Below are 57,429 nucleotides of genomic sequence, written 5' to 3' on the forward strand. Positions count from 1 at the left end.
GCGCTTCATTGTGTTGGCGTTCCATGTAATAAAGCTGTCACAACCGTGGAACGCGGGCGTTAACGTGGCTTGAAAAGCGTAGTCAGAACCTCCACTTGTAGCAACAAGTGAGAGTGCCGGCCGGATCCCAAGCGGCCGCGCCAAAGAGCCCGGTATCGGGACGATGGAAAGGAATAAAAATGACGAAGAAAACGTCTGTAGCGAGCAGCACCGCTTATCCTGTTCTCCCCCTGCGCGACATCGTGGTGTTCCCCCATATGATCGTGCCGCTGTTCGTCGGGCGGGAAAAGTCGATCCGTGCGCTCGAAGAGGTCATGGGTTCCGACAAGCAGATCATGCTGGTCACCCAGATCAACGCCAGCGACGACGATCCGGATCCGTCTGCGATCCACCGCGTCGGTACGGTCGCGAACGTCCTCCAGCTTTTGAAGCTGCCTGACGGCACCGTGAAGGTTCTGGTCGAAGGCCGCGCCCGTGCCGAAATCGATACCTATACGAGCCGCGAAGATTTCTACGAAGCTCTCGGTCACGTGCTCGAAGAGCCGCATGACGATGCGGTCGAACTGGAAGCTCTGTCGCGTTCCGTCGTGTCGGAATTCGAGAGCTACGTGAAGCTCAACAAGAAGATTTCGCCCGAAGTTGTCGGTGCGGCCAGCCAGATCGACGACTATTCCAAGCTCGCCGATACGGTCGCCTCGCACCTGTCGATCAAGATCACCGAGAAGCAGGAGATGCTGGAGACCACCAGCGTCAAAGCGCGCCTCGAAAAGGCGCTCGGCTTCATGGAAGGCGAGATTTCGGTCCTGCAGGTCGAAAAGCGCATCCGCTCGCGCGTCAAGCGTCAGATGGAGAAGACCCAGCGCGAATATTACCTGAATGAACAGATGAAAGCGATCCAGAAGGAGCTCGGTGACGGCGAGGAAGGCCGCGACGAGATGAGCGAACTGGAAGAGCGCATCGCCAAGACGAAACTCTCCAAGGAGGCCCGTGAAAAGGCCGACGCGGAGCTGAAGAAGCTGCGCCAGATGAGCCCGATGTCGGCTGAAGCCACCGTCGTGCGCAATTATCTGGACTGGCTGCTCGGTATCCCCTGGGGCAAGAAGTCGAAGATCAAGTCTGATCTCAACAATGCCGAGAAGATCCTCGAAGCCGATCACTTCGGTCTCGAAAAGGTCAAGGAGCGCATCGTCGAGTATCTGGCGGTCCAGGCTCGCGCCACCAAGATCAAGGGTCCGATCCTGTGCCTCGTCGGCCCTCCGGGTGTTGGCAAGACCTCGCTCGCCCAGTCGATCGCCAAGGCAACCGGCCGTGAATATGTTCGCATGGCTCTCGGTGGCGTCCGTGACGAGGCCGAAATCCGCGGTCACCGCCGCACCTATATCGGTTCGATGCCCGGCAAGGTCATCCAGTCGATGAAGAAGGCGAAGAAGTCCAACCCACTCTTCCTGCTCGACGAAATCGACAAGCTCGGCCAGGACTACCGCGGCGATCCGTCTTCGGCCCTGCTCGAAGTGCTTGATCCGGCCCAGAACTCGACCTTCATGGACCACTACCTGGAAGTCGAATACGATCTGTCGGACGTGATGTTCATCACTACGGCGAATACGCTGAACATTCCGGCTCCGCTGATGGATCGCATGGAGGTCATCCGTATCGCCGGCTACACCGAAGACGAGAAGCGCGAAATCGCCAAGCGGCACTTGCTGCCGAAGGCCATCAAGGAACATGCGCTGCAGCCGAGTGAATTCTCGGTCAGCGACGACGCCCTGATGGCGATCAGCCAGCAGTACACCCGCGAAGCCGGTGTCCGTAACTTCGAACGCGAATTGATGAAGCTTGCCCGCAAGGCGGTCACCGAGATCATCAAGGGCAAGACGAAGTCGGTTCACGTCACGGCAGAGAACATCGACGATTATCTTGGCGTTCCGCGCTTCCGCCACGGCGAAGCCGAGCGTGAGGATCAGGTCGGCGTGGTCACGGGTCTTGCCTGGACGGAAGTCGGCGGCGAGCTGCTGACGATCGAAGGCGTCATGATGCCTGGCAAGGGCCGCATGACGGTCACCGGCAACCTGAAGGAAGTGATGAAGGAATCGATCTCTGCGGCGGCCTCCTATGTCCGCTCGCGTGCGGTCGATTTCGGCATCGAGCCGCCGCGCTTCGACAAGAGCGACATTCACGTGCACGTGCCGGAAGGCGCAACGCCGAAGGATGGTCCGTCTGCCGGTGTCGCGATGGCAACCGCGATCGTCTCGATCATGACCGGCATCCCGGTCAACAAGGATGTGGCAATGACGGGTGAAATCACCCTGCGCGGCCGTGTCCTGCCGATCGGTGGTCTCAAGGAAAAGCTGCTTGCGGCACTGCGCGGCGGTATCAAGAAGGTGCTGATTCCGGAAGAGAACGCTAAGGATCTCGCCGAGATTCCTGACAACGTGAAGAACAGCATGGAGATCATTCCGGTCTCCCGTATGGGCGAGGTGATCAAGCACGCGCTGGTCCGTCGTCCCGAGCCGATCGAGTGGGATGGCACGGTTGAAACGCCCGTCATCGCGACCGTCGAAGGGCTCGATGACGCAGGCGTTGCCATAGCTCATTGAGGCTTGGCGGCCACATTTACGCCCAATTGTTGCAAATCGTGAAAAAAGGCCGGCGGAAACGCCGGCCTTTTTTGTGAAAACGTCATGTAGACGCTTGCTTTTCCTTGATTTGCAGGGTTTTTGGGTTCTCGGCGGGCCTGATGAAAGCGATTTCTTCGCCTAGCTTCCAGATTGAGTTGTTTCAAACCATTTAGAAAGGGGTGGAAACATGAACAAGAATGAACTCGTGTCCGCAGTAGCCGAAAAGGCTGGACTGACGAAGTCTGACGCAGCATCTGCCGTCGACGCCGTTTTTGACGTTGTGCAGGCCGAGCTGAAGAACAAGGGCGACATCCGTCTCGCTGGCTTCGGCAGCTTCACGGTTTCTCATCGCGCTGCCACGAAGGGTCGCAACCCGTCGACCGGCGCCGAAGTCGACATCCCGGCACGCAACGTGCCGAAGTTCACGCCCGGCAAGGGCCTGAAGGACGCCGTCAACGGCTGATACGAGATTGTCCGCCGGCCGTAAACGAGAACGGCCGCGCAGGATTTTGAGGGGTTCGGCATTGCCGGACCCCTTTTTGCTTTCGGCGCTTGCCGCATGCCGCGCTTCGTCTCACGACGGTGATGCTCTCGGGGTGGGATGAAGGCCTCACCGGCGGTAACGGCTTCGGCTCGAGCCCGCGAACGCAGCGAGATGCATCGCGAATGGCAGGCGGCCTGACTCAAACCGTACAAAATGTCGCAGCCTGTCATGTGTCTGTCATGGCAGTCCCGCAGAAAACCTCTGTTCGATTTTTCGATATTGGGGGATTTTCAATGACATTGTCTTCGCACAAGGCAGCGCTTGCTGCCGTACTTTTCGCATCCGTTGCCTTCCCGGCAGTGGCTGAGCCGGTTTTCAACCGTATCGCCTGTTTCCCGGTCGCGACCAACCTGCCGGCCGACACGGACAAGCTTTCGGCTACCTCGGCCGAAATCATCACCGCTTCGCAGGATGGCAACACGCTGATCTATAGCGACAGCCCGCTCGGCGCGATCGGCTTCATCGACATTACCGATGCCAGGGAACCAAAGGCCGGCGGCGCGCTGATGATGGACGGCGAGCCGACCTCGGTGACGACGGCGGCCGGCAAGGCGCTCGTCGCCGTCAATACCGGCGAAAGCAAGCAGAAACCGTCGGGCCGTCTGGCGATCGTCGATATCGCTACCAAGAAGATCGATGCGACCTGCGATCTCGGCGGCCAGCCCGATTCGATCGCCCTCAACAAGGACAGGACGCTCGGCGCAATCGCGATCGAGAACGAGCGTGACGAAGAGGTCCATGACGGCAAACTACCGCAGATGCCGGCAGGCGACCTCGTCGTCTTCCGGGTTAAGACCGATGGCACCGTCGATTGCGGCACCATCAAGCATATCGCCCTGACCGGCCTTGTCGGCGTTGCTCCTGACGATCCGGAACCGGAATTCGTTTCCTTCAACAGCCAGAACGAAATTGCGCTGACGCTGCAGGAAAACAACGAGATCATCATTCTCGACGGCGCGACCGGCGCGGTGAAGGCGCACTTCTCTGCCGGCAGCGTCGATCTCACGGGCATCGACACCAAGCGGGACGGCGCCCTGAAGTTCACCAGCGAGAAGAAGGGCGTCCTGCGCGAGCCTGATGCCGTCAAGTGGCTGGACGACAACCGGCTCGTTGTCGCCAACGAAGGCGACTATGAAGGCGGCTCGCGCGGCTTCACCATCTTCGACAAGACCGGCAAGGTCCTGTTCGAATCTGGCAGTTCGTTCGAACGTGCCGTCGCCGCAGTTGGCCACTATCCGGAAAGCCGCTCCTCGTCGAAGGGCGTCGAGCCGGAAGGGCTGGAAGCCGCGAAATTCGGCGACGACGACCTGTTCTTCCTTCTCGCTGAACGCGCTTCCGTCGTCGGCGTGTACAAGGACACCGGTGCCGATCCGGAACTGCTGCAGATTCTGCCCTCGGGCATTTCTCCGGAAGGCGCGATCGCCATTCCGCAGCGTAACCTGTTTGCCACCGCCAACGAACTCGACCTCGGCAAGGACGGCGGCGCGCGTTCGCACGTCATGATCTATGAGCGCGGCGAAGGCGAGAAGGCCTATCCGCAGATCGTTTCCGCCGAGAAGGACGGAAACCCCATCGGCTTTGCAGCTCTTTCTGGTCTCGCCGCCGTTCCGGGCAAGCCGGGCGTGCTCTATGCCGTCAGCGACAGCTTCCTCGCCTCACAGCCGACGATCTACACGATTGACGCCGCCAGGAAGCCCGCCGTCATCACCGATGCGCTCGTCGTCAAGCGTGACGGCGCTCCGGCTCAGAAGCTCGACATCGAAGGCATCGCCGTTGCTGCCGACGGCTCCTTCTGGCTGGCCTCGGAGGGCTATACCGAGCGCCTGGTGCCGCATGCTCTCTACAATGTCACCGCCAAAGGCGACATCAAAACCGAGATCGCCCTGCCGAAGGAACTGCTCGCCAACGAAATCCGCTTCGGCTTCGAAGGCGTCACGATCGTCGGCACCGGCGACGACACAACGCTGTGGATGGCCGTTCAGCGCGAGTGGAACGACGATGAGAAAGGCTTCGTGAAGCTCGTCTCCTACAATCCGAAGAAGAAGGAATGGGGTGGAGTGCGCTACCCGCTCGACAAGACCGAGAGCGGCTGGGTCGGTCTCTCTGAAATCACCGCTCAGGGCGACAGCGTCTACATCATCGAACGCGACAATCTCGTCGGCGATGCGGCCAAGCTGAAGAAGCTCTACAAGGTTGCAATCTCCGACCTGAAGCCGGGGAAGCTCGGGGCCGATCTGCCTGTCGTCAAGAAGACGGAAGCCCACGATTTCATCGGCGATCTGAAGTCGGCCACCAACGGCTACGTCCTCGACAAGCTGGAAGGCTTCGCTTTCGATGCATCGGGTAAGGCCTATGCGGTGACCGACAACGACGGCGTGAGCGACTCCTCGGGCGAAACCCTGTTCTTCCCAGTCAACCTGACCGCCACGAACTGAGTTCGCGTTCCCATGAAACGCAAAGGCCGGATCTTGCTCCCGGCCTTTTTCTTTAGCCGATTCGCCCTTGAACAGACGATGGCCTAGGTCATGAATTTGGGCAAGGCAGCCGCCAATGCGTCGACCGCAAGACGGGTCCTGAGCGGCAGGTGTGGTGTCTGCAGCCACAGCGCGTGACAATCATACGGGAATTCCGGCTCGTCCGGCAGAACCACCACCAGCATGCCTGCCTGCACACGGTCCCGGATAAGCCAGGAGGGCAGCCAGGCAAGTCCCATGCCTGCCGTTGCCGCATCTGCAATGGCATCGAGATCATCGAGCCTCAAACGGCTCTTGGGCCTGATTTCAATCGGTGGCTCTCCGCGGCGTGGGAAAAGCCACGGGCGGAATCGGGCAGAGCGGGCATAGACGATTGCATCGTGCCTGCCGAGATCCTCGATCTGCTCAGGTCTGCCCTGGGCATCGAGATAGGCCGGCGAGGCGCAGACCACCATGCGCTGGCGCGCGACACGGCGTGCAATGACGCCCGACCTGTCCTCCAACTCGCCAGTGCGGATCGCGAGATCGTAGCTGCCCTCCGTGAGGTCGATGATAGGATCGCTGAGCGATAGATCAAGTTCGAGGTTCGGATGCCGCTGGGCGAGCTCGATTAGGATCGGGACCACGCAGCGCCGGCCGAAATGAACGGGCATAGTGACGCGCAGCCTTCCGCAGGGCTCAGAAAGATGATCGACCGCAAGCGCATCCGCAGCCTCGGTCTCGGCAAGGATCATCCGGCAGCGCTCGTAATAGGCGCGTCCGAAATCCGTCAGGCTCTGGCGACGCGTCGTCCGGCTGATGAGGCTCACGCCCAGCCGCTCTTCGAGAAAGCGGACATGCTTGCCGACCATCGGTCCGGACAGACCAAGCGCTGCGGCCGCCGCTGCGAACGAGCCCAGATCGACGGCCTTCACGAAGACGGCCATGCTGGTGAGACGATCCATATTGCAAACTCTCGGTTTCTTCTGTCTTGCCGTCGGGCCAATTTATCTTCCGGAGGCGGCTTGGCATAGATCATTCGGTTCAACCATTTTGGAGTTTATATCGAATGGCACGCGTAATCCGCTTTCATGAGCTTGGCGGCCCCGAGGTTCTCCGCATAGAGGATGTAGTGATTCCAGCGCTCCAGCCGGGGTTGGTTCAGATCCGCGTCAAGGGGCTGGGCATCAATCGCGCTGAAGCTTTGTTGCGGTCGGGCGCCTATATCGAAACTGCGCCGCTGCCCTCGGGTCTCGGCCTCGAAGCGGCCGGTATCGTCGAGGCGGTAGGCGAGGGGGTGGATGGTTTTGTGCCCGGCGACCGTGTCAGCATCATCCCGCCCATCTCTATGGTCCAGTGGCCGGCTTATGGGGAACTCATAACCTTTCCCGCCGAATTCGTCGTCAGGCATCCGCCGACACTCTCCTGGGAGGCCGCCGCGGCCGTCTGGATGCCGTATTTGACGGCCTACGGCGCGCTCATCGACATTGCTGGGTTGAGCAAAGGTGATTTCGTCGCCATTACCGCGGCATCGAGCAGCGTGGGGCTTGCTGCGATCCAGATTGCCAACAAGGTCGGTGCAACGCCGATTGCGATTACCAGGACCTCCGTCAAGCGTCAGGCATTGCATGATGCCGGTGCTGCCCATGTCCTCGCTTCACAGGAGGAGGATCTGGAAATGAAGCTGAAGGACATCGTCGGCCCGGACGGTGTGCGGGTCGTCTTGGATGCCGTCGCCGGCCCCATCTTCGAGCCGCTGAGCGCGGCAATGTCATCGGGCGGCATTCTTATCGAATATGGCGGATTGGACCCGGAGCCGACGCCGTTTCCGCTGCCTGCGGTGCTTGGCAAAGGCCTGACGCTACGCGGTTATCTCGTCCATGAGATCATCCGCAATCCGGCACGGCTGGAGGCGGCAAAGACTTTTATTTTCGAAGGGCTCGCCTCCGGCGCGCTGGAGCCTGTCATATCGAGAACATTCCCTTTCGAGCGGATCGTCGAGGCGCACCGCTTCCTGGAATCGAACGAGCAGTTCGGCAAGATTGTCGTGACGGTTTGATCCGGTCCTTCCTGAGATGATGTCTCAAGCCCGGCCAAGTGGCCAGTCGGGCTTGAACGGTCTGTCAGGCTTACCAGCGCTGATGCACATGCGGCGCGATCAGACGCTCGTAGATTTCGCGAGTTGCGGCCATGACATCGACAGAGAGCGGCGCAAGATCGGCGGCGGCCGCATTGGCCTTGGCCTGCTCGGCATTGCGTGCGCCGGGGATGACGACCGTGACGGCGTCCGCCATCAGGATCCAGCGAAGCGCAAAGGCCGCCATGCTGGCGCCGGCTGGAACGAGCTTGCGCACTTCCTCGACGGCCTGCAGGCCGACCTCGAAGGGCACGCCTGCGAAGGTCTCGCCGACATCGAAGGCTTCGCCATTGCGGTTGAAGTTGCGGTGGTCGTCGCTTGCGAACGTCGTGTCGCGGGTGATCTTGCCGGAGAGCAGGCCGCTGGCGAGCGGCACGCGGGCGATGATCGCCACGTTCTTGCGCCGGGCTTCGCTGAAGAACAGATGATCGGGGCGCTGGCGGAAGATGTTGTAGATGATCTGGATGCCGACGACGCCAGGATATTCGATTGCCTTCAGCGCTTCCTCGACCTTCTCGACGCTGACGCCATAGCCCTTGATCTTGCCGGCCTTCTGCAACTCTTCCAGACCCGCAAAGACTTCCGGTCGATAGAGAACCTCCGTCGGCGGGCAGTGAAGCTGCACGAGGTCGAGGCTTTCCACCTGCAGGTTTTTCAGGCTGCGGTCGATGAAGCCTTGCAGATTGGCTTTGGTGTAGCCATCAGCGACATGCGGGTTCAGACGGCGGCCGACCTTGGTCGCGACCATCGGGCGTTCGCCGCCACGCGCCTTCAGCACATCGGCAATGATCTTTTCGGAGCGGCCGTCACCATAAACGTCGGCGGTATCGATGAATGTCATGCCGGCGTCGAGTGCGGCATTCAAGGCAGTGCGGCCGTCCGCTTCGCTGACATCGCCCCAGGAGCCGCCGATCTGCCAGGCGCCGAAGCCGATATTGGTGACGGTAAAGGGCAGGCGGCCAAAAGCATGATGTTTCATGGAAATCCTCCGATGGTGATGAAAGGTTCTGGAAGTAGCAGGCGCCGGGTAGGGCGGCAATCGCCGATGGTGCTTGGATCGTCTGCTGCGATCAAATATCCTAGTCGGCGACGCTTCAACCGCAGCCGACGGAAGAACAGGAAATCATGGATATCAAGACTGCAGGCTCGCGCCCTTCCACGAACGGCCAGGCCGAATATTTCACCGGCTCCGTTCGTCTCGATCCGCTCGTCGAGGCGCCGGAGCCTGCGCGTGTGCGGGCGGCTCACGTTACCTTCGAGCCGGGCGCCCGCACCGCCTGGCATACGCATCCCCTGGGGCAGACGCTGATCGTTACGTCGGGCAAGGGCCTCGCTCAGACATGGGGCGGGGAAATCAGGGAAATCCGCCCGGGTGATATCGTGTGGTTCCCGCCGGGCGAGAAGCACTGGCATGGGGCGAGCCCCGAGACCGCCATGAGCCACATTGCCATCCAGGAAGCATTGAACGGCAGCGTGGCGGATTGGCTGGAGCAGGTCAGCGACGAGCAATATGCGGGCAACGCCTGAGGTGTCGCCGGGGCTTCGGATTCTGGGAGCGCGTACGATTCGAGCTTCCGTTATGAAGTTCTTTCGCGGGGAGGCGTTTCAGGCATCCCCGCCGCATCCCTGCCGGCTGCTTGTGGAAAACCTGACGCAACGGGTGGCAGTTCCGCAGGCAAAGCGGAATCGCCTATTTGCTGGGAGGATCGGGAAAGGCTTCCGAAACAATTTCAGGGCTGTCATGGTTTTGTCTCCAAACCTGCTTGACACTAAAAGGCGAACCCCTTAGTTAGCCGCTCATCCCAACGGCCAGCCCGTTCGGAGAGGTGCTCAGGCACCGGATTGCTTGAAAGAATGCGGGTGTAGCTCAGTCGGTTAGAGTGCCGGCCTGTCACGCCGGAGGTCGCGGGTTCGAGCCCCGTCACTCGCGCCATTTCAAGCAGGCGTCAAATTGACGCCGTCTGTCCGGTTTCGTGATATCCTTACGGACTGAAAGGTCCAATGCGCGGGTGTAGCTCAGTCGGTTAGAGTGCCGGCCTGTCACGCCGGAGGTCGCGGGTTCGAGCCCCGTCACTCGCGCCATTTATTTCCTCAAAGCCATGCAGTTTCCGAGGGTCAGCCATGCGGCCTTCCGCGATATTTGCGGATTTGTCGCGACATCGTTGCATCTGCTTGATAACGTCCATCTGATGCTGTTCGAATAGCTTCTGTAAAAGTCTTGCGCCGGGGCTCCGGCTGCGCTAACCACGGCTTGTTGCAACGCACGTTCGCTTGCCGGGCATTTGCCCAGTTGCGCCGCCAGGCGCCGCCCGCAAGCAGGGATGAACATGATGACTGAACTGCTCAGTTCCTATATTCCGATCGCTATTTTCATCGGCATCGCGCTCGTAATCGGCCTGGCGCTTCTCATTGCGCCGTTTGCCGTTGCCTTCAAGGCGCCCGATTCCGAAAAGCTTTCGGCTTACGAATGCGGCTTCAACGCATTCGACGACGCACGTATGAAGTTCGACATCCGCTTCTACCTCGTGTCGATTCTCTTCATCATCTTCGACCTTGAAGTCGCCTTCCTCTTCCCCTGGGCCGTTTCCTTCGGCGCTATCGGCTGGTTCGGCTTCTGGTCCATGATGGTCTTCCTTCTCGTGCTGACCGTCGGCTTTATCTATGAATGGAAGAAGGGAGCCCTGGAATGGGAGTAGTCCCCGCTAGCAACCAGACGCTCGTCGCGCAGCAGCCGAAGGGGATCATCGATCCCTCCACCGGCAAGCCGATCGGCAGCAACGACGCGTTCTTCGGCGAGATCAACAATGAGCTCGCCGACAAGGGTTTCCTCGTTACCTCGACCGATGAGCTGATCAACTGGGCCCGTACCGGCTCCCTGATGTGGATGACCTTCGGTCTTGCCTGCTGCGCCGTCGAAATGATGCAGCTCTCCATGCCACGCTACGACGTCGAGCGCTTCGGCTTTGCTCCGCGCGCCTCGCCACGCCAGTCCGACGTCATGATCGTAGCCGGTACGCTGACCAATAAGATGGCGCCTGCTCTGCGCAAGGTCTACGACCAGATGCCCGAGCCGCGTTACGTCATCTCCATGGGCTCCTGCGCCAATGGTGGCGGCTACTACCACTATTCCTATTCGGTCGTCCGCGGTTGCGACCGCGTCGTGCCGATCGACATCTACGTGCCGGGCTGTCCCCCCACGGCAGAGGCGCTGCTTTACGGCGTGCTTTTGCTGCAGAAGAAGATCCGCCGCACCGGCACGATCGAACGCTAAGGGCAAGGACAGAAAATTATGAGCGAAGCCCTCACTGAGCTTTCGTCCTACGTTTCGGAAGCGCGCGGCAATTTGATTGCCGCCTCGCAGCTCAAATATGGCGAGCTGACGCTGACGACGACTGGCGACAATCTGATCCCGCTGCTGACCTTCCTGCGTGACGACGCCAAGTGCGCATTCGTCAACCTGACGGATATTTGCGGCGTCGACTGGCCGCAGCGCGAACAGCGCTTCGACGTCGTCTATCACCTCCTGTCGCCGAAGAAGAACCTGCGCATTCGTGTGAAGGTGGCGACCGACGAAGATACGCCGGTTCCGTCCGCCTGTGCCGTCTATCCCGGCGCCGATTGGTTCGAGCGCGAGACCTGGGACATGTATGGCGTGCTCTTTACCGGCCATCCGGACCTGCGCCGCATCCTGACCGACTATGGTTTCGAAGGTCATCCGCTGCGCAAGGACTTTCCGACGACCGGCTTCGTCGAAGTTCGCTACGACGATGCGGCAAAGCGCGTCGTTTACGAGCCGGTGGAACTGAAGCAGGAGTTCCGAAACTTTGACTTCTTGTCGCCCTGGGAAGGCACCGAATACGTGCTGCCTGGCGACGAAAAAGCGAAGCAATAATTCCAGGCGGCTGGTGGGCTTTGTCCCGCCGTTCACCAACTATCTGAGGACGCGAGCCCGATCGCCATGACAGAACATAATGTCCGCAACTTCAACATCAATTTCGGACCGCAGCATCCGGCGGCGCACGGTGTGCTTCGTCTTGTCCTGGAGCTTGACGGCGAAATTGTGGAGCGCGTCGACCCGCATATCGGTCTTCTCCATCGCGGTACCGAAAAGCTGATTGAGACCAAGACCTACCTGCAGGCCGTTCCCTATTTCGATCGCCTCGACTACGTGGCGCCGATGAACCAGGAACATGCCTATGCGCTGGCGGTCGAAAAGCTGCTTGGCATTGAGATCCCGATTCGCGGCCAGCTGATCCGCGTCCTCTACTCGGAAATCGGCCGTATCCTGTCGCATCTTTTGAACGTCACCACGCAGGCCATGGACGTCGGCGCGCTGACGCCGCCGCTCTGGGGTTTCGAGGAGCGCGAAAAGCTGATGGTGTTCTATGAGCGCGCCAGCGGCTCCCGAATGCATGCCGCCTACTTCCGTCCGGGCGGCGTCCACCAGGATCTGCCGGAACAGCTCGTGCAGGATATCGGCAAGTGGTGCGATGAATTCCCGGGTAAGCTCGACGATATCGACGATCTTCTGACCGGCAACCGCATCTTCAAGCAGCGCAACGTCGATATCGGCGTCGTCTCGCTGGAAGATTGCTGGGCCTGGGGCTTCTCGGGCGTCATGGTGCGCGGTTCGGGCGCTGCCTGGGACCTGCGCCGCGCGCAGCCCTATGAATGCTATTCGGATCTCGAGTTCGACATTCCGGTCGGCAAGAACGGCGACAACTACGATCGTTACCTGATCCGCATGATCGAGATGCGCGAATCGGTGAAGATCATGAAGCAGTGCGTCAATCGCCTGCTCGGTGATGCCAAGACGGGACCGTTCTCCTCGATCGACGGCAAGGTTGTTCCGCCGAAACGCGGCGAGATGAAGCGTTCGATGGAAGCGCTGATCCACCACTTCAAGCTCTATACCGAAGGCTATCACGTTCCGGCCGGCGAGGTTTACGCCGCCGTCGAGGCGCCGAAGGGTGAATTCGGCGTCTATCTCGTCTCCGACGGCACCAACAAGCCCTATCGCTGCAAGATCCGCGCTCCGGGTTATGCGCATCTGCAGGCGATGGACTTCATGTGCCGTGGTCACCAGCTTGCCGATGTCGCGGCTGTTCTCGGCTCGCTCGACATCGTATTCGGTGAGGTAGACCGCTGATGCAGGCTCTGCCGCTCGCTACAGCCTTTCTTCTTTCGGCCTCCGCTGCCTTTGCGCAGGATGCCGGAAAGCTCGGCACACCGCTGGGCCATGAAGAGGCGCAGCCGCCGGCAGAGCAGTCGTCCATGGGCGAGCTTTTGTCCAAGGGCTATCAAATCAAGGCCGCCGTGCCGAATGGCGGCAAGTTCGTGGTATTTATGCAAAAAGACCAGTCGGCCTATGCCTGTGAAATGCAGTCTTTGACTGCTTCGCGGTGTGGAACGCTAAACTGACAAGGCGTGAGGAAGAATGTCCGTTCGTCGATTAGCCGAAGATCAATTCCAGCCGGCCGCATTCGCTTTCAGCGATGAAAATGCGGTCTGGGCGGAAAAGACGATTCAGAAATATCCCGCAGGCCGTCAGCAGTCCGCGGTCATTCCGCTGTTGATGCGTGCGCAGGAGCAGGATGGTTGGGTCACCCGCCCGGCGATCGAAAAGATCGCCGACATGCTGGATATGGCCTATATCCGTGTTCTCGAGGTTGCGACCTTCTACACCCAGTTCCAGCTTCATCCGGTCGGCACGCGCGCTCATGTGCAGGTCTGCGGCACCACACCCTGCATGCTGCGCGGCTCGGAAAAGCTGATGGGCGTCTGCCGCAGCAAGATTCACCAGCATCCGTTCGAGCGCAATGCCGAGGGCACGCTCTCCTGGGAAGAGGTCGAATGTCTCGGGGCTTGCGTCAATGCTCCGATGGTGATGATCGGCAAGGATACCTACGAGGACCTGACGCCCGAGCGCCTGGAAGAGATCATCGATGCGTTTGCAGCCGGCAACGGCGCGAGCGTCAAGGTCGGCCCGCAGATCGACCGTCACCTCTCCTCGCCCGAAGGTGGCCCGACGACCCTGCTGGGCGATGTTGCCGTTAGCCGCACCTGGGTTGACAAGGCTCCAACGACTGCACCGGCAGACGGCGCGCCGGTTCCGCCTTCCGAGGCGGCACGTCCGAAGAGCACCGACGCCGAGACCAACGCGTCGCTGAAGACGCCGGCAACGTCTCCCAAGGCATCGGCCAAGAATGCGAAGGCTGCCGAAGTTCAGCCGCTCTCTGGCACCGCCGCTTCCGAGCCGGCGCCGAAGGCTGCCCCTGAGGCTGCTGCCAAGCCCGCGCTGACCGACAAGAATCGTCCGGCCGGCATCGAGAGGCCCGCCGCTCCCGATGATCTCAAGATGATTTCCGGCGTCGGTCCGAAGATCGAAGCAACGTTGAACGAAATCGGCATCTTCACCTTCTCGCAGATTGCGGGCTGGAAGAAGGCCGAACGCGAATGGGTCGATGGTTTCCTGAATTTCCGCGGCCGCATCGAGCGCGACGATTGGGTCAAGCAGGCCAAGGCGCTCGCCAAGGGCGGTGAAGCGGAATATATCAAGGTCTTCGGCAAGAAGCCGCGGTAAGAGGTGTGAGACATGTTAGAAGATAAGGACCGCATCTTTACCAACATCTACGGCCTCAAGGACAAATCCCTGAAGGGCGCGATGAGCCGCGGCCATTGGGATGGCACAAAGCAGATCCTAGAAAAGGGCCGTGACTGGATCATCGACGAGATGAAGGCTTCCGGCCTTCGCGGCCGCGGTGGCGCAGGCTTCCCGACCGGCCTCAAGTGGTCCTTCATGCCCAAGCAGAGCGACGGTCGTCCGCATTACCTCGTCGTCAACGCCGACGAATCGGAGCCCGGCACCTGCAAGGACCGAGACATTATGCGCAACGATCCGCATACGCTGATCGAAGGCTGTGTCGTCGCGAGCTTCGCCATGGGCGCCAATGCCGCTTATATCTATGTGCGCGGAGAATATATCCGTGAGCGCGAAGCCCTGCAGGCCGCAATCGACGAATGCTACGATGCCGGCCTTCTCGGCAAGAACAACAAGCTCGGTTGGGACATGGATATCTATGTCCATCATGGCGCCGGTGCTTATATCTGCGGCGAAGAAACCGCGCTGCTCGAAAGCCTTGAAGGCAAGAAGGGCCAGCCGCGCCTGAAGCCGCCGTTCCCGGCCAATATGGGTCTCTACGGCTGCCCGACGACGGTCAACAATGTCGAATCGATCGCCGTTGCCCCGACCATCCTGCGTCGTGGCGCCGGTTGGTTCTCGTCCATCGGCCGTCCGAACAACGTCGGCACCAAGCTCTTCATGCTCTCCGGTCACGTCAACAAACCGTGCACCGTCGAAGAGAGCATGGGCATCACCTTCCGCGAACTGGTGGACAAGCACGCCGGCGGCATCCGTGGGGGCTGGGACAATCTGCTCGCCGTCATTCCGGGCGGTGCATCGTGCCCGATCGTTCCGGCCAAGGACATTATCGACTGCCCGATGGACTTCGACGGTCTGCGCGCTGTCGGTTCCTCCTTCGGTACGGCAGCCTCGATCGTCATGGACAAGTCCACCGACGTCATCAAGGCGATTGCCCGTATCTCGGCCTTCTTCAAGCATGAGAGCTGCGGCCAGTGCACGCCGTGCCGCGAAGGCACCGGCTGGATGTGGCGGGTGATGGAGCGCATGGCGCGTGGCAACGCCCAGAAACGCGAGATCGACATGCTGTTCCAGGTCACCAAGCAGATCGAAGGCCACACCATCTGCGCGCTCGGCGACGCCGCCGCATGGCCGGTGCAGGGTCTGATCCGTAACTTCCGTCCGGAAATCGAAGCCCGCATCGACCAGTATACGGCCAATGCGCTTGATCACGGTGCGGTTCTGGAGGCGGCTGAGTAAGCGCATGACGACCAAGACATCCGACAGCAAGGTGGGAGAACGGGCAGCCGATTTCGCGGCTGACTTCGGCCGTCTTGCTGCCGACGTGCTGGAAAATGCGCGTGCGATGCCCGTTCATCCGCTGATGGCGCATCCGGCTGCGGCATTTGCCGCAGCCACGGCGATCGGTTTTGGCATTTCCACGCAGATGGCCGGCGTTTTCTTCGGCGCGCTGCAGGGCGCGTTCGAGACGGCGAACATGGCCGCTGCAGCGCTCGATGAAACGCCGCCGGACGAAGAAACACCCGAGATGGATATCCGTCCGGAAAATATTCGTCCGGCTGAAACGGCTGCGCCGGTTCGCAAGGCAGCAAAGCCGAAGCTGACGGTGGTTTCCAGCAAGGCCCCGGCAGCGGAAACGGCAAAACCGACGGTTGCCAAGGCGAAGCCCGCCGCAAGGCCCAGGAAGGCTGACGACCTGAAGCTGATCGCCGGCATCGGTCCGAAGCTGGAGCAGGTGCTGAACAAAAGAGGCATCCGCACCTTTGCCGATATCGCGGCATGGAGCGACGCCGACGTTGTGAGCCTCGACGCCGAACTCGGTTTCGACGGTCGTATCCTGCGTGACGACTGGGTTGGCCAGGCCAAGGTGCTGGCGACACGGGGTCGCAGGAAGAAATAATTTCCGGCTACAGGCGATGGCCGGAGGAATGGCATCCGACCGATGGGGCAGGGGCTCCGGATCGTGGTGCCGATGGCGGGTTTCGGGTCTCGGAACCAGCGAAAGAGAATTTGGGCAATTCCGGCGCCAGGACGGACGAAAGGTCTGCCTTGGCAATATGGATGTTGCAAAAATAGGTTTGTTTGCCGGTGCCCGGCGAATGGGAAACAGGACTGAGTGACGATGGCAAAACTGAAGATTGACGGCAACGAGATCGAAGTTCCGGATCATTACACGCTGATTCAGGCGTGCGAAGAGGCCGGTGCTGAAGTTCCGCGCTTCTGCTTCCATGAGCGGCTGTCGGTTGCCGGCAATTGCCGCATGTGCCTCGTCGAGGTCAAGGGCGGCCCGCCGAAGCCGCAGGCTTCCTGCGCCATGGGCGTGCGTGATATTCGCGGCGGTCCGAACGGCGAACTGCCTGAAATCTTCACCAACACGCCGATGGTCAAGAAGGCCCGCGAAGGCGTGATGGAATTCCTGCTGATCAACCATCCGCTCGATTGCCCGATCTGCGACCAGGGCGGCGAATGCGATCTGCAGGACCAGGCCATGGCCTTCGGGATCGACACCTCGCGCTATCAGGAAGACAAGCGCGCCGTCGAAGACAAGTATATTGGCCCGCTCGTCAAGACCGTCATGAACCGCTGCATTCACTGCACGCGTTGCGTCCGCTTCACGACGGAAGTCGCTGGCATTTCCGAGCTCGGCCTGATTGGCCGCGGCGAAGACGCCGAAATCACCACCTATCTCGAGCAGGCCATGACCTCCGAGCTGCAGGGCAACGTCGTTGACCTCTGCCCGGTCGGCGCACTGACTTCGAAGCCTTTCGCCTTCACGGCCCGCCCGTGGGAACTGAACAAGACCGAATCGATAGACGTCATGGACGCCGTCGGCTCGGCAATCCGCGTCGATACGCGGGGCCGCGAAGTCATGCGCATCCTGCCGCGCGTCAACGAGGCCGTGAACGAAGAGTGGATTTCGGACAAGACCCGCCACGTCTGGGACGGCCTGAAGACGCAGCGCCTGGACCGGCCTTACGTCCGCAAGGACGGGCGTCTGCAGCCGGCGACCTGGAGCGAAGCCTTCGGCGCCATCAAGGCTGCCGTTTCGGCCACGTCCGGTGACAAGATCGGCGCGATCGCCGGTGACCTCGCTTCGGTCGAAGAAATGTATGCCCTCTCCGAACTGGTGAAGTCTCTCGGTTCCGAGAATCTCGACTGTCGCCAGGATGGGGCGGCACTTGATCCGTCGCTCGGCCGTGCAAGCTACCTCTTCAACCCGACCATCGCGGGCATCGAACAGGCTGATGCGCTGCTTATCATCGGCGCCAACCCGCGCTTCGAAGCGGCCATCCTCAACGCCCGCATCCGCAAGCGTTACCGTCGCGGCGGCTTCCCGATCGGTGTGATCGGCGAGGGCGGCGAGATGCGTTACAAGTATGATTACCTCGGCGCAGGCCCCGATACGCTGAAGGACATTCTCGACGGCGGCCACGCCTTCGCCGAAGTGCTCGCTAAGGCTTCCAAGCCGATGATCATCATCGGCCAGGGCGCTCTGACGCGGACGGATGGCGCAGGCGTTCTCGCAACGGCTGCCAAGCTCGCCGTCAATGTCGGCGCAATCGCTGAAGGCTGGAACGGCTTTGCGGTGCTGCACACCGCGGCATCGCGGGTCGGCGGCCTCGACCTCGGCTTCGTGCCGGGCGCTAAGGGCGTCAATGCCGCCGAGATGCTGAAGACCATGGACGTGCTCTTCCTGCTCGGCGCCGATGAGTTTGATGTCTCGGCCAAGACGGCCAAGTTCACGGTCTATATCGGCTCACACGGCGATAACGGTGCGCATGGCGCAGACGTCATTCTGCCGGCTGCTGCCTATACCGAAAAGTCCGGTACCTGGGTCAACACCGAAGGCCGCGTCCAGATGGGCAGCCGCGCCGGTTTCGCGCCGGGCGACGCCCGCGAGGACTGGGCCATCATCCGTGCCCTGTCCGATGTGCTCGGCAAGAAGCTTCCCTTTGATTCTCTCGGCGAGTTGCGCGCCAAGCTCTATGCGGCATTCCCGCATTTTGCGGCCATCGACGAGATTGCCGAAGGTGACAGCGCCCAAATTGCCGCACTGGCGAAAAAAGCCGGTAAGATGAACAAATCCGGGTTTGCGTCGCCGATCAAAGACTTCTATTTGACGAACCCGATAGCGCGCGCCTCGGCTGTCATGGCCGAGTGCTCGGCATTGGCCCGAAACAATTTCAAAGTCGCGGCAGAGTAAGGGCAGGAACTCATGGATTCTTTCTTCTCGACCTATGTCTGGCCGGCGATCATCATGATCGGTCAGTCGCTGCTGCTGCTCGTCTGCCTGCTGGTCTTCATTGCTTACGTCCTTCTGGCTGACCGCAAAATCTGGGCTGCCGTCCAGTTGCGCCGCGGTCCGAACGTCGTCGGTCCCTTCGGCCTGTTCCAGTCCTTCGCAGACCTTCTGAAGTTCGTCTTCAAAGAGCCGGTCATCCCCGCTGGCGCCAACAAGGCGGTCTTCCTGCTCGCTCCGCTCGTCACCGTGCTTCTTGCGCTGTCGACCTGGGCGGTTGTGCCGCTGGCCGACGGCTGGGTGATCGCCAACATCAATGTCGGCATTCTGTATATTTTCGCGATCTCATCGCTCGAGGTCTACGGCATCATCATGGGTGGGTGGGCTTCGAACTCGAAGTATCCGTTTCTCGGCGCGCTGCGCTCGGCAGCGCAGATGGTGTCCTATGAAGTTTCGATCGGCTTCGTCATCGTCACCGTCCTTCTCTGCGTAGGTTCGCTGAACTTGACCGATATCGTCAATGCGCAGCATACGGGCCTTGGCACCATGCTCGGACTACCGAACTCGTTCCTCGACTGGCACTGGCTGTCGCTGTTCCCGATGTTCGTTGTCTTCTTCATCTCGGCGCTCGCCGAGACGAACCGCCCGCCCTTCGACCTTCCGGAAGCAGAATCCGAACTCGTCGCCGGTTTCATGGTAGAATACGGTTCGGCTCCGTACATGATGTTCATGCTTGGCGAATACGCGGCTGTGGTGCTGATGTGCTCGCTGACGACGATCCTCTTCCTCGGTGGCTGGCTGCCTCCGGTCGACTTCTGGCTCATCAACTGGGTGCCCGGCATCATCTGGTTTATGTTGAAGGCTTGCCTGGTGTTCTTCATGTTCGCCATGGTCAAGGCGTTCGTGCCCCGTTATCGCTACGACCAGCTCATGCGTCTCGGCTGGAAGGTCTTCCTTCCTCTGTCGCTCGCCATGGTCGTCATCGTTGCATTCGTGCTGAAACTGACGGGATGGGCAGGCTGATGTCCAACCTCGTTTCCGGCAAATTTGGAGATTGAAGATGGGAAGCCTGTCCGCCTCCATCAACTCGCTTTTCCTCAAGGAATTCGTCGGCGCCTTTTTCCTGTCGATGCGCTACTTCTTCAAGCAGAAGGCGACGATCAATTACCCCTTCGAAAAGGGTCCGGTCAGCCCGCGCTTCCGCGGCGAGCATGCGTTGCGCCGTTATCCGAACGGTGAAGAGCGCTGCATCGCCTGCAAGCTGTGCGAAGCGATCTGTCCCGCTCAGGCGATCACCATCGAAGCCGGCCCGCGCCGCAATGACGGCACGCGCCGCACGGTGCGTTACGACATCGACATGGTGAAGTGCATCTATTGCGGCTTCTGCCAGGAAGCTTGCCCGGTCGATGCGATCGTCGAAGGCCCGAATTTCGAATTCGCCACCGAGACCCGCGAAGAGCTCTACTTCGACAAGCAGAAGCTGCTCGACAACGGTGACCGGTGGGAGCGTGAAATCGCCCGCAACATGGCGATGGACGCGCCGTATCGTTGATTGAAATTTGGAATGCCGCTGATCGGGCGCGCTCTCGTCCGCTGCGGTCAACATGCACCGGGGCTTTGTCGGCGGAAGCTGTGCGAGGTCCTATCGGGCAGGGAAACTCCCGGCTGCCCGGGGGAAGATAAAAAAGGCACCAACATGGGTCTGCAGGCTCTATTTTTCTATCTTTTCGCCTTTGTCGCGATAGCGTCGGCGTTCATGGTCATCTGGGCGAAGAACCCGGTTCACTCGGTTCTGTTCCTGATCCTGGTGTTCTTCAATGCAGCGGGTCTCTTCCTGCTGCTGGGTGCCGAATTCCTGGCGATGATCCTGCTTGTCGTCTATGTGGGCGCCGTCGCTGTTCTCTTCCTCTTCGTGGTGATGATGCTCGACATCGACTTCACCGAGCTTCGTGCCGGTGTTCTCGAATATGCGCCGATCGGCGCGCTGATCGGTCTCATCCTCGCAGCCGAACTGATCGTCGTCATCGGCGGCAGCGCGATCTCGCCGGAGATCGCCAAGACGGTCGCCATGCCGATCCCGGTACTCGCCGAACGCACCAATACGGCCGCGCTCGGCGACGTGCTCTACACCAACTACGTCTACTTCTTCCAGATCGCTGGTCTGATCCTGTTGGTCGCCATGATCGGTGCGATCGTGCTGACGCTGAAGCATCGCACCAACATCAAGCGGCAGAATATTTCCCGCCAGGTTGCCCGCACGCCCGCGACCGCCGTCGAGGTGATCAAGGTCAAGCCGGGCCAGGGCGTGAGCTGAACCGAGAGGTCAAGGAACAAAGAACATGGTCATCGGACTTTCCCACTACCTCACGGTCAGCGCCATCCTCTTCACGATCGGCATCTTCGGCATCTTCCTGAACCGGAAGAACATCATCGTCATTCTGATGTCGGTCGAATTGATCCTGTTGTCGGTCAACATCAACATGGTCGCCTTCTCGTCGTTCCTCAACGACATCGTCGGCCAGGTGTTCGCACTGTTCATTCTGACTGTTGCTGCTGCTGAAGCGGCGATCGGTCTTGCAATTCTCGTTGTCTTCTACCGCAACCGCGGTTCGATCGCGGTCGAAGACGTCAATATGATGAAGGGCTGAGCGGCTTATGTTCCTCTATAAGGCTATCGTCTTCCTTCCCCTGATCGGCGCGATCATCGCTGGCCTCTTCGGCCGCGCGATCGGCGCCAAGGCGTCGGAATATGTCACCAGCGGCCTGATGATCATCGCCGCCGTTCTCTCCTGGGTCGTGTTCTTCACGGTTGCGCTCGGTCATCCCGAGGGTGCCATCAAGGTCGAGGTTCTCCGCTGGATCCAGTCCGGCGGCATCGACGTCTCCTGGTCGCTGCGTGTCGATACGCTGACCTCGGTCATGCTGATCGTCGTCAATACGGTCTCGACGCTGGTGCATATCTACTCGATCGGTTACATGCACACCGATCCGCACCGCCCGCGCTTCTTCGCCTATCTGTCGCTCTTCACCTTCGCCATGCTCATGCTGGTGACATCCGACAACCTCGCCCAGATGTTCTTCGGCTGGGAAGGCGTAGGTCTGGCCTCCTATCTGCTGATCGGCTTCTGGTACAAGAAGCCCTCGGCCTCGGCGGCTGCGATAAAGGCCTTCATCGTCAACCGCGTCGGCGACTTCGGCTTCGTTCTTGGCATTGCCACCGTCTTCGTGCTGTTCGGCTCGATCAACTTCGACACGATCTTCGCCAACGCTGCGACCTTCGCTCCGGCGGAAGGCGGCGGCGAAGCCGGTGAAGTGATCCTCAACCTCTTCGGCATGCATCTCGACAAGGCGCACGCGCTGACCGGCGCCTGCCTGCTGCTCTTCATGGGCGCAATGGGTAAGTCGGCTCAGTTCCTGCTGCACACCTGGCTGCCGGACGCCATGGAAGGCCCGACCCCGGTGTCCGCACTCATCCATGCCGCAACCATGGTGACCGCCGGCGTCTTCCTCGTCGCCCGCATGTCGCCAATCTTCGAACTCTCGCATGATGCGCTCGTCGTCGTGACCGTGATCGGTGCGATCACCGCTTTCTTCGCGGCGACCGTTGGCCTCGTGCAGAACGATATCAAGCGCGTCATCGCCTACTCGACCTGCTCGCAGCTCGGCTACATGTTCGTTGCTCTTGGCGTCGGTGCTTACGGCGCGGCAATCTTCCACCTTTTCACGCACGCCTTCTTCAAGGCCCTGCTCTTCCTGTGCGCCGGCTCGGTCATCCATGCTGTCGATGGTGAGCAGGACATGCGCTACATGGGCGGCCTGCATCCGCACATCAAGATGACGTTCTGGATGATGATCATCGGCACACTGGCGATCACCGGTGTCGGCATCCCCTTCACCCCGGTCGGCTTCGCAGGCTTCTTCTCGAAGGATGTCATCATCGAGGCTGCCTACGCGGCGCATTCGCCGGTTGCGGGTTTCGCCTTCACATTGCTGGTCATTGCCGCTCTCTTCACGAGCTTCTATTCCTGGCGCCTCATCTTCATGACCTTCTACGGCAAGCCGCGCGCTTCGCATGAGGTCATGCATCACGTCCACGAATCACCGCAGGTCATGCTGGTGCCGCTATACCTCCTCGCCATCGGTGCAGTTTTTGCCGGCGTGCTCTTCGAAGGCCGTTTCTACGGCGAGGAATATGCCGAGTTCTGGAAGGGCGCGCTCTTCACCGGCGCCGAAAACGAGCTGGTGGAAGAGTTCCATCACGTTCCTGCCTGGGTCGGCCTCAGCCCGTTTATCGCGATGCTGCTCGGCTTCGTGACCGCCTGGTACATGTACATCAGGTCGCCGTCGACGCCGCGCAAGCTCGCACAGCAGCACCGTGTGCTCTACCAGTTCCTGCTCAACAAGTGGTATTTCGACGAACTCTACGACTTCCTCTTCGTCCGCAGCGCCAAGGCGCTTGGCAACTTCCTGTGGAAGAAGGGCGATGTCGGCGTCATCGATACCTACGGTCCGAACGGCATTGCCGCCCGCGTCGTCAACGTCACCGATCGCGTCGTACGCCTGCAGACCGGCTACCTCTATCACTATGCGTTCGCGATGCTGATCGGCATTGCGGCGCTCGTTACCTGGATGATGCTCGGGAGTTCCTTCTGATGACCGATTGGCCCATTCTTTCAACGGTCACCTTCCTGCCGCTCGTCGGCGTGGTGCTCCTGTTGCTGATGAACGGCGAAACCGAGAATGGCCGCAAGAACGTGTTGTGGATCTCCTTGATCACCACGGTCTTCACCTTCATCCTCTCGCTCTTCATCTGGATCGGTTTCGACAACGCCAATCCGGGTTTCCAGATGATCGAGCAGCATAGCTGGCTCGGCACCGGCATCGGTTACCATGTCGGTGTGGACGGCATCTCCATGCTGTTCATCATCCTCTCGACCTTCCTGATGCCCTTCTGCGTGCTCGCAAGCTGGCTCTCGGTCGAGAAGCGCCTGAAGGAATACATGATCGCCTTCCTCATCCTCGAAGTGATGATGGTCGGTGTCTTCGTCTCGCTTGATATCGTACTCTTCTACGTCTTCTTCGAAGGCGGCCTCATTCCGATGTTCCTGATCATCGGCGTCTGGGGCGGTGCGAACCGCGTCTATGCGAGCTACAAGTTCTTCCTCTACACGCTGCTCGGCTCGGTGCTGATGCTGCTCGCCATCATGGCGATGTACTGGCAGGCCGGCACGACCGATATCAGCGCGCTGCTTAACTACAAGTTTCCGCCGGCAATGCAGACCTGGCTGTGGCTTGCCTTCTTCGCCTCCTTCGCCGTGAAGATGCCGATGTGGCCCGTCCACACCTGGCTCCCGGACGCGCACGTCCAGGCGCCCACGGCCGGTTCCGTCATCCTGGCAGGCGTGCTCCTGAAGCTCGGCGGCTACGGCCTGATCCGCTTCTCGCTCGGCATGTTCCCGGTCGCATCGGACTATTTCGCGCCGCTCGTCTTCGCGATGTCTGTTATAGCCATCATCTACACCTCGCTGGTCGCGATGATGCAGGACGACATCAAGAAGCTCATCGCCTATTCCTCGGTTGCTCACATGGGCTACGTGACGATGGGCATTTTTGCGGCCAACGCTCAGGGTCTGCAGGGTTCGATCTTCCAGATGCTGTCGCACGGCATCGTTTCGGGCGCGCTCTTCCTCTGCGTCGGCGTCGTCTACGACCGCACCCACACGCGCGAGATCGCTGCCTATGGTGGCCTGGTCAACAACATGCCGAAATACGCGGTCGCCTTCATGGTCTTCACCATGGCGAATGTCGGTCTGCCCGGCACTTCGGGCTTCATCGGCGAATTCCTGACGCTGATCGGCGTCTTCCGCGCCAACACCTGGGTTGCGCTTTTTGCCGCCACCGGCGTCATCCTCTCGGCCGCCTACGCGCTCTGGCTCTATCGCCGGGTGATCTTCGGCGCACTGGAGAAGGAGAAGCTGAAGGCTTTGCTCGACCTTTCACCGCGAGAACAGATCATCCTTTATCCGCTGATCGCGCTCACCATCTTCTTCGGCGTCTACCCGGCTCCGGTCTTCGATGCGACCGCAGCTTCGGTAGACCATCTGATTAACAGCTATTCGGCCGCAGTGCAGGCAGCGCAGAATGTTGCGCTGTCGATGAAATGACGGGACTTTAGGACATGACTGCTGAAACAATCTCCCTGAGCCTGTACCTGTCCGCGCCGGAAATCATCCTCGCGATCGGTGCCCTTCTTCTGCTCATGATCGGCGTTTTTTCGGGCGAGCGGTCCGGTCCGCTCGTCAGCGCTCTGGCGATGATCGTGATTGCCATCTCCGGCCTGTGGCTGATCGCCGTTCCCGGCGACGGCCTTGCCTATGGCGGCGTCTATCTCGCCGATGGCTTTGCACGCTTCATGAAGGTGCTGGCCCTGATCGGTTCTCTGGTCGCGCTGTTCATGTCGATGGGGCACGCGCGGGAAAATCAGCTCGACAAGTTCGAGTTCCCGGTTCTTCTGGTGCTGTGTACGCTCGGCATCATGCTGATGATCTCGGCCAACGACCTGATCGCGCTCTATCTCGGCCTTGAACTGCAGTCTCTGGCGATCTACGTCATCGCTGCGATCAACCGCAACAGCCTGAAGTCGACCGAAGCCGGCCTGAAGTATTTCGTCCTTGGCGCGCTTTCCTCAGGCATGCTGCTCTATGGCATGTCGCTGGTCTACGGCTTCACCGGGCACACGCATTTCGCCGAGGTTGCCCAGGCGCTCACGGTCGAAGGAGCACGTTCGCTCGGCCTCGTCTTCGGCCTCGTCTTCATCCTCGCCGGCATCGCCTTCAAGATCTCGGCCGTTCCGTTCCACATGTGGACGCCGGACGTTTATGAAGGCGCACCGACCCCGGTCACTGCCTTCCTCGCGAGCGCGCCGAAGGTTGCCGCCATGGCGATGATGACCCGCATCGTCATCACCGCCTTCCAGCCGGTGCTGACCGATTGGCAGCAGGTCATCGTCTTCATTTCGATCGCTTCCATGTTGCTCGGTTCGTTTGCGGCCATCGGCCAGAAGAACATCAAGCGGCTGATGGCCTATTCCTCGATCGGTCACATGGGTTACGCGCTGGTCGGCCTCGCAGCTGGTAACCAGACGGGCGTCACCGGCGTCATGCTTTACATGGCGATCTACATGGTCATGACCCTCGGCTCCTTCGCCATCATCATGTCGATGCGCCGCAAGGATGGCACGGTCGTCGAGAATGTCAGCGATCTCGCCGGCCTATCGACGACGAACCCCTTCATGGCTGTCGTGCTGACCGCGCTGATGTTCTCACTTGCCGGTATCCCGCCGCTCGCCGGCTTCTTCGCTAAGTACTTCGTCTTCGTTGCCGCCATCGAGGCCAAGCTCTATGCGCTTGCCGTCATCGGTGTTCTGGCGTCGGTCGTCGGCGCTTACTACTATCTGCGCGTCATCAAGCTAATGTGGTTCGATGAGGCGACCGGCGACTTTGCCCGCGTCTCCGGTTCGCTGTGTCTCGTCTTCGGTCTCTCCGGTCTCTTCGTCGCTGCCTATGTTCTGATTGGCGGCCCGATCGGCGGCGCGGCTGAACTCGCTGCGGCAACGCTCTTCTGATGGTTTCCGACAAGCGGCGCCGGATATCGCTCGGCGATGTCAGGCACGAGGCCTTGTCGGAAACGTCCTCGACCAACACGGAATGCCTTGCCCGGGCTCGGGCAGGGGACAGCGGTCTCCTCTGGGTAACCGCCGAACGACAGACCGGCGGCCGGGGCCGCCGGGGCCGTCCCTGGGTTTCAGAGCGTGGCAATCTCTACGCCTCCCTTCTGCTCATCGACCCCGCACCGATGGAGCGCCTCGCCTCCCTGCCGTTGACAATCGCCGTCGCGGTTCATCAGGCAGTTCGCAGCGTTCTGCCGCCCGGCGCCGAGCCCGTAGAGGTGAAGTGGCCGAACGATATCCTGATTGGACGCAAGAAGACCTGCGGCATCTTGGTAGAAGGTGAGCGGCTGGTTGACGGGCGCCACGCTGTCGTGATTGGCATCGGCATCAACGTATCCGTCATGCCCGATAACCCGATCTATCCCGTCACCTGCCTGCGCGATCAGGGAAGTGCGGCTTCACCCGAAGAACTCTTCGCTCATCTCTTTGCCTCCATGACCGAGGCGCTGAATATCTGGGATGAAGGGCTGGGAATCAGCGAAATCACCGCGCGGTGGCGTGCGGTTGCCTGTGGAATTGGCGAAAAGATAACCGTGAATTTGCCCGACAGGTCGATTTCCGGGTTTTTCGCCGGAATAGATGATAATGGCCTGTTGATGCTCGATACGGGCACAGGCAGGATGACGCCGATTGCAGCCGGCGATGTATTCTTTGGATAGTGGAAAAAACAGACATTATGGCGAAACAGGACGAACTGGTATTTCTGCCTCTGGGCGGCGTCGGCGAGATTGGTATGAATCTCGCGCTGTACGGTTTCGGTCCTTCCGATCATCGCCAGTGGATCATGGTAGATTGCGGCGTCACGTTTCCGGGGCCGGATCTGCCGGGCGTGGATCTCGTCCTGCCCGACATCCGTTTCCTTGCCAATGAGCGCAAGAACCTCAAGGCGATCATCATCACCCACGCTCATGAGGACCATTACGGCGCGCTCGCCGACCTCTGGCCGGGCCTCAATGTACCGGTCTACGCCTCGCCTTTCACGGCAGGGCTCCTGGAAGCTAAGCGCAATTTCGAGAAGGAGGCGATCGGCGAAGTGCCGGTGACGATCTTCAAGGCCGGCGATAGGATCAATGCCGGGCCTTTCAGCATTGAGGGCGTTGCCGTCAACCATTCTATCCCCGAGCCGATGTCGCTGATGATCCGCACACCGCTCGGCAATGTCATCCACACCGGCGACTGGAAGATCGATCACGAGCCGTCGCTCGGACCGCTGACAGACGAGACACGTTTCCGTCAGCTCGGTGATGAAGGGGTGCTGGCGCTTCTCTGCGACTCCACTAATGCGCTGCGCGACGGCGTTTCTCCCTCCGAGAAGGATGTGTCGGAGAGCCTGCGCAAGATCATCGAGAATGCCGAAGGACGTGTGGCGATCACCACCTTCTCCTCGAATGTCGGCCGTATCCGCACTGTCGCCGAAGCCGCAGAAGCTGCGGGTCGCCAAGTGCTGCTGCTGGGAAGCTCGCTCAAGCGGGTATGCGACGTCGCTCAGGATATCGGCCTGATGGAAGGCATAAAGCCGTTTATCTCGGAAGAGGATTATGGTTTCATCCCGCGTGACAAGGTCGTCGTCATCCTTACTGGTAGCCAGGGAGAGCCGCGCGCTGCCCTTGCCAAACTCTCCCGCGACGAGATGCGCAATGTAGCCTTTGCTGCCGGCGACATTGTCGTCTTCTCCTCGCGTGCCATCCCCGGTAACGAGAAGGCGATCCAAGACATCAAAAATGGCCTCGTCGAGCAGGGGGTTCATATCATTACCGACACGGAGGCGCTGGTGCACGTCTCCGGCCATCCGCGTCGCAACGAGTTGCAGAAGATGTACGAGTGGACGCGGCCGAAGGTCGTCGTGCCGGTGCATGGCGAGGCAACGCATCTGACGGCGCACAAGGAGCTTGCCGAACAATCGGGTATTCCGACCGTGCCGCGCGTGCGCAACGGCGATGTGCTGAGGCTGGCGCCGGGACCGGTCGAGGTGATCGACGAAGCGCCGCACGGCCGCATCTATAAGGACGGGTCACTGATCGGTGACTTTGACGAAATGGGCATCGGCGAGCGCAAGAAGCTCGCTTATGTCGGTCATGTCGCCGTCAGCATTGTGCTGGATAACCGCTACGACATCATCGGGGAGCCCGATCTTGTGGCGATCGGCCTGCCGGCCTATGACGACGAAGGCGAGGATATGGAGGATATGCTGTTCGATGCCGCGATTGGCGCGTTCGAGAGCATCCCACGAGCCCGCCGCAAGGATATCGACATGGTACAGGAGGCACTGCGCCGCGCCGTTCGCTCCGCCGCCAACAACGCCTGGGGCAAGAAGCCCGTCGTCACCGTTTTCATCACCAGGGTCTGAATGATGCTTGGCCGGGTGAACCATATCGCCATCGCCGTGCCCGATCTGACCGCTGCGGCTGCAAGCTATCGCGACACGCTGGGCGCTGCGGTCTCCGAGCCGCAAGCTTTGCCGGAGCATGGCGTGACGGTCGTCTTCGTGGAACTGCCGAACACCAAGGTGGAACTGCTGGAGCCGCTCGGTGAAACCTCGCCGATTGCGGCCTTCCTCGAGAAGAACCCGTTCGGAGGCATGCATCATATCTGCTACGAGGTCGACGATATTCTGGCTGCGCGCAACAGGTTGACGGCATCAGGGGCGAGGGTGCTTGGCAATGGTGAGCCGAAGATCGGCGCTCACGGCAAGCCGGTGCTCTTTCTCCACCCGAAGGACTTCTTCGGAACGCTCATTGAGCTGGAACAGGCCTGATCGCACTGCGGCAGAGTGACCTAAATTATCCGTAGCCTTTGAATTGGCCGTCATTCCCGCTTATAAGCACGCAAAACGAAGCGCCAAGGCGCCATACCGACGAGACCACGATGTTTCAGGCCTTCCTCCAGGGATTCGCAGTCTATTTCATCATCTGGTGGATCACGCTTTTCGCTGTCCTACCGATCGGTCTTCGTACGCAGGCGGAGGATAATGATGTTGTGCTGGGGACCGTGCCGAGCGCGCCGACCCGTTTCCGCCCGCTTTTCGTCTTCTCGCTGACGACGATCATCTCCGGCGCCATCTACGGTATCTGGTACATCTGCTCGACCTATTTCGGTTTCGGCTTCGATGCACTTCCGCAAATAGGGCCTAGCTTCTATTAGGAATGACTTTTGCTCAATCTTTGGGCAGATGTAAATCACCCGCGAAAAACGTGTCACACGCATGTCATGTAAGTGAGGCAATGACCTTGCGTAACGGAAAGCAGATTTACCTACCGAAAGGGGAGATTGATTTTCGGCTCTATTGGAAACCGAAAAGCAAAAAAAAACAAGGCTAAAAGCCTTGTTTTAAGTATCGCGTGATCCTTAACCGTTACCGGGGCAGCGACAAGCGCGCCTAAGATCTGATCCTCCCAAGACTTGACCGCGAGTAGGGCAAGAATTTAACCTTCCTGCCTGTTTTGTGAGCTAAAGCTAGCTCAAAGAATGTGCTTTGTCATTAGCTTTTTTTGCATTTTTGCTACACTCACGCAAAATTTTCCTGTTGACAAGATTTACCTTCAAGCCCTTATAAATACGCGTTTTTTCGCGCCCGCTCAATTTGTAGGTGCTAACATGCGTCTGCGGGAGTTAGCTTGCGCTGGTCGCGGGTTTCTTTCCTGCCGCGAAGCGGGTATGAACGCTCCCATCTTTAATAAATGCCGTCGATTCCGCTTGGGTAAGCGGCGTCTCAACTATACCGGAATCCGCCATGCGTCTGTCCCGCTTCTTCGTACCCATCCTTAAGGAAAATCCCAAGGAGGCGGAAATCGTCTCCCATCGGCTGATGCTGCGGGCCGGCATGATCCGCCAGCAGTCGCAGGGAATCTATTCCTGGCTGCCGCTGGGCAAGAAGGTGCTTGACAAGGTCAACACCATCATCCGCGAAGAGCAGAACCGCGCGGGCGCTATCGAGCTTTCGATGCCGACGCTGCAGTCGGCCGAACTCTGGCAGGAGAGCGGCCGCTATGACGCCTATGGCAAGGAGATGCTGCGCATCAAGGACCGACAGGACCGCCCGATGCTCTACGGCCCGACCAACGAAGAAATGATCACGGATATCTTCCGTTCTTCGGTCAAGTCCTACAAGGACCTGCCGCTCAATCTCTATCACATCCAGCTGAAATTTCGTGACGAGATCCGTCCGCGCTTCGGCACGATGCGCTCGCGCGAATTCATGATGAAGGATGCCTATTCCTTCGATCTGACACGCGAAGGTGCAGAACATTCCTACAACAAGATGTTCACGGCCTACCTGCGCACCTTCGATCGTCTCGGCCTGCGCGCCATTCCGATGCGCGCCGATACCGGCCCGATCGGCGGCAATCTCAGCCACGAGTTCATCATCCTTGCCGATACGGGCGAGTCCGAAGTCTTTTGCCACAAGGATTTCGTCAATTTCGACATTCCTGCCGAAAACACCGATTTCGACAGCGTCGACGGTCTGAAGGGGATCTTCGACAAGTGGACATCGCTCTATGCCGCGACTTCCGAAATGCACGACGAGGCAGCCTTTAACGCCATTCCGGAAGGCGAGCGTCTTTCGGCGCGCGGTATCGAAGTCGGCCATATTTTCTACTTCGGTACCAAGTATTCGGAGCCGATGGGTGCAAAGGTGCAGGGTCCCGACGGCAAGGAACATTTCGTTCACATGGGTTCCTACGGTATTGGCCCGACGCGCCTTGTTCCCGCCATCATCGAAGCATCGCATGATGAGAAGGGAATCATCTGGCCAGAGTCGGTCGCGCCCTTCGATATCGTGGTCATCAACATGAAGGCCGGTGACGAGGCATGCGACGGCACCTGCGAGCTGATTTACGCCGCGCTGACCAAGGCCGGCAAGGACGTGCTCTATGACGACACGGATGACCGTGCCGGCACCAAATTCGCGACCGCCGACCTGATCGGCGTGCCGTATCAGATCATTGCCGGTCCGCGTGCGGTCGCGAACGGCGAAGTGGAAGTGAAGGACCGCAAGACCGGCGCTCGCGAAACGATGACCATCGAGGCGGCGATCAACAGGTTCGTGGCTTAGGAAAGACGGAGGCGAAATGGCAGAGGCAGCAGTGGACCGGAGTTCAAAATCCGGCTTGGGTCCGGCTGGCAAGCCATTCTCCACCTTCGAACGCCTTGTGGCGTGGCGCTATCTGCGCGCCCGCCGCAAGGAGGCGTTCATCTCGGTCATTGCCGGCTTCTCCTTCGTCGGCATCATGCTGGGCGTTGCGACGCTGATTATCGTCATGGCCGTCATGAACGGGTTCCGCACGGAGCTGGTCTCCCGCATCCTCGGCATCAACGGCCATATGATCATCCAGCCGGTCGATGGTCCCTTCACCGATTATGCCGATCTCGTGAAAAGATTCGAGGCGGTGCCCGGTATCAAGATGGCGCTGCCATTGGTGGAGGGCCAGGTGCTGGCCTCTTCGCAGACGGGCGGCAGCACCGGCGCGCTGGTGCGCGGCACTCGGGCCGAAGACCTGACCAAGCTTAAGACGGTTTCCGATAACATCAAGTCCGGCGATATGGTGGGTTTTGCCGCGGGCGACGGCGTTCTGGTCGGGAGCCGCATGGCCGATCAGCTGGGACTGCGGGCGGGTGACCTGATTACGCTCACGTCACCGGAAGGAGACGTGACGCCGATCGGCGTCAATCCGCGCATTAAATCCTACAAGATTTCTGGCCTCTTCGAGATCGGCATGTCGGAATACGATTCCTCGATCATCTACATGCCGCTCGAGGAATCGCAGCTCTATTTCAATGCGGACGGTCTGGTGCAGTCGATCGAGCTCTTCGTCAACAACCCCGACGATATCGACAATCTGAGGCCGAAGGTCGAGGAGGCCGCCGGCCGGCAGATCGCCGTCACCGACTGGCGCCAGCGCAACCAGACCTTCTTCTCCGCTTTGCAGGTGGAGCGAAACGTTATGTTCATGATCCTGACGCTGATCGTGCTCGTCGCCGCGCTCAACATCATTTCCGGCCTCATCATGCTGGTGAAGGACAAGGGCAGCGATATCGCCATCCTGCGCACCATGGGTGCAAGCTCGAGCGCCATCATGCGGATTTTCTTCATGACCGGGGCTGCGATCGGCATTGTCGGTACGATCGCCGGCGTATTGCTCGGCGTATTCGTCTGCATCAACATCGAGTCCATCCGCCAGTTTTTCTCCTGGGTATCCGGGACGGTGCTCTTCGATCCGCAGCTCTATTTCCTCAGCCAGCTTCCCGCCGAAATGGATGTGAGTGAAACGATCTCCGTCGTCGTCATGGCGCTGACGCTCTCCTTCATCGCGACGATCTTCCCGGCCTGGCGCGCCTCCCGCCTCGACCCCGTCCAGGCCCTCCGTTACGAATAGGGCTTCGATCCAAGGTCATGCATGATCCAAGGCCAAATCCAAGGAATGCCGCATTCATGAAACGCAACGTCGTTCTCAAGCTTTCGGGCGTCGAGCGCCATTACGGACAGGGCGAAACGCTGCTGACCATCCTCAAGGGTGCGGATTTCACCCTGACGAGCGGCGAGATGGTGGCGCTGGTTGCCCCGTCAGGGACCGGCAAGTCGACGCTTTTGCACGTCGCAGGGCTGCTGGAGCACCCTGACGGCGGCGAGGTAACGGTCAACGGTCGCCCCTGTGACGGCCTTTCCGATGACAAGCGCACGGCCATCCGCCGCGGCGAGATCGGATTCGTCTATCAGTTCCATCACCTGCTGCCGGAATTCTCGGCACAAGAGAACATCATGATGCCGCAGCTCATTGCCGGCCTCTCATGGAAGGAAGCGAGTGAACGGGCAAAGATGCTTCTGGATTACATGCGCATCGGCCATCGCGGCACGCATCGCCCGGGCGAGCTTTCCGGCGGCGAGCAGCAGCGTGTGGCAATCGCGCGCGCCGTCGCCAATGCGCCGCGCCTGCTTCTGGCCGACGAGCCGACCGGCAATCTCGACCCGGAAACCGCCAGTTATGTCTTTGACGCTCTGGAGGCCCTGGTGCGCCAGTCCGGCCTTGCTGCGCTGATCGCCACACATAACCACGAGCTCGCCCGTCGTATGGACAGGCGCGTGACGATCTCCGACGGCAAGGTGGTGGACTTCTGATTATCAGGGGATAATCAGCCCGCCGCGATAATCGAGCTCATAGGCCTTTTGGCCATCCACGAGAATGAATTCGTGGCCGTGGAAATGTGTGCAATCGCCTTCGCTCCTATCGACATAGCGCCCCAGCGAATGATCGAAGATCATGCCGCCAAGGAAGCGGCCCTGCTTGTAGAGGTGTGACAGCGCGGCGCTAATGATCGCGCCGGCGACAGTTCCGTCGATGATATCGGGCTCGATGATCCGCCCGAAATAGTTCATTGCCCAGACTGGTTTTTCCTCCAGCCACACGACTTCCTGACCGGCAAAATCCGTACCGCCGAAATAGCTGTCGAGATAGCGCCAGATGTCGCGCTTATAGCTGAGGTCATGAGCGCCGATCCGATAGGAAGGCTGCGCCTTGGCGCCGGCAACATATGTCCGCGATTTGGCTTCGACAATGAAGCTATTGAGTTCCAGAACGTTCATAGTCCCTCTGCTCCGATGTTAACCATGTCCCGCAGAAGCGGGATGGAATCCTGTTGACAACAGAACATACATGGAACAAACTAAAAACATAAGAGCAAGGAGAGCCAAATGACTGACATGATCCGTGATATCGCAGCATTCACCTCCATCGCAATGTTCGTTGCCAGCTTCTCGCTAATCGTTATGGCAATGTAAGAATTCAGGGGATCGCGTGGCAGCCATGCGGTCCCGAAGCAGGACTTTTCTGGACAGAATCGCCTTAAATGCCGACAATGCGCATTCTTCATTGAAGCAGTTGGAAGGGCATGTCATGGCGGAAGCGGAGCAGGGTGCGATCGGCGGAAAGCCGGGCTTCGTCCATTTGAGGGTCCACTCTGCTTATTCGCTGCTCGAAGGCGCGTTGCCGCTCAAGAAGATCCTCTATAAGGCAGCCGGCGACAATCAGCCGGCCATTGCCATCACTGATACCAACAATCTCTTCGTCGCCCTGGAGTTTTCCCAGAAGGCGATGGATGAGGGGCTGCAACCGATCATCGGTTGTCAGGTGTCGATCGACATGGAAGACGGCCTCGAAACCGAAAAGCGGGGAGGCCAGCAGGCGCTGGTCAAGCTGCCTTCCATCGTGCTTCTGTCTGCGACGGATGCGGGCTACGAGCGGCTGGTCGACCTTGTCAGCCGTGCCTATCTCGGCGGCGAAGGCAATTCGACAATTCACATCCGCGCCTCGTGGCTGGATGAGATCGGCACGGAAGGCCTGATAGCGCTGACGGGTGCCTCGACCGGGCCGATCGACATGCCGCTCAAGGACAGCCACGCCGCCGCTGCGGAGACGCGGCTGCTGACGCTGAAGCGCATCTTCGGGGACCGGCTTTATGTCGAACTGCAGCGGCACGGCACTTACGACAAGCGGCACGAACAGAAAATCGTCGGCCTCGCCTACAAGCACGACCTGCCGCTGGTCGCGACCAATGAAGCCTTCTTCCCGACACGCGACGATTATGACGCCCACGACGCGCTGATGGCGGTCGCCCACAACGCCATTGTTTCCGACGATAGCCGTTTCCGTCTCTCCCCCGATCACTACCTGAAGAGCCGTGCGGAGATGGAAAAGCTCTTCGCCGATCTGCCGGAAGCATTGGAAAATACCGTCGAGATCGCCCGGCGCTGCTCCTTCGTTCTGAAGACCCGCAAGCCGATCCTGCCGCGCTTCACCGGCGCCACGGACGATCCTGAAGAGGCCGAACGCGCCGAGGCGCTCGAACTCCGCCGCCAGGCACAGGAGGGGCTCGACATGCGCCTCGCCACGCTCGGCATGTCCGCAGGTTACGAGGAGAAGGATTACCGCGAGCGGCTGGAATTCGAGCTCAGCGTCATCGAGCGGATGAAGTTCCCCGGCTACTTCCTCATCGTTGCGGACTTCATCAAGTGGGCCAAGCAGAATGACATTCCCGTCGGTCCTGGCCGCGGTTCGGGTGCGGGTTCGCTGGTCGCCTATGCATTGACCATCACCGACGTCGATCCGCTGCGTTTCTCGCTGCTCTTCGAACGCTTCCTCAATCCGGAGCGCGTCTCGATGCCGGACTTCGATATCGACTTCTGCCAGGACCGCCGTGAAGAGGTGATCCGTTACGTGCAGCGTAAATATGGGCGCGAGCAGGTGGCGCAGATCATTACTTTCGGTTCGCTCCAGGCGCGCGCCGCCCTTCGCGACGTCGGCCGTGTCCTGGAAATGCCCTACGGCCAGGTCGACAAGATCTGCAAGCTGGTGCCGAACAATCCGGCAAATCCTACGCCTCTATCCAAGGCGATCGAGGAAGAGCCGAAGCTACAGGAAGAGGCGGCCAGGGAACCGGTCGTTGCCCGCCTTCTGGACATCGCCCAGAAGATCGAAGGCCTCTACCGCCACGCTTCGACCCACGCCGCCGGCATCGTGATCGGCGACCGCCCGCTGTCGAAGCTCGTGCCCATGTATCGCGATCCGCGTTCCGATATGCCGGTCACCCAGTTCAACATGAAGTGGGTGGAGCAGGCCGGCCTCGTGAAGTTCGACTTCCTCGGCCTGAAGACGCTAACCGTGCTCAAGGTCGCCGTCGATTTTTGCAAGAAGCGTGGCATCGAGGTGGATCTCGCCAAGATCCCGCTCGACGACAAGAAGACCTATGAGATGCTGTCGCGCGGTGAAACGGTCGGCGTGTTCCAGGTGGAAAGTGCCGGCATGCGAAAGGCGCTGATCGGCATGAAGCCGGACTGCATCGAAGACATTATCGCGTTGGTCGCGCTTTATCGTCCGGGTCCGATGGAAAACATCCCGACCTACAATGCCCGCAAGCATGGCGACGAGGAACTGGAATCGATCCATCCGATGATCGACCATCTGCTCAAGGAAACGCAGGGCGTGATCGTCTACCAGGAGCAGGTGATGCAGATCGCCCAGGTCCTGTCGGGCTATTCGCTCGGCGAAGCCGATCTTCTGCGCCGCGCCATGGGCAAGAAGATCAAGGCTGAAATGGACCAGCAGCGCGAACGCTTTGTCGACGGCGCGGTCAAGAACGGCGTGTCGAAGCCGCAGGCCGACAACATCTTTGAACTCTTGGCAAAGTTCGCAAACTACGGTTTCAACAAATCGCACGCCGCCGCCTATGCCATCGTCTCCTATCAGACGGCCTATATGAAGGCGCATTATCCGGTCGAGTTCCTGGCCGCGTCGATGACGCTCGATATGTCGAACACGGAAAAGGTCAACGACTTCCGCCAGGATGCCAAGCGCCTGGGCATCGAGGTGATTGCACCCTCCGTTCAGACATCGTTTCGGCATTTCCAGACCGGCGATAACCGGATCTATTACGCGCTCGCAGCTCTTAAGGGCGTCGGCGAATCCGCGGTCGATCACATCGTCGAAATGCGCGGCGACAAGCCCTTTGCCAGCATTGAGGATTTCTGCCTGCGCATCGATCCGCGTCAGGTGAACCGCCGCGTGCTGGAAAGCCTGATCTATGCCGGCGCCTTCGATTGCTTCAACCTGGATCGTGCCCAACTTTCGGCCGGTCTCGACCGCGTGCTCGGCTATGCGCAGCGCGCCCAGGAAAACAAGCTCAGCGGCCAGTCCGATATCTTCGGCGGAGCGCTCTCCTCAGGGCCGGAAAAGATCGCCCTGCCGCCGTTCTCGCCCTGGCTTGCCTCGGAGCGGCTGCTCAAGGAATTCCAGGTCCTGGGCTTCTACCTGACCGCCCATCCGCTCGACAGCTACAACAACATCCTGCAGAAGATGCGCGTACAAACCTTTGCGGATTTCTCGACGGCGGTGAAGCAGGGCGCTGCGAACGGGCGACTGGCAGGCACCGTCATTTCCAAGCAGGAGCGTAAGACGCGCACCGGCAACAAGATGGGCATCATCGTCTTCTCGGATTCCTCCGGCCAGTACGAAGCTGTGCTCTTCTCCGAAATGCTGAACCAGTATCGTGACGTGCTGGAACCCGGAAAATCCTTCGTCATCACCGCGATCGGCGAAGAGAGGCCGGAGGGCGTCAGCCTACGTCTGCAGACAATCCAGTCGCTGGAGGAAAAGTCGCTGCAGATGCAGAAGGCATTGCGGGTCTATGTGCGCGACTCCGGCCCGCTGCGTGCCGTTGCCGCGCACCTGAATGCCAAAGGCGATGGCCTGGTCTCCTTCATCGTGATCAAGGAGGAGGGCAAGCGCGAGGTCGAAGTCGTGCTGCAGGACAAATACCGCATCACGCCGGAGATCGCCGCCGCCTTGCGGGCTGCTCCTGGTGTCGTCGACGTCGAACTCGTCTAACGAAAACGGCAACCGGCATTACGACGGTTGCCCTCTTTTCAGCCGGCCTGCAGCCGGCACGATGCATCCGCGCAGCGGCTTCTGCCGAAGCTCATGATGATCATGCCGATCGCCGTTGCTGCGACCGGTATCAGCAAGGCGGTGCGCAGCGCTTCCAGCCGTTCGGACGGACTGTCTCCATCGCCGAGCGCCAAAGTGCCGACGGCGCTGACGGCGGAAAGGCCAAGTGCTGCGCCGAACTGGAACGACGTATTCACCAGCCCGCTTGCCAGTCCCTGTTCGTTTTCGGCAATACCTTCGGTCGCAATGATCGTCAGAGGGCCGTAGCCGAGCGAGAAGGCAAGGCCGAGCAGGATCGTCGACGGCAGCATGGCCGCGTAGGTCCAGTCGAGCCCCATGCCGAGGAAGAGCGCGTAGCCCGCCACGGCAAAGGCAAAGCCGCCAAGCACCACGCGTCCATTGCCGAAACGCTCGACGAGCAGGGGCGTCAGCAACGGTGCCAGAATGGCATCCATCCCGATGACGATGAGGGCGAGGCTGGTTTCGAAGGCGGACCAGCCGAGCAATTCCTGCAGGTAGAGCGAGACGATGAACTGGAAGCCGAAGAAGGCGCCGGTGAAGAGCATCGCTCCGAGGTTGGATCGCACCAGGGAAGCAGACCGGAAGATCCCGAGCCGCATCAGCGGCGCACGCGAAGTGCGTTCGATGAGAATGAAGGCGAGCCAGAGCACCGCGCTCGCGCCCGCTGTCGCAATCGTCCAGCTTAGTTCACCGGTGGCATGTTCCAGCCGGGTCAGCGTATACGCGGCAAGCAGCATGGCGCCGGTCAGGGTCACCGCACCCGCAATATCGAACCTCTGGCGCGGCGCAATGCTCTCCTTATTCTCTACGATCAGTTTCAGGCCGGCAACGAGCAGGATGGCGGAGACGATGACCGGCGCGAAGAATACCCATCGCCAGCCAACGGCGGACAGAAGCCCGCCAATCACGAGGCCGAGCGAGAAGCCAGCAGATGCCGTACCGGCATAGATCAGCACCGCCCTGTTGCGCTGCAATCCCTCGGGAAAGCTGCCACTGATGAGCGCAAGGCCGGCGGGCGTCATGAAGGCTGCCGCTGCACCCGTCACGAAGCGAGCCGTCAGCAGCATCCATCCTTCGGTCGCAAAGCCGCCGAGGCCTGAGAACAGCAGGAAGACGGCCAGCGCCGTCAGGAAGACCTTGCGCTTGCCGTAGATATCGGCAACGCGCCCGCCGAGCAGCATAAGCCCGGCATAGGCAAGTACATAGGCCGAAACCACGGCGCTCAGCGTGGTGGTCGAAAGGCCGAGTTCGGCCCGGATCGAGGGAAGCGCGATATTGAGCATGGCCGCATCGACGCCTTCGAGAAAGATCGCGCCGCAGAGCACTGCCAGCATGCCGGCGGCACCGGCGCCCATTCTTCCACTCTCCGCTGTCAGGGGAGGACTTGTAGACATCATGAATTCCTTGTCCGTGAAGCAGGGAAGAGCGAAGATGGTTACATATCGATCCTCGGTTCCCTATTGTAACCAAGGAAAAGGTAGGGCATTGTTCGAACCCATGGAAGAAGGCACTTCAAACTCACCGAGTGACTGCTGCAGCACCGACCGCGATTACGACATCCATCAATGGGATGCGCGGGGGGAGTGCGAGGTGCGCCAGATCCTCGATCGCATTGCCGATAAATGGTCGCTGCTGGTCATCGCTCTGCTCGAAAAACGCACGCTGCGATTTACTGAATTGCGCAAAAGCATAGACGGCATCAGCCAGCGCATGTTGACAACGACATTGCGTCAGCTCGAGCGAGACGGGCTGATCGAGCGAACGGTCTATCCCGTGGTGCCGCCAAGGGTCGATTACGCGCTGACGGAGCTCGGTTGCACGTTGCACGACACGATCAAAGCGCTTGTCGTCTGGACCGAGACGAACCAGGCGAAGATCATCGCTGCCCGCCGACGCTACGACGAGCGTGCCAGCGAGAAGCTTTGGTAGGCCTTAGCTCTCGCGCGTGATGGTGATGAATTCCGTGCCGTCACCGGTTTCGGAGCCGACCCCTGTATCTGATATTGTCAGAGTCGAGCCGGGCGAGATCAGCGCGTCGATCCGGTGGCGGGTTTCGTCGGACATTGAGATGCGGCTGAGTGCTCTGGCGATTGGGCGGCCGCTGATGACCGAGCTTTCCTGATTGACGATGCCGAGCCGCTTCACCGTCTCGCGGGACAGTTTGTTTTCCAGCGTTACGCCCAGCCAATCCGCCGTGCCCGCCGCCTCATCGACCGAATGCAGCGAGAAGAAATGCGTGCCGAGAGCAAGGCCTGGATCGGTGATGCTAATGGGGGCCTCGAAGAGCGGCTTGAAATCCTGACGCACCATGATGACGCCATTCGGAGGTTCGCCTTTGCCTGCCGCAGCGTAAACTTCCCTAAGGAGAGTATCCGTGATCAGGCCCTTGTCACGGGCAAATTCCGTCGGCCGCAGCGCCTTGAAGGCATTGATGGCCTGAACGGTGGCAGGGCCGGCCAGCCCATCAGGTTCGCCGGCGGCAAAGCCGAGCTGGTTCAGTAGGGTCTGGATATCGACGACATTTTCACGCAGCGTCCTGCGCGTCATCAGCATGCTGATCGGCGAGGTCTCGGCAGCCGGTGCCAGCGGCTGCAACTGCGGTATCGGCAGGGCAGCCGTCGTATCGTTCATAGCGACTTGCACCTGCGTCTTCGCATCACCGATGGCGGGCCGCAGTTCCACGTCCGAAAGCAGCGGTGCCGGTTCGGGCCGATCGGGGCGGAACAGGGTCGGATGGTCGATAGGCTCCGGTGTCAGCTCGCTGTCGGTGATGATGACTGGCACGCCCATCTCGGTCATCTTGTAGAGCGATTTCGCAAAGGCGCCCGGCATGCGCACGCAGCCATGCGAGGCCGGATAGCGCGGCACGGAATTAGACTCATGCAGCGCGATGCCGGACCATGTCAGGCGCTGCATGAAGGGCATCGGTGCGTTCGAATAGATGTTGGATTCGTGGTACTTCTGCTTTTCGATGACGGAGAAGATGCCGCTCGGGGTCGTGTGTCCGTCTTTGCCGCTCGAGATCTTGGAGGTCGCCACGACCTCCGCACCATCATAGACGGCCAGCGACTGCTTATCCTTGGACACGAAAATCTGCAGCGTGCGCGCGTCTGCTGCAAGAGCCGGATGGACAAGAGCGGTTGCCGACAGCAACCCGATAAGGACGCTTACACGCACAGACATGACGCAATACACCACATGCACAAAAACGACGCGAGTTAAGCACGCGAAGTTTAACGAAGGCTTGAATACGCTGCGGCGCTTTGATCACGAGATTGTGGGGTATTCAATTTTATGCAAATCTAAAATACTGGAAGTCTCGGGGGGGACTTGGAAATGCATGTCGATATTGTTTCTGCGTTCGATGATCTGCATGCCCTGAATGACAATTGGAACGAGGTATACGCTGCGGATCCGGAGGGGAACTACTTCCTCTCCTGGCACTGGATCGCCAAGTGGCTCGAGCGGCGCGCTTCGTGGTTCGTTCTCGCAGTCAAGCGGCAGGAGGAGGACGAGCGCTACGTCGCTTTCCTGCCCATCCAGCTGCATGTCGAATTCGAGGAAGGGCAGGGCCTCGTCAATATCCTGCGGCTCGGCGGCACGCCCTATGCCGGCTATAACGGTCTCCTGACACGTCCGGAAGATGCCGAAGCGGCGCTCAGCGCCTTTGCCGATTGCCTGCAGACCTTCAACTGGAAACATCTCGACCTCGACGATGTCTATATGTCAGAGGAGAGGCTGAAAGCATTTCTCGAAGCTTTTCCGGCTTCCGAATTTTCAAAAAGAAAGGTCGCTCGCCGGGCGCATATCACCTCGGTCGGCGAAAACATCGACCACGACGTCTATGTCTATGTGCCGCTCAGCGATGATTTCGAGACCTTCGTCGTTGAACGTTTCGGTCCGCAGACGCGCCGTAATGCGCGAAAAGCGCTGCGCGATCTCGTCGCCCCGCAAAACGAACTGCGCATCACCCACGCCACCCCCGAGACGATGGAGCGTGACCTCGCGCTCTTCTATGAGATGTGGAACCTGCAATGGGGCGAGCGCCAGCCGCGCTACGGAAAGTTCATTCTCGACAGCAGCCGTCATATGCTGCCGGCCTGCATCGAGCACGGCACGGTCTTCATGCCGATCCTCTGGCATCAGGACAAGCCGGTTGGTATTTTCATCATCTTCCTGGATCCCCACCGCAAGTCGATGATGTGCTTCCTTGGAAGCCGCGACCTGACCTTCCGCCGCTCGCTCAGCCCGGGCTTCATGCTCCATTGCTACAATCTGCGCTGGGCGATCGAGAATGGCTACCGCATCTACGACATGGGCACCGGCAATTACAGCTATAAGGATCTACTCGGATCGGAGCATCAAGTCGTCGAGAAGCTGCAGATCTCTACGCTGTCAGGCCGCAATATCGGCGACCGTCTTGATCCGCACTCGCTCGGCATGGCCATGCATCAGGCGATGCATTTCTTCAGGAATGGAAACCTGACCGCCGCCGCACTCTGCTGCCGGCAAATCCTGGCCGTCGACGAGAAACATGCACAAGCCACATCATTGCTGGCGACAATCGAGGCGGAGCAGCGGCCAAGGCTGACCGGTGATCCCGAAATCCATTTCAATGCAGCCGTCGAACGTCATCGGGCCGGCGATCTTGCTGCGGCGGAAGCCGGCTATCGCGACGTGATCTCAGTCATGCCGGATCATTTCGATTCTCTGCAGCATCTGGCATTGCTGCTGTTGCAGAAAGGTGATCTGCGTGGCGCAGCAGTCTGCGTCGACAAGGCGATCGAGGCGAAACCAACATCCGCCTCTGCCTACTGCAATCGCGGCAATATCCAAGCGCTGCTTTCGAATTTCGATCAGGCGCTCGCAAGCTACGATCGGGCAATCGCTCTCGATTCCAGCCACGCCATCGCCCTCAACAATCGCGGCAATGTCTTACGGCGATTGGGGCGCCACCATGAGGCACTCGAAAGCTATGACCGTGCCATCGCGATCGACTCCGGTTATGCGCAGGCCGCGAAGAACAGGGAGGCGGCGCTGCAGGAAATGGGCGCCGTGCCCGCGTAGGTTACTTGCTGCTCTTGCCGCCGAAAGTATAGCCGGTTTCGACCGTGCCCTTGCCGAACTTGTCGCGCAACTTGTCCATGGCAGCTTCCGCCGCCGCGCGCCGGCCGGATTGCTGATCGATGAGATCGGGCGGGTCGGCGCGGCCGGCATCGCCAAGATCGGTGACGCCGATGCCGATCAGACGGAATTTCGTACCGTCCGTTTCCTTCTCCAGAAGGTCGAGCCCCGTGCGGAAGATCTTGTCGGCCAGTTGTGTGGGATCTTCAAGGCGCCGGTTGCGGGTGCGCGATTTGAAATCGGCCGTCTTCATCTTCAGCACGACCGTCTGGCCGGCAATGCCGCTCTTCTTCAGCCGCCAGGAGACCTTTTCCGAGAGATTGCGCAGGATCGGCACCAGATCGTCATGACGTGAAATATCGTCAAAAAAGGTGGTTTCGGCCGAAACGCTCTTGGCGGCATCGTTGATATGCACCTCGCGATCGTCGATGCCGCGTGACAGGCGGGAAAGCCGCTGGCCGATGCTGCCATACCGGCGCATCAGGTCGTTCTCCTCCATTTGCTGCAACTGGCCGATCGTGCGGATGCCGTCCGCCTCAAGCGTCGCGGCAAGAGCCTTGCCGACGCCCCAGATGGTCGTCACCGGGCGAGGGGCCAGAAACTCGACTGCCTCCTCTTGCCCGATGACCGAAAAACCACGCGGCTTTTGCAGATCGGAGGCGACTTTGGCGAGGAATTTGCAATAGGAAAGACCTACCGAGACGGTAATGCCGATTTCCTTCTCGACGCGGCGGGCGAACTTCGCCAGCGTGCGGGCCGGCGGATCGTGATGCAGCCGTTCAGTGCCGCCGAGTTCCAAGAAGGCCTCGTCGATGGAGAGCGGCTGCACAAGCGGCGTGAGATCCTGCATCAGCGCGCGGACCTGCCGCCCGACCTTGACATATTTCTCCATGTCCGGATGGATAACGATCGCCTGCGGGCAGGCCTCTAGCGCCTTGAACATTGGCATGGCCGAGCGAACGCCATGGATGCGAGCAATGTAACAGGCGGTAGAAACGACACCACGCTTGCCGCCGCCGATGATCACAGGCTTGTCGGCAAGCTCCGGATTGTCGCGTTTCTCAACAGCGGCATAGAAGGCATCGCAGTCAATATGCGCGAGTGTAAGATCATAGAGTTCTTTGTGGCGCACGAGACGCGGGCTGCCGCAGGCATGGCAGCGGCGCGCGTCTCCCCGCTGCTCGGCAAGGCAGTCGCGACAGAAGCCGGGTGTCTTGTCAGATGCGGGCGCCATGGTGAGAACAAAGATTGAACATTGCAACATTACGCCCTAAGCTTCCGAGTCTCAAGTGAGGGAGGAGAGCTTGGCCGTGGATATCGATCTTCGTTTCGAACCTGTCACGGCTGAGCGCTGGGGCGATTTCGAAAAGCTGTTCGGCCCGCAGGGCGGCTTCTACAATTGCTGGTGCGTGGCGCTACGCCTTCCATATGCCCTTCGCACGAAGATGGAGCCTTCGGAGCGTAAGACCCATATGCAGGACCGCATCGCGGCAGGACCGCCGCCGGGCATTCTCTGTTATAACGAGGGCGAGCCTGTGGCCTGGGTGCAGGTGGGGCCGCGCCACGACGTGCCGCAGTTCAATTCGCCGCGAACGGTCTCGCGGCCACTCGAGGAGGGTGACGCTCATGATCCCTCGATCTGGGCAGTTAGTTGTTTCTTCCTGTTGCCGAAACTGCGCGGAAAAGGCTTGAGCCACAGATTGCTTGCTGGCGCCATCGATTACGCTCGCAGCCAGGGTGCGCGGCTGCTGGAAGCCTGTCCTATCGACTATGTGAAGCAGTCGAAATCCGTCACGCTTTGCATCGGCTCGACGGCGATTTTCGATACGGCCGGTTTCGAGACGATCGCGCGGCGCAAGGACGGCAGGCCGCTCATGCGGCTGGATTTGCACGCCTGATCGCGTGCGCCGCAAGGTGCTGATCGATGAGCTCGGCGGCATGAGGCCAGTCTCTTGCTCGCGCGATATCCTCGGCAGCGGCTGGCGCGAAACGGTGAACGGCTGTGTCAGGCATGAGATGGATGAGCAGGCAATCTGCCACATGTTCCCTAACGGAATGCAGGTTACGTGCCATATCATCGATAAAGATGACCGGGAGATCGCGACCGCCATGCAGCGCCTGCACGATCGGTCCCTTTGGTTGCTCGCTGGCAAGCAAGGGGAAGGCAAGGCCGGTGCTGTCGAGAAGGAGACGACGATGGGCTGAAAACTGCGGCGGCATCGCGGTTAGGAACAGGACGTCGGCATCATCGGACAGACGTTCGAGCGTCGAAACGACGGGATCGACAGGCGTCTGCCAGCTTTCCTGGGCCTCGAAGAAATCCAGGATCAGCCGGCTGACATGCTGATCCTCAAGCGCAAGCCCGTCGGCCAGCGAGACGACGTTGCCGTGAAGGCGGAAGGAGCGCGGCAGAAATTCGTGGCCGAGGCTTTTGAGGTACAGCTGAAAAGGATCGATGAATTGCAGCACCACATCATCGACATCGCAGACGATAAGCGGCCTGTCGCCAAGGCGGATATGCGAGATGTCGAGTTCGGCGCTGCCGCTCACCATCAATATTCTCCGGAGTCGAGGCCGGGCGGCGAGAAGTGGCGCCATGCCGCGGTCAGCGCTTCCGGCGTCGTGTTCGTCGCCTCGCAGAAGGCGATTGCCGTCGGCTCATGGTTCATGAGGAAATCCAGCATACCGGCGAGAAAGCCGGGATCATTGATGGCATTGCGCACTTGCTGCGGTTCCACCCCTGTCAATGCCAGGAAGCGACCGAAGAGATCCGGGTCGTTAGCAAGCCAGCCGAGGACGGCGATAGCCGTTTCTTGCGGATCTGCTGTCGCCGCAAGTTGTTTCGAAGTCTTGAAATTGCTTTGCATTGCGGTGGTCGAGTTACCTTTTCTTCAACCAAATACCGGTAGCTTGCACTATCGGTTTCATGGAGCCATTTGTCAGCTAATGTCTTTATCCTGGACATTTGGCTTCAAGAGCGGACGTAGGGACAGCTGATCATGCCCAAACAGGTGATGATTGTAGAAGATAACGAGCTCAACATGAAGCTCTTTCGCGACCTCATCGAGGCCTCCGGCTATACCACGATCCAGACCCGCAACGGCATGGAAGCGCTTGATCTTGCGCGCAAACATCGTCCCGATCTTATTCTTATGGATATCCAGCTTCCGGAGGTTTCAGGCCTCGAAGTCACTAAGTGGCTGAAGGAAGATGATGAACTGCATGTGATCCCGGTCATCGCCGTCACGGCCTTTGCCATGAAGGGCGACGAGGAGCGGATCAGACAGGGCGGTTGCGAGGCCTATGTCTCGAAGCCGATCTCCGTTCCGAAATTCATTGAGACGATAAAGACTTATTTGGGCGACGCCTGAGGCATCGGAAAAAGATTCATGACTGCGCGAATATTGGTTGTTGATGATATTCCGGCAAATGTGAAGCTGCTCGAAGCGCGGCTGCTGGCCGAATATTTCGACGTGCTGACCGCTGCCGACGGCTACGAGGCATTGGCGATCTGCGACCGCAACCAAGTCGATCTCATCCTGCTCGACATCATGATGCCCGGCATTGACGGTTTCGAAGTCTGCGAGCGGCTGAAGGCCAATCCGAAGACCGCCCATATTCCTGTCGTCATGGTCACAGCGCTCGATCAGTCGGCCGACCGCGTGCGAGGCCTGAAGGCCGGCGCCGATGACTTTCTAACGAAGCCCGTCAACGACCTGCAGCTCATCTCCCGCGTAAAAAGCCTGCTGCGCCTGAAGACGCTGAGTGACGAACTGCGCGTGCGTGCCGAGAGCGCCCATACGATGGGCTTGGACGAGTTGATGCGCATCGGCGATGCACGCGTCGACGAGGCGGGACAGGTGCTGCTGGTCGACAGCCGCGCCAACTCGCAGGAGCGCATCATCAAGACGCTGAAGCCCGTGGCAGACGTGGTCGCCATCTCCGATCCGCAGGCAGCTCTTTTTGAAGCGGCTGAGAGCGCCTTCGAACTCGTCATAGTCAATGCCAATTTCGATGAATACGATCCGTTGCGGCTCTGCTCGCAGTTCCGCTCGCTGGAACGGACTCGTTTCCTGCCGATCCTGATCGTCACGGAGCAGGGGGCCGACGAGATGGTCATCCGTGCGCTCGATCTAGGCGTCAATGACTATATCGTGCGCCCTGTCGATCCGAACGAGCTGGTCGCCCGCAGCCTGACGCAGATCCGCCGCAAGCGCTACAACGACCGCCTGCGCGCCAGCGTCAAGCAAACGATCGAACTCGCCGTCACCGATCCGCTGACCGGTCTCAATAACCGCCGTTATCTCGACAACCATCTCAACGTGCTCTTCAACCGCTCAATGGCGCGGGGCCGGCCGCTCTCGGTACTGATCACCGATATCGACCGCTTCAAGCAGGTCAACGACACCTACGGCCATGACGGCGGCGACCAGGTGCTGAAGGAATTCGCAAACCGCGTGCGTTCAACCGTCCGCGGCGCTGATCTTGCCTGCCGCTACGGCGGGGAGGAGTTCGTCGTCGTCATGCCGGACACCTCGCCGGAAATTGCCGCGGCCGTTGCCGAGCGCCTGCGCGCGGCCATTGAAAGCACGCCGTTCCTGCTGAAGTCATCGGGCGAAACGCTGAATATTACCGCCTCTTTCGGCATATCCTCGCGCATCGCCTCAGTCATAACGCCCGACCAGCTCATGAAGCAGGCAGACCTTGCCCTTTATAAGGCGAAGAACACCGGGCGAAACCGTGTCGTGGCCTCGGCCGCCTGACGATACAGCGTTCCATAATGCGTCGCTGTCGGTTATCCACTGGGGGTAGCTGAACCTTACGAATATTTAATTCTGTTGGCCGCAACGAAGACGCCGGTTTTTCAACCTGATAGCCCAAAATTGGACTTTAAAGCGTGTTTCTTCCGATAACACGCATCGCCTGTTCCCGGAAGCTAGAGGTGGCGAACTCTAAAAGAAGAGCGGACTATAGTCGCATTCTGATTGTCGGGCCTGTGTAAATCGTATTTCGCAAAACGTAACGCCAACCCCTTACCTAAGGGGAGGGTCTGAGGTATTATTGTAATATATTTCTGAAATTCTTGCTGATGTAAAATATTGTCCTTTTGGTAAAAGAGATTTGGTATGCCTTTACACGTGCCAAAACTGGACTTTTAACCATAGAATCATACCCGAGAATTTTACCATTAAGAATTTGTTGATTTTCTTTCATTTTTGCGCAAATTATCGGCTTAGAACAGAAAACGCTCCCATGGAGGAGCTGTCGATACCCCATGATGCTCAGGTCCGCCGCATCTCCTGGGTCGTGGGGTCGGTCGGCTGGTACGCAATCTTAAACGGTTCCTCGTGCCGTTTTGCATGCTGGCCGACCCCCTTTTCGTAAAAACGCCGTCGCTTCCCGAAGTTGGAAGGGCGGCGTTTTTCTTTGTTTGCGCTAACATTGCCATCAGCAAGTCCAGTGCAAACAAAAAGCGCGCAACCGGAGGCGCGCGCTTTTTGAAAGAGCCATGAGATCAGGTAATTACTTGATCTTGGTTTCCTTGAACTCGACATGCTTCTTGGCAATCGGGTCGTACTTGGTCTTCGTCATCTTGTCCGTCATCGTACGGCTGTTCTTCGTCGTGACGTAGAAGAAACCGGTGTCGGCCGTCGACAGAAGCTTGATCTTGATGGTGGTAGCCTTGGCCATGGTCGTCCTGCCTTTAAGAAAATGAAAGCCGTGGAAAGCCGGATAGGCTCCACGGCAAATTCTGGCGCGAAACTACGAATCTCGCCCGAAAAGTCAAGCCCGCTTTCCGAGGAAAAGCAGTCTTATGCCGGCCAGCAAGGCATAAAGCCCGAAGAAACCGGCTATTGCATAGGCAAAACCATTGTTTCCGGCAAGGTCGATGGCCGCACCGATCACCTGGGGACCTGCAACTGTGCCGACGGCATAACAGAAGACGAAGGCCGCATTGGCCGCTGCAAGATCCGAACCTGTCAAACGCGATCCGAGGTGGCTGAGTCCGACAGTGTAGAGGCCGGAGACGCAGCCGCCCCAGAAAAGCAGAATTCCGGCCATCAGAATCCAGTTATCGACGAGGACCGGCAGCATCATCGTGCCGACGAAGCCGGTCAGAGCCATCAGCGCCAGCAGGGGACGCTTGTCCTTTACGCGGTCCGAAAGCAATCCGAGCGGGATCTGGAAGATGACGTTGCCGACGCCCATCATGGTGAGCAGCAGGGCCGCCTGCGATTCGGTGAAATGCGCGCGCACTGCAAAGATCGGGAAGAGCGAGAGGCCGCCGGCTTCGACCGCACCGAAGATGAAGACGGCTGCCGTTGCCGTGGGCACCAGGAAGACGTAACGCATGAAGTGCAGCTCCGGCTTTTCATCCAGAACAGGGCTTTCATAGCGGGCGATGAAGATCGGGATGGCGGCAAGCAGGATCGCGCCGGCTCCGACCAGGAAGGGGAGGATGCCGTCACTGCCGAGCAACGAGAAGATCAGCGGGCCGGCAGCAAAGCCGAGTGAAAGAACGGTTGCGTAGATGCCTAGCACGAAGCCGCGTTTGGAAGGCGGCGAGGCCGCATTGATCCAGAATTCAGAGAGGATGAAGAGGGTGGTCGTCGCGCCGTGGAAGGCGAAGCGCAGGGGGAACCACATCCAGAAATCCCGCGCATAGTAGAAGCCAAGCGCGCTGAGCGCTGAGATCAGCACCGCCCACATCATGGTAGGCGCCACCCCGTACTTATGTGCCAGCTTGGTAGTGATCGGTGCTGCCGCCATTGCGGCTATCCCGGCCATGGCAGTGTTGAGGCCGATGAGGGTAGAGGAAATGCCACGCTTTTCGAGAATTATGCTGAGGAGAGGAAGTCCCAGGCCGATGGCGATACCGACGGCGGAAATAGAGGAGATGGCTGCCACCAGAGAGGGCCAATGGATCTCCTCGACATGGCCCGATGTGCCGTTTCGCGGCTGAGACATTTATCCATCCTTAGAGAGGTATGCGGACGAATCGTCCGTCTGATGCCACATAGAAAGACATAGGCGCGCCAAATCCAGGTGACGGCAGGGTTTTACAATATTTCTGGCATCCGCCGGCGATTTTTTGGGTGCAAGCTTTTCCCGTACAAAAGATGATTACCGTGTCGATCCTCAGCAGATAGTCGGCTACAAGCCATGGCGCTCTGGCCGCTGCCACTACACGCGAAATATGTCTGGAAGGTGAAGGTGTTCAAGCTTGCCGGCCGGGTACGTCGTAATCGTCGGGTTCATCATCATGGCCGCCGAAACCATGCATCTTCAGCGCCCACTGCAGGCCTATGACGGCGCCCTTGATCGGCTGGATCGAGACGAGCGCAGTGATGATGGTGACCGGTGCCCAGATGGCAAGATGCACCCAGACCGGCAGCACGAACGCCATGTCCGTCAGCATGAACCCTCCGACGACGACGTGGCCAAGTACGAGGATGACGAGATAGGGCGGCAGATCGTCGGCACGCTGGTGGTACATCGCTTCCCCGCAGGCCGCACAGTGATCAACTGGCTTTAGAAAAGCGCGAAACAGCTTGCCGCTCCCGCAGGCCGGACAGCGGTTCAACATGCCGCGCATGATGGAGCGTCCGAGCGAGCGCTCGACATCGGGCGTATTCCCGTAGCGGACGACCTCGTTTATCGGTGTGCTCATTAGTCTTTCCCTTCTCGGAACTAGCGTCGCCCGCGCGGCGGCCTTGTTCCTGCCTTCTTGCGGCCGCGGTTTGCGTCACGCCGTCCCGCCTTGTGGAAGGAACGCACCGCCGCCGGCATCTTGCGTCCCTCACTCAGCATCTCGAAGCGCAGGGCGCCCGCAAGCGGGATCGCCTCGGCCAGCCGCACCGTTACATCGTCGCCGAGACGATAACCGAGACCGGTCTTTTCGCCGGTCAGTGCCTGATGCGCCTCATCATAGATGAAATAGTCGGCGCCGAGCGTAGATATAGGGATGAAACCATCCGCGCCATAGTCCGGCAGCAGGATAAACAGGCCGGATTTGGTGACGCCTGAAACGCGCCCCTCAAATTCCTGGCCGACGCGGCCGGCAAGGTGATGAGCGATGAGGCGATCGACCGTCTCGCGCTCTGCAGCCATCGCTCGGCGCTCGAAAGTAGAGATTTCGGCGGCGATGTCGTCGAGCGTCGCTTCTTCGTCCGGCGTGATGCCGCCTTCGCCGAAGCCGAGTGAACCGACCAGCGCGCGATGCACGATAAGGTCGGCATAACGCCGGATCGGCGAGGTGAAGTGCGCATACTTCATCAGGTTCAGGCCGAAATGGCCGATATTTTCAGGACTGTAGATCGCTTGGCTCTGCGAGCGCAGTACCATCTCGTTGACCATCGTCTGGTGCGGCGTGTTGTCCGCCTTGGCGAGGATGCCGTTGAAGTTGTTGGCTCGCATATTGCCGCCCTTGGCAAGCGAGATGCCGAGTGTAGCGAGGAACTCGCGCAGCACCTCCTGCTTGGCAAGCGTCGGCGTATCGTGGATACGGTAGATCAGCGGCTGGCGCTTTTTTTCCAATGTCTCGGCAGCGCAGACGTTCGCTTGGATCATCATTTCTTCGATCAGTTTATGCGCATCGAGCCGCGGCGGCACGAAGACCCGGTCGACGGTGCCGTCGGGCTTCAGCAGGATCTTGCGCTCGGGCATGTCGAGCTCAAGCGGCTGGCGCCGGTCGCGGCCGCGCTTCATCGTCTCGTAAGCGTGCCACAGCGGCTTCAGGATCGGCTCCAGCATCGGGCCGGTCTTGTCGTCGGGCTTGCCGTCGATTGCCGCCTGCGCCTGCTGATAGGAGAGCTTGGCCGCACTCTTCATCATGATGCGGTGGAAGGTGTGGCCGATCTTGCGGCCCTCCTTCGAGAAGACCATGCGTACGGCAAGGGCAGGGCGGTCGACGCCTTCCTTCAGCGAGCAGAGATCGTTGGAGATGCGCTCGGGCAGCATCGGTACGACGCGGTCAGGGAAATAGACGGAATTGCCGCGCTTCAAAGCTTCCCGGTCGAGCGGCGAGTTCGGCCGCACATACCAGGAGACGTCGGCAATCGCGACGGTGACGATGACGCCGCCGGCATTGTCCTCTGAGGGGTCGTCCTCGGCATAGACGGCGTCGTCGTGATCCTTCGCATCCGCCGGGTCGATGGTGATCAGCGGCATATCGCGCCAGTCTTCCCGATGCGACATGGTGGCAGGCTTTGCCGCATCCGCCTCGGCTATGACGGCGGGCGGGAAGACATGCGGAATGCCGTGAGCATGAATGGCGATCATCGAGATCGCCTTTTCCGAGCCGACAGAGCCAATGACCGAGAGCACTTTGGCGCGAGGCAGGCCGAAACGGCCGAGACGCGCAATTTCCACCTCGACCAGATCGCCGTCCTTGGCATCGCCCTTGTAATCGGGGTCGATCACCATTTCCTCACCGCGCCGGTCGATGGGCAGCAGGCGTCCGGCGCCTCCCGGCGCGTCCTTGAAGACGCCCATGGTCGCGCCGCGCCGCTTGTCGATCACCTTGATGATCCGAGCCGTATAAGCCGGGCCGCCGCGGTCGACAGCCGGGAATATCTTGGCGAGGATGCGGTCGCCGAGACCGGCAACAGGCGCCTTACCCTTGCCCTGACGGCCGGCCGGCGATTGCTGGCGGATAGCGACAGCAGGCGCCACACCCTGATCCTCAGGCCATTCGGCGGGCCGGCCGATGAGCTCGCCGTCCTTGTCGCGGGTGGTAATGTCGAGCACGGTGACGGGTGGCAGCGCCCCCGGCCGCATCAGAGACTTGCGGCTCTTCTGCAGCATGCCTTCCTGCTCCAGTTCCTGAAGCAGGTGCTTGAGCTCGACGCGGCTCTCACCTTTCAGCCCGAAGGCCTTTGCAAGCTCGCGCTTGGAGGCCTTCTGCGGATGCTCGGCGATGAAACGCAGGATGACCTCGCGCGGCGGCAGGGTGCCGTGCACGATATTCAGCGGTTCGGGTGCGGCTTCTCTGCTTGCGCGTCCGAACTTTCCCGGGCGCTTGCCCATGGCTCTTGTAGTCTCGCGCGGTTCTCTGGCCACTCTCAGCTCTTTTTCGTTTTCGCCGCTGCTTTTGCCTTGGCTGCTTTCGGCTTTGCGGCGGTCTTCGTCGTCTTGGCTTCGGCTGCCGCAGCCTTCGGCTTGGCGGCGGACTTAGCCTTCGCAGCCGTCTTAGCCTTGGTCTTGGCAGCGGGCGCCTTGCCGGCCTTTTCCGCAATCAGCGCCAGCGCTTCCTCGACGGTGATGGCCTGCGGATCCTTGCCTTTGGGGAGAGTCGCATTGACCTTGCCCCAGTTGACATAGGGACCATAGCGGCCGTCGCGAACGGTGATCGCACCGCCGTCAGGATGATCGCCCAGTTCCTTCAACGCGGCCGGCGTTCCGCGGCTGCCGCCCGGCGCCTTGGCCTGCTTTTCGGCAATCAGCGTCACGGCGCGGTTGAGGCCGATCGAGAAGACGTCCTCGATGCTCTCCAGATTGGCATAGGTGCCGTCATGGAGCAGGAACGGCCCATAGCGGCCGAGCCCGGAAGAGATCATCTTGCCGGTTTCCGGATGTTTGCCGATATCGCGCGGCAGTGAAATCAGCGCCATCGCCTTCTCATAGTCGATATCCTCGGGCTTCCAGCCCTTCGGCAGCGAGGAGCGCTTGGCATCCTTGCCGTCGCCGCGCTGGATATAAGGTCCAAAACGACCGGAACGCAGCGTCAGTTCCTCGCCGGTGGTCGGGTCGGTGCCGAGGCTCTTCGGCTCGTTCAGCGCAACGCCTTCGGCCTCGCCGCCATTTTCGGAGGAGAGCTGACGGGTATAATTGCATTCCGGGTAGTTCGAGCAGCCGACGAAGGCGCCGTATTTGCCGAGCTTCAGCGACAGGTTGCCGGTGCCGCACACCTGGCAGATGCGCGGATCGCTGCCGTCTTCGCGTTTCGGGAAAACGAGCGGCGCCAGCGCCTCGTTGAGCGAGTCCAGAACGTTGGTGACGCGCAGTTCCTTGGTATCTTCGATCTGGGAGAAGAAATCCTTCCAGAAGTCGCGAAGAACCTGCTTCCAGTTGAGTTCGCCAGCCGAGATCCTGTCGAGCTTCTCTTCGAGATCGGCCGTAAAATCGTACTCCACGTACTTCGTGAAGAAGCTTTCGAGGAAGGCGGTGACGAGACGCCCCTTGGCCTGCGGGATCAGCTTGCGCTTGTCGATCGTCACATAGTCGCGATCGCGCAGTGTCGCGAGCGTTGCGGCATAGGTCGACGGACGGCCGATACCGAGCTCTTCCATCTTCTTGATCAGCGAAGCTTCCGAGTAACGCGGCGGCGGCTCGGTGAAATGCTGCGTGGAGTTGATCTTCTGCTTGGCGAGATTTTCGTGTGTATTGATCTCCGGCAGGCGGCCATCCTCGTCGTCAGCCTCGTCGCTCTGCTCGCCATCCTCCTTCTGATCGGTATAGGCGGCGATGAAGCCGTCGAAGCGGATGACGGAACCGACGGCGCGCAAGCCCGCTTTCTGACCGTTATTGTCGGCAAGAATTTCAGCCGTGGTACGCTCGATTTCGGCCGATGCCATCTGGCTGGCGATGCCGCGCTTCCAGATCAGGTCATAGAGACGGATCTGATCGGCATCGAGGAACTTACGAACGCGATCCGGCGAGCGGTTGAAATCGGTCGGACGGATCGCTTCGTGCGCTTCCTGAGCATTTTTCGCCTTGGTCGAATAGAAACGCGCCTTTTCGGGCAGGTATCGGTCACCGAACTGCTCGCCGATGGCGCGCCGCGCCGCATCGATCGCTTCCGGCGCCATCTGCACGCCGTCCGTACGCATATAGGTGATGAGACCGACGGTCTCGCCGCCGATATCGACGCCTTCATAAAGCTTCTGCGCAATCTGCATGGTGCGCGAGGCCGAGAAGCCGAGCTTGGAGGATGCGGCCTGCTGCAGCGTCGAGGTCGTGAAGGGAGGTGCCGGATTGCGCTTGACGGGCTTTGCTTCGACGCTTTCGACGACATAGCTCGCGCCTTCCAGCAGTGCCTTCAGCTTGCCGGCTTCCTCGCCATTGCCAATCGATCGCGGCTGCAGGCGCTTGCCATTGGCGGCAACGAGCCTTGCTTCGAACTCGTCTCCGCGCGGCGTCTTCAAGAGCGCCGAAAGATTCCAGTATTCCTCGGAGATGAAACGTTCGATCTCGGATTCACGGTCGCAGACGAGGCGCAGCGCAACTGATTGCACGCGGCCGGCCGAACGTGCGCCGGGCAGCTTACGCCAGAGAACCGGCGAGAGGTTGAAGCCGACGAGATAATCGAGTGCGCGGCGTGCCAGATAGGCGTCAACCAGCGGGACATCGATATCGCGCGGATCGGCCATCGCATCGAGCACCGCCTTCTTGGTAATGGCGTTGAAGACGACGCGCTTGACCGGCTTGCCGTTGATGACCCGCTTCTTGTTCAGAAGATCGAGCACATGCCAGGAGATAGCCTCACCTTCGCGATCGGGGTCGGTCGCAAGAAACAGGGCATCGGAGGATTTCACCGCGTCGGCGATATCCTTCATGCGCTTGGAAGAGGCGCCATCCACCTCCCACAGCATTTCGAAATCCTGATCCGGAAGAACTGATCCATCCTTGGCAGGCAGATCGCGCACATGGCCGAAGGAGGCGAGCACTTTGTATCCTGGACCCAGATACTTATTGATCGTCTTGGCCTTGGCAGGCGATTCCACCACTACAACATTCATGATGATTCTCTAAAAAAGATGCCGATCCGGCGAAGAAGCAGGCGCAACACGCACTGCAACATGAATACCGGCCCTCCGACATGGACAGGGAATTCGCTCCGGTCAAGAGGTTTGCTTCAATTTTACCTCTTTGGCGCGCGCTGCAACCACAGCGAGATTTTGAATCTGTTGCAATTCAGGATGATTGAGCTATCGTTTTGAAGTGTGGTCCCGGCTCCTTGGTAAAGCAGCCCTCTTCAATTTCATAGAGACAATTATGGCCCCCAAGGTTGCAGAAAAGAACACCGATCTCGAGGCATCGTGTGAGAAGGTTGCTTTCATCCGGCAGATGCTCGGAGAACTGCACCAGATGGCGGAACGCGAAAATGCGGAGATGCTCTGCTATCTCATCGAAATGGCCTATGTCGAAGCCGGGGATCTGCAGTCACGCATCGACAGCGGCTCAGTCGGTCATAGAAACTGAAACCAGCCCGCCGGCATGGCGATGAAGCCGCCCGGCCATATCCAACTCCAGAAGAACAAGATAGACGGCAGAGGCCGAGAGACCGGTATGGCGGATGATGTCGTCGATCTCCACCGGCGTCGGACCGAGCGCATCTATGACGAGAGAGCGATCCGTTTCGTCGGGCGGAAGCGACATCCTGCCGCCTTCGCGCTTCGGTTCTTCGGCTGATGGCATGGAAAAAAGATCGGGCTGAGAGAGCGGCGCCAGCGCTTCCACGACATCCTCGGGCGAAGTGACGATCATTACCCCGTCCTTCAGAAGGCCGTTCGTGCCATGGCAGCGCGGATCGAGCGGCGAACCTGGCACGGCAAAAACCAGCCGACCGAATTCGCCAGCCATCCGAGCCGTGATAAGCGAACCGGAGCGAACCGCTGCCTCCACGACCGCGACGCCGAGCGAGATGCCCGCAATCAACCGGTTGCGACGAGGAAAATCACGCGCACGCGGCTCCCAGCCGAAAGGCATCTCGCTGACGGCAAGCCCATTGCCATTCCATATCTCCTCCAGCAGTCCGACATTTTCAGGCGGGTAGGGCTGGTTCAGCCCTCCGGCCATTGCGGCAATGGTGCCGGTATCGAGGCTCGCCCTATGGGCGGCCGTGTCGATGCCGCGGGCAAGGCCGGAGACGATGGCATAGCCGGCGCGGCCGCAGTCTCGGGCAATCATCGCCGCGAATTTCGCGCCGCTGATGGAAGCATTGCGCGAACCGACGATGCCGACCGCCGGTCTGCTTACTACGGAAAGATCGCCCTTGACCGCGAGCAACGGCGGCGCGCCGTCGATCTGGCGGAGCGCCTGCGGATAATCAGGCTCGCCGATGCCGACGAAGCGGGCGCCGAAGCGCTGCGCCGCCTCGAGTTCGCGGTGCGCTTCGGCTTCGGTGGCGATGCGGATCGAACGGGTGGCGCCGCCGCGTGCCGATAATTCCGGCAGCATGGAAAGTGCTGCCTCCGCCGAGCCGAAATGATTGATGAGATCGCGGAAGGTCGCGGGGCCGACATTGTCGGAGCGGATCAGCCTCAGCCAGGCGATCCTCTGCCTCTCCGTCAGCGCAGTTCCTTTTGGCCTTGCGCTGAGCGCGTCCATCACCCCTTAGCCCCGATTTTGCTTTCCGTCCCGCTTATCAGGCGAGTGATATTGGCTTTGTGCTTCCAGTAGGAGATGACGGTCATGATCGCCATGATCGCCGCAACCTTTTCGTCGCCCAATATCCACAATGCAA

General features: G+C 60.0%; 50 protein-coding genes and 2 tRNA genes (1 of these 52 only partly in view). 37 read left to right on the plus strand and 15 right to left on the minus strand.

Going from position 1 to position 57,429, the window contains the following annotated elements; all coding sequences use genetic code 11:
• The first annotated feature begins 179 nt into the window (after positions 1-179).
• From lon to JNB85_RS12255, 3 genes are all read left to right on the plus strand, one after another.
• The gene (gene lon / locus JNB85_RS12245; RefSeq protein ID WP_220334618.1) at positions 180-2,597 is read left to right on the plus strand and encodes an endopeptidase La; all 2,418 of its coding nucleotides are present in this window, start codon (positions 180-182) and stop codon (positions 2,595-2,597) included.
• Between the two features lie 208 nt (positions 2,598-2,805).
• Positions 2,806-3,081, plus strand: a complete 276-nt coding sequence (hupB, locus tag JNB85_RS12250) for a DNA-binding protein HupB (RefSeq protein WP_003558438.1) — start codon at positions 2,806-2,808, stop codon at positions 3,079-3,081.
• 314 nt (positions 3,082-3,395) lie between these two features.
• A complete protein-coding gene (locus JNB85_RS12255; RefSeq protein ID WP_222858647.1) occupies positions 3,396-5,597 on the plus strand; it encodes an esterase-like activity of phytase family protein in 2,202 nt (733 codons plus the stop codon).
• A gap of 83 nt (positions 5,598-5,680) precedes the next feature.
• Here the strand turns inward: JNB85_RS12255 and JNB85_RS12260 are convergent, their stop codons facing one another.
• Positions 5,681-6,580, minus strand: coding sequence for a LysR family transcriptional regulator (locus tag JNB85_RS12260; RefSeq protein ID WP_220334619.1), 900 nt, complete (start codon positions 6,578-6,580; stop codon positions 5,681-5,683).
• Positions 6,581-6,684: 104 nt separating this feature from the next.
• On the opposite strand from JNB85_RS12260, the gene JNB85_RS12265 reads away from it, so the two are divergent.
• Positions 6,685-7,674: a zinc-dependent alcohol dehydrogenase family protein gene (locus JNB85_RS12265; protein WP_220334620.1), complete on the plus strand. Its 990-nt coding sequence runs from the start codon at positions 6,685-6,687 to the stop codon at positions 7,672-7,674.
• A 70-nt stretch (positions 7,675-7,744) separates the two neighbouring features.
• Here JNB85_RS12265 and JNB85_RS12270 read toward each other — a convergent pair whose 3' ends face one another.
• Complete coding sequence (locus JNB85_RS12270) at positions 7,745-8,731, minus strand: aldo/keto reductase (protein ID WP_220334621.1); 987 nt, start codon at positions 8,729-8,731, stop codon at positions 7,745-7,747.
• A gap of 146 nt (positions 8,732-8,877) precedes the next feature.
• On the opposite strand from JNB85_RS12270, the gene JNB85_RS12275 reads away from it, so the two are divergent.
• The 26 genes from JNB85_RS12275 (at position 8,878) to JNB85_RS12400 (ending at position 33,496) form a co-directional block, all read left to right on the plus strand.
• Entirely contained in the window at positions 8,878-9,279 is a 402-nt protein-coding gene (locus JNB85_RS12275; protein WP_220334622.1) for a (R)-mandelonitrile lyase, read from the plus strand.
• 329 nt (positions 9,280-9,608) lie between these two features.
• Positions 9,609-9,685, plus strand: a tRNA-Asp gene (locus JNB85_RS12280).
• Positions 9,686-9,757: 72 nt separating this feature from the next.
• Positions 9,758-9,834, plus strand: a tRNA-Asp gene (locus JNB85_RS12285).
• Between the two features lie 248 nt (positions 9,835-10,082).
• Positions 10,083-10,448: an NADH-quinone oxidoreductase subunit A gene (locus JNB85_RS12290; protein ID WP_220334623.1), complete on the plus strand. Its 366-nt coding sequence runs from the start codon at positions 10,083-10,085 to the stop codon at positions 10,446-10,448.
• Positions 10,439-11,023 carry a NuoB/complex I 20 kDa subunit family protein gene (locus tag JNB85_RS12295; RefSeq protein ID WP_220334624.1) on the plus strand — a complete coding sequence of 195 codons (585 nt, stop codon included), beginning with the start codon at positions 10,439-10,441 and terminating at the stop codon, positions 11,021-11,023. The genes JNB85_RS12290 and JNB85_RS12295 overlap by 10 nt, the downstream gene beginning before the upstream one ends.
• Before the next feature lie 18 nt (positions 11,024-11,041).
• Positions 11,042-11,644: an NADH-quinone oxidoreductase subunit C gene (locus tag JNB85_RS12300; protein ID WP_132651179.1), complete on the plus strand. Its 603-nt coding sequence runs from the start codon at positions 11,042-11,044 to the stop codon at positions 11,642-11,644.
• Between the two features lie 66 nt (positions 11,645-11,710).
• A complete protein-coding gene (locus JNB85_RS12305) occupies positions 11,711-12,901 on the plus strand; it encodes an NADH-quinone oxidoreductase subunit D (protein WP_220334625.1) in 1,191 nt (396 codons plus the stop codon).
• Positions 12,901-13,173, plus strand: a complete 273-nt coding sequence (locus JNB85_RS12310; RefSeq protein ID WP_220334626.1) for a hypothetical protein — start codon at positions 12,901-12,903, stop codon at positions 13,171-13,173. The genes JNB85_RS12305 and JNB85_RS12310 overlap by 1 nt, the downstream gene beginning before the upstream one ends.
• 16 nt (positions 13,174-13,189) lie before the next feature.
• A complete protein-coding gene (locus JNB85_RS12315; protein WP_220334627.1) occupies positions 13,190-14,335 on the plus strand; it encodes an NADH-quinone oxidoreductase subunit E in 1,146 nt (381 codons plus the stop codon).
• A gap of 12 nt (positions 14,336-14,347) precedes the next feature.
• Entirely contained in the window at positions 14,348-15,652 is a 1,305-nt protein-coding gene (nuoF, locus tag JNB85_RS12320; protein WP_220334628.1) for an NADH-quinone oxidoreductase subunit NuoF, read from the plus strand.
• A 4-nt stretch (positions 15,653-15,656) separates the two neighbouring features.
• A complete protein-coding gene (locus JNB85_RS12325) occupies positions 15,657-16,313 on the plus strand; it encodes a 5' DNA nuclease (protein WP_220334629.1) in 657 nt (218 codons plus the stop codon).
• Between the two features lie 222 nt (positions 16,314-16,535).
• The gene (nuoG, locus tag JNB85_RS12330) at positions 16,536-18,617 is read left to right on the plus strand and encodes an NADH-quinone oxidoreductase subunit NuoG (protein ID WP_220334630.1); all 2,082 of its coding nucleotides are present in this window, start codon (positions 16,536-16,538) and stop codon (positions 18,615-18,617) included.
• A gap of 12 nt (positions 18,618-18,629) precedes the next feature.
• Positions 18,630-19,676: an NADH-quinone oxidoreductase subunit NuoH gene (nuoH, locus tag JNB85_RS12335; protein ID WP_183743876.1), complete on the plus strand. Its 1,047-nt coding sequence runs from the start codon at positions 18,630-18,632 to the stop codon at positions 19,674-19,676.
• Positions 19,677-19,713: 37 nt separating this feature from the next.
• Entirely contained in the window at positions 19,714-20,205 is a 492-nt protein-coding gene (gene nuoI / locus JNB85_RS12340; RefSeq protein WP_192727463.1) for an NADH-quinone oxidoreductase subunit NuoI, read from the plus strand.
• Between the two features lie 144 nt (positions 20,206-20,349).
• Positions 20,350-20,967: an NADH-quinone oxidoreductase subunit J gene (locus JNB85_RS12345; RefSeq protein ID WP_220334631.1), complete on the plus strand. Its 618-nt coding sequence runs from the start codon at positions 20,350-20,352 to the stop codon at positions 20,965-20,967.
• Positions 20,968-20,992: 25 nt separating this feature from the next.
• Positions 20,993-21,301: an NADH-quinone oxidoreductase subunit NuoK gene (gene nuoK, locus JNB85_RS12350; RefSeq protein WP_007823900.1), complete on the plus strand. Its 309-nt coding sequence runs from the start codon at positions 20,993-20,995 to the stop codon at positions 21,299-21,301.
• Positions 21,302-21,308: 7 nt separating this feature from the next.
• Positions 21,309-23,306: an NADH-quinone oxidoreductase subunit L gene (nuoL, locus tag JNB85_RS12355; RefSeq protein WP_220334632.1), complete on the plus strand. Its 1,998-nt coding sequence runs from the start codon at positions 21,309-21,311 to the stop codon at positions 23,304-23,306.
• Positions 23,306-24,817, plus strand: coding sequence for an NADH-quinone oxidoreductase subunit M (locus tag JNB85_RS12360; protein ID WP_220334633.1), 1,512 nt, complete (start codon positions 23,306-23,308; stop codon positions 24,815-24,817). The genes nuoL and JNB85_RS12360 overlap by 1 nt, the downstream gene beginning before the upstream one ends.
• A gap of 14 nt (positions 24,818-24,831) precedes the next feature.
• On the plus strand, positions 24,832-26,277 hold the full coding sequence (gene nuoN, locus JNB85_RS12365) for an NADH-quinone oxidoreductase subunit NuoN (RefSeq protein WP_220334634.1): 1,446 nt from the start codon (positions 24,832-24,834) through the stop codon (positions 26,275-26,277).
• Positions 26,277-27,041: a biotin--[acetyl-CoA-carboxylase] ligase gene (locus JNB85_RS12370; RefSeq protein WP_220334635.1), complete on the plus strand. Its 765-nt coding sequence runs from the start codon at positions 26,277-26,279 to the stop codon at positions 27,039-27,041. Before nuoN ends, JNB85_RS12370 begins: the two co-directional genes overlap by 1 nt.
• A gap of 17 nt (positions 27,042-27,058) precedes the next feature.
• Positions 27,059-28,729, plus strand: a complete 1,671-nt coding sequence (locus tag JNB85_RS12375) for a ribonuclease J (RefSeq protein ID WP_220334636.1) — start codon at positions 27,059-27,061, stop codon at positions 28,727-28,729.
• A gap of 3 nt (positions 28,730-28,732) precedes the next feature.
• Positions 28,733-29,137: a methylmalonyl-CoA epimerase gene (gene mce / locus JNB85_RS12380; RefSeq protein WP_220334961.1), complete on the plus strand. Its 405-nt coding sequence runs from the start codon at positions 28,733-28,735 to the stop codon at positions 29,135-29,137.
• A gap of 110 nt (positions 29,138-29,247) precedes the next feature.
• Entirely contained in the window at positions 29,248-29,523 is a 276-nt protein-coding gene (locus JNB85_RS12385; RefSeq protein WP_220334637.1) for a DUF1467 family protein, read from the plus strand.
• A gap of 589 nt (positions 29,524-30,112) precedes the next feature.
• Positions 30,113-31,435 (plus strand): proline--tRNA ligase, encoded by a 1,323-nt coding sequence (proS, locus tag JNB85_RS12390; protein WP_220334638.1) that lies wholly within the window; start codon positions 30,113-30,115, stop codon positions 31,433-31,435.
• A gap of 16 nt (positions 31,436-31,451) precedes the next feature.
• On the plus strand, positions 31,452-32,756 hold the full coding sequence (locus tag JNB85_RS12395; RefSeq protein ID WP_220334639.1) for a lipoprotein-releasing ABC transporter permease subunit: 1,305 nt from the start codon (positions 31,452-31,454) through the stop codon (positions 32,754-32,756).
• A gap of 56 nt (positions 32,757-32,812) precedes the next feature.
• Complete coding sequence (locus JNB85_RS12400) at positions 32,813-33,496, plus strand: ABC transporter ATP-binding protein (protein WP_220334640.1); 684 nt, start codon at positions 32,813-32,815, stop codon at positions 33,494-33,496.
• 3 nt (positions 33,497-33,499) lie between these two features.
• Here JNB85_RS12400 and JNB85_RS12405 read toward each other — a convergent pair whose 3' ends face one another.
• Positions 33,500-33,961 (minus strand): DUF5680 domain-containing protein, encoded by a 462-nt coding sequence (locus JNB85_RS12405; RefSeq protein WP_220334641.1) that lies wholly within the window; start codon positions 33,959-33,961, stop codon positions 33,500-33,502.
• A 310-nt stretch (positions 33,962-34,271) separates the two neighbouring features.
• On the opposite strand from JNB85_RS12405, the gene dnaE reads away from it, so the two are divergent.
• The gene (gene dnaE / locus JNB85_RS12410; protein WP_220334642.1) at positions 34,272-37,757 is read left to right on the plus strand and encodes a DNA polymerase III subunit alpha; all 3,486 of its coding nucleotides are present in this window, start codon (positions 34,272-34,274) and stop codon (positions 37,755-37,757) included.
• A 38-nt stretch (positions 37,758-37,795) separates the two neighbouring features.
• Here dnaE and JNB85_RS12415 read toward each other — a convergent pair whose 3' ends face one another.
• A complete protein-coding gene (locus JNB85_RS12415) occupies positions 37,796-39,193 on the minus strand; it encodes an MFS transporter (protein WP_223216486.1) in 1,398 nt (465 codons plus the stop codon).
• A 142-nt stretch (positions 39,194-39,335) separates the two neighbouring features.
• On the opposite strand from JNB85_RS12415, the gene JNB85_RS12420 reads away from it, so the two are divergent.
• The gene (locus JNB85_RS12420; RefSeq protein WP_220334962.1) at positions 39,336-39,767 is read left to right on the plus strand and encodes a winged helix-turn-helix transcriptional regulator; all 432 of its coding nucleotides are present in this window, start codon (positions 39,336-39,338) and stop codon (positions 39,765-39,767) included.
• A 3-nt stretch (positions 39,768-39,770) separates the two neighbouring features.
• On the opposite strand, the gene JNB85_RS12425 is transcribed toward JNB85_RS12420, so the two are convergent.
• Positions 39,771-41,021: a L,D-transpeptidase family protein gene (locus JNB85_RS12425; RefSeq protein WP_220334644.1), complete on the minus strand. Its 1,251-nt coding sequence runs from the start codon at positions 41,019-41,021 to the stop codon at positions 39,771-39,773.
• Between the two features lie 153 nt (positions 41,022-41,174).
• Between JNB85_RS12425 and JNB85_RS12430 the strand changes: the two genes are divergently transcribed.
• Positions 41,175-42,905, plus strand: coding sequence for a GNAT family N-acetyltransferase (locus tag JNB85_RS12430; RefSeq protein WP_220334645.1), 1,731 nt, complete (start codon positions 41,175-41,177; stop codon positions 42,903-42,905).
• A 1-nt stretch (position 42,906) separates the two neighbouring features.
• Here JNB85_RS12430 and JNB85_RS12435 read toward each other — a convergent pair whose 3' ends face one another.
• Positions 42,907-44,196: a DNA polymerase IV gene (locus tag JNB85_RS12435; RefSeq protein WP_220334646.1), complete on the minus strand. Its 1,290-nt coding sequence runs from the start codon at positions 44,194-44,196 to the stop codon at positions 42,907-42,909.
• Positions 44,197-44,272: 76 nt separating this feature from the next.
• On the opposite strand from JNB85_RS12435, the gene JNB85_RS12440 reads away from it, so the two are divergent.
• Complete coding sequence (locus tag JNB85_RS12440; protein ID WP_220334647.1) at positions 44,273-44,860, plus strand: GNAT family N-acetyltransferase; 588 nt, start codon at positions 44,273-44,275, stop codon at positions 44,858-44,860.
• Here the strand turns inward: JNB85_RS12440 and JNB85_RS12445 are convergent.
• Both JNB85_RS12445 and JNB85_RS12450 read right to left on the minus strand, forming a co-directional pair.
• Positions 44,835-45,515, minus strand: a complete 681-nt coding sequence (locus tag JNB85_RS12445) for a hypothetical protein (RefSeq protein WP_220334648.1) — start codon at positions 45,513-45,515, stop codon at positions 44,835-44,837. The two genes, JNB85_RS12440 and JNB85_RS12445, sit on opposite strands and share 26 nt — an antisense overlap.
• A complete protein-coding gene (locus tag JNB85_RS12450; protein WP_183743842.1) occupies positions 45,515-45,829 on the minus strand; it encodes a DUF3572 domain-containing protein in 315 nt (104 codons plus the stop codon). The genes JNB85_RS12445 and JNB85_RS12450 overlap by 1 nt, the downstream gene beginning before the upstream one ends.
• Positions 45,830-45,961: 132 nt before the next feature.
• On the opposite strand from JNB85_RS12450, the gene JNB85_RS12455 reads away from it, so the two are divergent.
• Both JNB85_RS12455 and JNB85_RS12460 read left to right on the plus strand, forming a co-directional pair.
• Positions 45,962-46,333 (plus strand): response regulator, encoded by a 372-nt coding sequence (locus JNB85_RS12455; protein WP_003547430.1) that lies wholly within the window; start codon positions 45,962-45,964, stop codon positions 46,331-46,333.
• Positions 46,334-46,351: 18 nt separating this feature from the next.
• Positions 46,352-47,725, plus strand: coding sequence for a PleD family two-component system response regulator (locus JNB85_RS12460; protein ID WP_220334649.1), 1,374 nt, complete (start codon positions 46,352-46,354; stop codon positions 47,723-47,725).
• Positions 47,726-48,485: 760 nt separating this feature from the next.
• Here the strand turns inward: JNB85_RS12460 and rpmG are convergent.
• The 5 genes from rpmG to topA form a co-directional block, all read right to left on the minus strand.
• A complete protein-coding gene (gene rpmG, locus JNB85_RS12465) occupies positions 48,486-48,653 on the minus strand; it encodes a 50S ribosomal protein L33 (protein ID WP_003587245.1) in 168 nt (55 codons plus the stop codon).
• Between the two features lie 93 nt (positions 48,654-48,746).
• Positions 48,747-49,931 carry an MFS transporter gene (locus JNB85_RS12470; RefSeq protein ID WP_220334650.1) on the minus strand — a complete coding sequence of 395 codons (1,185 nt, stop codon included), beginning with the start codon at positions 49,929-49,931 and terminating at the stop codon, positions 48,747-48,749.
• Positions 49,932-50,181: 250 nt separating this feature from the next.
• The gene (locus JNB85_RS12475) at positions 50,182-50,634 is read right to left on the minus strand and encodes a DUF983 domain-containing protein (protein ID WP_220334651.1); all 453 of its coding nucleotides are present in this window, start codon (positions 50,632-50,634) and stop codon (positions 50,182-50,184) included.
• 20 nt (positions 50,635-50,654) lie between these two features.
• On the minus strand, positions 50,655-53,024 hold the full coding sequence (gene rnr, locus JNB85_RS12480) for a ribonuclease R (RefSeq protein WP_220334652.1): 2,370 nt from the start codon (positions 53,022-53,024) through the stop codon (positions 50,655-50,657).
• Positions 53,025-53,026: 2 nt separating this feature from the next.
• The gene (topA, locus tag JNB85_RS12485) at positions 53,027-55,702 is read right to left on the minus strand and encodes a type I DNA topoisomerase (RefSeq protein ID WP_220334653.1); all 2,676 of its coding nucleotides are present in this window, start codon (positions 55,700-55,702) and stop codon (positions 53,027-53,029) included.
• Positions 55,703-55,958: 256 nt separating this feature from the next.
• Here topA and JNB85_RS12490 point away from each other — a divergent pair, with 256 nt between their 5' ends.
• A complete protein-coding gene (locus tag JNB85_RS12490; RefSeq protein WP_220334654.1) occupies positions 55,959-56,165 on the plus strand; it encodes a hypothetical protein in 207 nt (68 codons plus the stop codon).
• Here the strand turns inward: JNB85_RS12490 and dprA are convergent.
• A complete protein-coding gene (dprA, locus tag JNB85_RS12495) occupies positions 56,145-57,293 on the minus strand; it encodes a DNA-processing protein DprA (RefSeq protein WP_220334655.1) in 1,149 nt (382 codons plus the stop codon). The genes JNB85_RS12490 and dprA overlap by 21 nt on opposite strands.
• Positions 57,293-57,429, minus strand: partial view of a glycerol-3-phosphate 1-O-acyltransferase PlsY gene (gene plsY, locus JNB85_RS12500; protein WP_220334656.1) — the end only. It continues 484 nt past the right edge of the window; 137 of the gene's 621 nt are visible here — the last part of the coding sequence; its start codon lies off the right edge, out of view — the gene reads right to left on this strand; its stop codon occupies positions 57,293-57,295. The genes dprA and plsY overlap by 1 nt, the downstream gene beginning before the upstream one ends.

The organism is Rhizobium mesosinicum, assembly GCF_019511345.1.
GTDB classification, from domain to species: domain Bacteria; phylum Pseudomonadota; class Alphaproteobacteria; order Rhizobiales; family Rhizobiaceae; genus Rhizobium; species Rhizobium mesosinicum.

What these genes read in the sequence shown, in the direction of transcription:
- lon (WP_220334618.1), top strand. Translation starts at nt 180, where the DNA reads ATGACGAAGAAAACGTCTGTAGCGAGCAGCACCGCTTATCCTGTTCTC.
- hupB (WP_003558438.1), top strand. Translation starts at nt 2,806, where the DNA reads ATGAACAAGAATGAACTCGTGTCCGCAGTAGCCGAAAAGGCTGGACTG.
- JNB85_RS12255 (WP_222858647.1), top strand. Translation starts at nt 3,396, where the DNA reads ATGACATTGTCTTCGCACAAGGCAGCGCTTGCTGCCGTACTTTTCGCA.
- JNB85_RS12260 (WP_220334619.1), bottom strand. Translation starts at nt 6,580, where the DNA reads ATGGATCGTCTCACCAGCATGGCCGTCTTCGTGAAGGCCGTCGATCTG.
- JNB85_RS12265 (WP_220334620.1), top strand. Translation starts at nt 6,685, where the DNA reads ATGGCACGCGTAATCCGCTTTCATGAGCTTGGCGGCCCCGAGGTTCTC.
- JNB85_RS12270 (WP_220334621.1), bottom strand. Translation starts at nt 8,731, where the DNA reads ATGAAACATCATGCTTTTGGCCGCCTGCCCTTTACCGTCACCAATATC.
- JNB85_RS12275 (WP_220334622.1), top strand. Translation starts at nt 8,878, where the DNA reads ATGGATATCAAGACTGCAGGCTCGCGCCCTTCCACGAACGGCCAGGCC.
- JNB85_RS12290 (WP_220334623.1), top strand. Translation starts at nt 10,083, where the DNA reads ATGACTGAACTGCTCAGTTCCTATATTCCGATCGCTATTTTCATCGGC.
- JNB85_RS12295 (WP_220334624.1), top strand. Translation starts at nt 10,439, where the DNA reads ATGGGAGTAGTCCCCGCTAGCAACCAGACGCTCGTCGCGCAGCAGCCG.
- JNB85_RS12300 (WP_132651179.1), top strand. Translation starts at nt 11,042, where the DNA reads ATGAGCGAAGCCCTCACTGAGCTTTCGTCCTACGTTTCGGAAGCGCGC.
- JNB85_RS12305 (WP_220334625.1), top strand. Translation starts at nt 11,711, where the DNA reads ATGACAGAACATAATGTCCGCAACTTCAACATCAATTTCGGACCGCAG.
- JNB85_RS12310 (WP_220334626.1), top strand. Translation starts at nt 12,901, where the DNA reads ATGCAGGCTCTGCCGCTCGCTACAGCCTTTCTTCTTTCGGCCTCCGCT.
- JNB85_RS12315 (WP_220334627.1), top strand. Translation starts at nt 13,190, where the DNA reads ATGTCCGTTCGTCGATTAGCCGAAGATCAATTCCAGCCGGCCGCATTC.
- nuoF (WP_220334628.1), top strand. Translation starts at nt 14,348, where the DNA reads ATGTTAGAAGATAAGGACCGCATCTTTACCAACATCTACGGCCTCAAG.
- JNB85_RS12325 (WP_220334629.1), top strand. Translation starts at nt 15,657, where the DNA reads ATGACGACCAAGACATCCGACAGCAAGGTGGGAGAACGGGCAGCCGAT.
- nuoG (WP_220334630.1), top strand. Translation starts at nt 16,536, where the DNA reads ATGGCAAAACTGAAGATTGACGGCAACGAGATCGAAGTTCCGGATCAT.
- nuoH (WP_183743876.1), top strand. Translation starts at nt 18,630, where the DNA reads ATGGATTCTTTCTTCTCGACCTATGTCTGGCCGGCGATCATCATGATC.
- nuoI (WP_192727463.1), top strand. Translation starts at nt 19,714, where the DNA reads ATGGGAAGCCTGTCCGCCTCCATCAACTCGCTTTTCCTCAAGGAATTC.
- JNB85_RS12345 (WP_220334631.1), top strand. Translation starts at nt 20,350, where the DNA reads ATGGGTCTGCAGGCTCTATTTTTCTATCTTTTCGCCTTTGTCGCGATA.
- nuoK (WP_007823900.1), top strand. Translation starts at nt 20,993, where the DNA reads ATGGTCATCGGACTTTCCCACTACCTCACGGTCAGCGCCATCCTCTTC.
- nuoL (WP_220334632.1), top strand. Translation starts at nt 21,309, where the DNA reads ATGTTCCTCTATAAGGCTATCGTCTTCCTTCCCCTGATCGGCGCGATC.
- JNB85_RS12360 (WP_220334633.1), top strand. Translation starts at nt 23,306, where the DNA reads ATGACCGATTGGCCCATTCTTTCAACGGTCACCTTCCTGCCGCTCGTC.
- nuoN (WP_220334634.1), top strand. Translation starts at nt 24,832, where the DNA reads ATGACTGCTGAAACAATCTCCCTGAGCCTGTACCTGTCCGCGCCGGAA.
- JNB85_RS12370 (WP_220334635.1), top strand. Translation starts at nt 26,277, where the DNA reads ATGGTTTCCGACAAGCGGCGCCGGATATCGCTCGGCGATGTCAGGCAC.
- JNB85_RS12375 (WP_220334636.1), top strand. Translation starts at nt 27,059, where the DNA reads ATGGCGAAACAGGACGAACTGGTATTTCTGCCTCTGGGCGGCGTCGGC.
- mce (WP_220334961.1), top strand. Translation starts at nt 28,733, where the DNA reads ATGCTTGGCCGGGTGAACCATATCGCCATCGCCGTGCCCGATCTGACC.
- JNB85_RS12385 (WP_220334637.1), top strand. Translation starts at nt 29,248, where the DNA reads ATGTTTCAGGCCTTCCTCCAGGGATTCGCAGTCTATTTCATCATCTGG.
- proS (WP_220334638.1), top strand. Translation starts at nt 30,113, where the DNA reads ATGCGTCTGTCCCGCTTCTTCGTACCCATCCTTAAGGAAAATCCCAAG.
- JNB85_RS12395 (WP_220334639.1), top strand. Translation starts at nt 31,452, where the DNA reads ATGGCAGAGGCAGCAGTGGACCGGAGTTCAAAATCCGGCTTGGGTCCG.
- JNB85_RS12400 (WP_220334640.1), top strand. Translation starts at nt 32,813, where the DNA reads ATGAAACGCAACGTCGTTCTCAAGCTTTCGGGCGTCGAGCGCCATTAC.
- JNB85_RS12405 (WP_220334641.1), bottom strand. Translation starts at nt 33,961, where the DNA reads ATGAACGTTCTGGAACTCAATAGCTTCATTGTCGAAGCCAAATCGCGG.
- dnaE (WP_220334642.1), top strand. Translation starts at nt 34,272, where the DNA reads ATGGCGGAAGCGGAGCAGGGTGCGATCGGCGGAAAGCCGGGCTTCGTC.
- JNB85_RS12415 (WP_223216486.1), bottom strand. Translation starts at nt 39,193, where the DNA reads ATGGGCGCCGGTGCCGCCGGCATGCTGGCAGTGCTCTGCGGCGCGATC.
- JNB85_RS12420 (WP_220334962.1), top strand. Translation starts at nt 39,336, where the DNA reads ATGGAAGAAGGCACTTCAAACTCACCGAGTGACTGCTGCAGCACCGAC.
- JNB85_RS12425 (WP_220334644.1), bottom strand. Translation starts at nt 41,021, where the DNA reads ATGTCTGTGCGTGTAAGCGTCCTTATCGGGTTGCTGTCGGCAACCGCT.
- JNB85_RS12430 (WP_220334645.1), top strand. Translation starts at nt 41,175, where the DNA reads ATGCATGTCGATATTGTTTCTGCGTTCGATGATCTGCATGCCCTGAAT.
- JNB85_RS12435 (WP_220334646.1), bottom strand. Translation starts at nt 44,196, where the DNA reads ATGGCGCCCGCATCTGACAAGACACCCGGCTTCTGTCGCGACTGCCTT.
- JNB85_RS12445 (WP_220334648.1), bottom strand. Translation starts at nt 45,515, where the DNA reads ATGGTGAGCGGCAGCGCCGAACTCGACATCTCGCATATCCGCCTTGGC.
- JNB85_RS12450 (WP_183743842.1), bottom strand. Translation starts at nt 45,829, where the DNA reads ATGCAAAGCAATTTCAAGACTTCGAAACAACTTGCGGCGACAGCAGAT.
- JNB85_RS12455 (WP_003547430.1), top strand. Translation starts at nt 45,962, where the DNA reads ATGCCCAAACAGGTGATGATTGTAGAAGATAACGAGCTCAACATGAAG.
- JNB85_RS12460 (WP_220334649.1), top strand. Translation starts at nt 46,352, where the DNA reads ATGACTGCGCGAATATTGGTTGTTGATGATATTCCGGCAAATGTGAAG.
- rpmG (WP_003587245.1), bottom strand. Translation starts at nt 48,653, where the DNA reads ATGGCCAAGGCTACCACCATCAAGATCAAGCTTCTGTCGACGGCCGAC.
- JNB85_RS12470 (WP_220334650.1), bottom strand. Translation starts at nt 49,931, where the DNA reads ATGTCTCAGCCGCGAAACGGCACATCGGGCCATGTCGAGGAGATCCAT.
- JNB85_RS12475 (WP_220334651.1), bottom strand. Translation starts at nt 50,634, where the DNA reads ATGAGCACACCGATAAACGAGGTCGTCCGCTACGGGAATACGCCCGAT.
- topA (WP_220334653.1), bottom strand. Translation starts at nt 55,702, where the DNA reads ATGAATGTTGTAGTGGTGGAATCGCCTGCCAAGGCCAAGACGATCAAT.
- JNB85_RS12490 (WP_220334654.1), top strand. Translation starts at nt 55,959, where the DNA reads ATGGCCCCCAAGGTTGCAGAAAAGAACACCGATCTCGAGGCATCGTGT.
- dprA (WP_220334655.1), bottom strand. Translation starts at nt 57,293, where the DNA reads ATGGACGCGCTCAGCGCAAGGCCAAAAGGAACTGCGCTGACGGAGAGG.